Below are 57163 nucleotides of genomic sequence, written 5' to 3' on the forward strand. Positions count from 1 at the left end.
ATATCGTCGCCGGGGTAGTCGTAGCTGGACAGCAGTTCGCGAACTTCCATCTCAACCAGTTCCAGCAGCTCTTCGTCATCAACCTGGTCAACTTTGTTCAGGAACACGACCATCTTCGGGATGCCAACCTGGCGGCCCAGCAGGATGTGCTCGCGCGTTTGCGGCATCGGGCCGTCAGCGGCGTTCACAACCAGGATCGCGCCGTCCATCTGCGCCGCACCGGTGATCATGTTCTTGACGTAGTCAGCGTGGCCGGGGCAGTCGACATGCGCATAGTGGCGGTTGTCGGTCTCGTATTCCACGTGGGCGGTCGAGATGGTGATGCCGCGCGCTTTCTCTTCCGGCGCACCGTCAATCTGGTCATACGCTTTGAAGTCACCAAAATACTTGGTGATTGCTGCGGTCAGCGTGGTCTTGCCGTGGTCAACGTGGCCAATCGTGCCGATGTTGACGTGCGGTTTTGTACGCTCAAACTTTTCCTTTGCCATGATGGCCTCCTTTTTCGGTAATGAAGGGAGCGTGATACCCACGCTCCCCCAAATCTTCGCTTATGCGTATTTCGCCTGGATCTCGTCCGAGATGTTCTGCGGAACCGGATCGTAGTGGTCGAACTGCATGGTGAACTGGGCACGGCCCGACGACATCGAACGCAGGGTGTTGATGTAACCGAACATGTTCGCCAGCGGAACGAATGCGTCGATCGCGATTGCGTTGCCGCGCGGCTCCTGACCAGACACCTGGCCACGACGCGAGGTCAGGTCGCCGATGATACCGCCGGTGTATTCTTCCGGGGTGATCACTTCGACCTTCATGATCGGTTCCAGCAGTTTCGCGCCGGCTTTGCGCATGCCTTCACGCATGCACATACGGGCAGCGATTTCGAACGCCAGAACGCTCGAGTCGACGTCGTGGAACTTACCGTCCAGCAGGGCAACCTTGAAGTCGATCACGGGGAAGCCAGCCAGAGGGCCGCTGTCCATGACAGACTGGATGCCTTTTTCGACGCCCGGGATGTATTCCTTCGGAACAGCACCACCAACGATGCGGCTTTCGAACGAATAACCTTCGCCGGGCTCGGTCGGAGTGATCTCAAGCTTGACCTCGGCGAACTGACCCGAACCACCCGACTGTTTCTTGTGGGTGTAGGTATGTTCGACCGGCATCGAGATGGTTTCACGATAGGCCACCTGCGGCGCACCGATGTTGGCCTCGACCTTGAACTCGCGCTTCAGGCGGTCAACCAGGATGTCCAGGTGAAGTTCGCCCATGCCCTTCATGATGGTCTGACCCGATTCCAGGTCGGTTTCCACGCGGAAGGACGGGTCTTCGGCGGCCAGACGCGCCAGACCCTGAGACATCTTTTCCTGGTCGCCCTTGGTTTTGGGCTCGACCGCGATCTCGATCACCGGATCGGGGAAGGTCATGGTTTCCAGAACCACCGGATCCTTGGCGTCACACAGGGTGTCACCCGTGGTGGTGTCTTTCAGACCCGCCAACGCGATGATGTCGCCTGCAAACGCTTCTTCGATCTCTTCCCGGTTGTTCGAGTGCATCATCATCATGCGACCGATGCGCTCTTTCTTGCCTTTGGTCGAGTTCAGGATCGAGTCACCCTTGTTCAGCACACCCGAGTAAATCCGGGTGAAGGTCAGCGAGCCAACGAAGGGGTCGTTCATGATTTTGAACGCCAGGCCCGAGAAGGCCATGTCATCGTCAGCGCGACGCGCGATGTTACGGACTTCTTCTTCGTCACCGGGTTTGAAGCCCATGTAGTCGACAACGTCCAACGGGCTGGGCAGGTAGTCGATCACAGCGTTGAGCAGCGGCTGAACGCCTTTGTTTTTGAACGCGGAACCACCCAGTACCGGAACGAACGCGATGTCCAGCGTACCCTTGCGCAGCAGTTTGCGCAGGGTCGGAACGTCGGGCTCATTGCCTTCCAGGTATTCCATCATCGCGTCGTCGTCCATTTCGACGGCCGCTTCGATCATCTTGCCGCGCCATTCTTCAGCCATGTCTTTCAGGCTGTCGCGGATCGGTGCTTTGATCCAGCTTGCGCCCAGATCTTCGCCCTGCCACAGCCATTCTTCCATGGTGACCAGGTCGATCAGACCTTCCAGCTCGGACTCGGCGCCGATCGGGATACCAACCGGAACAGCACGTGCGCCGGTGCGGTCTTCGATCATGCGAACGCAGTTGAAGAAATCTGCGCCGATCTTGTCCATCTTGTTGACGAAAACCATGCGCGGAACCTTGTAGCGGTCAGCCTGACGCCACACGGTTTCGGTCTGGGGCTCAACACCGGCGTTTGCGTCCAGAACGCAGACGGCACCGTCGAGAACCGCCAGCGAGCGTTCAACTTCGATGGTGAAGTCAACGTGGCCGGGGGTGTCGATGATGTTCAGGCGGTGCTTGGGGGTATCGGCGGTTTTACCGTCTTCGGTGCGTTCCCAGAAAGTGGTGGTCGCAGCCGAGGTGATGGTGATGCCGCGTTCCTGCTCCTGCTCCATCCAGTCCATGGTGGCGGCACCATCGTGCACCTCACCGATGTTGTGGGATTTACCAGTATAATACAGGATGCGTTCCGAGCAGGTCGTCTTGCCTGCATCGATGTGCGCCATGATACCGAAGTTACGGTATAGTTCGAGCGGATATTCGCGTGCCATTTGGATAAGCCTCTAGAATTACCAGCGGTAATGGCTGAAGGCTTTGTTCGCCTCGGCCATCTTGTGGGTGTCTTCGCGCTTCTTAACGGCAGTACCGCGGGACTGTACGGCGTCCAGCAGCTCGCCGGCGAGGCGTTCTTCCATGGTGTTTTCGTTGCGGCCGCGCGCAGCGGTGATCAGCCAGCGGATGGCCAGTGCTTCGCGGCGCTCGGGGCGCACTTCGACCGGAACCTGGTAGGTTGCACCACCAACCCGGCGCGAGCGAACCTCGACCGACGGTTTGATGTTGTCGAGCGCTTCGTGGAACACTTCGACAGGAGCGCGCTTTACCTTGTTCTCAACGCGATCAAATGCGTTGTAGACGATGCGCTCTGCGACCGACTTCTTGCCGTCGATCATCAGGTTGTTCATGAATTTGGTCAGTACCTTGTCGCCAAATTTGGCGTCAGGCAGGACTTCGCGTTTTTCGGCGGCGTGACGACGTGACATATCAGCCTCTCCTTCTTACTTGGGACGCTTCGCGCCGTATTTCGAACGACGTTGCTTACGGTCTTTGACGCCCTGAGTATCCAGAACACCGCGCAGGATGTGGTAACGCACACCGGGAAGGTCTTTCACACGGCCGCCACGGATCAGAACAACCGAGTGTTCCTGCAAGTTGTGGCTTTCACCGGGGATGTACGAGATGACCTCGAATCCGTTGGTCAGGCGCACCTTGGCAACTTTACGCATCGCCGAGTTCGGCTTTTTAGGCGTAGTGGTATAGACACGTGTGCAGACACCGCGCTTTTGCGGGCACTGCTCCAGGTGCATGGACTTCGAGCGTTTGACTTTGGGCTGCCGCGGCTTGCGGATCAGCTGTTGAATAGTTGGCATTCCGGTTCTTTCCCCGTTTTGCAACACACATGACATGCACGCGCGTTGCGTGCGGCTAAATTCGCTGCGCTTATGCGTCCACAAGCGCAAAACCCACGAGCGTTCCCATTCCGAGGTGAACGTCGCGGTTGGTTCTCAGAGGGCGCGAACTGCAAAATTGTCCGGGCCTTGACCAGTTCATTACTGGAATCGGCTACGGGGCGGCCCCCGGTACCGAGATGACGCGCGTATAGGGGGAGTCGTCCCAAGTGTCAACAGCACGATACCGGCCCCCTGGCGCACGCGTTGGATGCGGCCTGTTGGATTGTCATTCCTGCGCGACGCCATCCCGGTTGCGGCCGAACCGCGGCAAGGGCATAGTCGGGTCGAATACCTGCTGATGGATTACAGATGCAAGTGATTGGCCTTTGCCGGTTTTCCTATCCCGCAACGGGCGGTTTTCGGCTGAATCGGGATACGATCGAAGAGCAGCGGCAATTCCTGTATGCCACCGACCGGCTGGAAGAGCGCTTTCGCCTGTTTGAGACCGTCACCCTGCCCAGCTTTCGCACCCAGACAGATGAGGCGTTCGAGTTGTATGTTTTGACCGGGACGTGCCTGCCTCAGATCCATGCGGTCCGGCTGCGCGACCTGACCGCCGGGATCAAACAGATCCGTATCATTGCAAAAGAACCGGGGGATCATAAGCAGATCGTTCGAGAGGTGCTGAACACCGCCCGGGCGGACCCGCATCAGCCCTGCGTGCAGTTTCGGCATGATGACGATGACGCCGTTTCCGTTGATTTCATAGAACGCCTCCGCGCGGCTGTCGTCGAAAACACAGGGCTGATGCAGCAGAGCGAGTCCGTCGGAATAGATTTCAATCAAGGTTACATCGCCCGGCGCGAGGCCCGCGGAATTCGGGCCGCTCGGGTCTATCGATCGCTGCTGGGCGTTGGCCTGGGCATGTATATTCAAGCCGGCAGCACGCGGACGATATTTGACCGGTTGCACAACAGGCTCGCCCGGTTCATGCCCGTGGTCAGCTATCCGGACACGCCCATGTGGGTTAGGATGCTTCACGCGTACAACGACTCGGACCACGCGCGCAAAGATACCAGCGAGCTATCGCCTTTCACGCCTGAACAGGCAGAAGACTTGCGGGTACGGTTCTCGATCGACCCTGACGCGTTCGAGGCCAGATATGCGGCACGCTGAGAAAATGCAGGTCATCGGTCTTTGCCGGTTTTCCTATCCCGCAATTGGCGGCTTTCAGACAACGCACGAGAGTGTCGAAGAAAGACGGCGGTTCCTGTACCAGCACGACAGGTTGGAAGAGCGGTTTCGCCTGTTCGAAACGGTCGCCCTGCCCGGTTTCAAAAAACAGTCCGACGAAGATTTCCAGTTGGTGATCTTGGTCGGCGACTGCCTGCCCAAACCGGCATTCGACCGCCTCAACGATCTGACCGGTGGGCTGAAACAGGTGCGCATAGTCGCGAAACCTCCGGGGCGGCACAGAAAAGTCATGCAGGAAATCCTGAATTCGGCGCGGAACAATCCCGACCAACCCTGCCTTCAGTTTCGTCACGACGACGATGATGCAGTGGCCGTGGATTTTGTCGAGCGGTTCCGGGGGTGTGTCAGGGACTGCATCGGCTTGTTCGAAAGGCACGCGATGGTCGCCGTTGACTTCAACTGCGGTTATCTGGCTCGCGCCAATGCGGATGGTATTCAAGCCGTTCGCGTACACCGCCCTTTGATATCAGCCGGTCTGGGAATGTACGTGCGGGGCGGGCAACAGAAATCGATCATGAATTTTGCCCATAACAGGATCAACCGCGCGATGCCCGTTGTGACCCGACCCGATAGTCCGATGTGGGTACGGGGATTGAACCGGTTCAATGACTCACCACGAACCAGAAACATGGATGTCGCGCTCAACCCTCTTACCCGGCAGCAAGAGCTCGAGTTTCAAACCCGTTTCGCCATTGATCCGGACATGGTCAGACGGAGTCACGCCAAGCCCTGACGCGCACGTGCCCGGAACAACGTGAACAGGCCAGCACCCACGATCAGTGCAGCACCCAGCATCGTCAGGCTGTCGGGCCATTCGTCAAACACGACCCAACCCAACCCGAGCGCCCAGATCAGGCTGGAATACCTGAACGGTGCAACGAATCCGACATCTCCCTGACGCATGACCATGACGCTGAACAAATAGCCAAGCAGCACAAACACGGCCGCCGCCGCGACCAGGGAACCCGCTGTTGCCGAAACCGCAACCCATCCTTCGAGAACCGAGGCCATTGCCGCAGCCCCTGCAATGGAAACCGAAGTGGCCAGCGTAACCAGCATTGACGGCACGTCGGCTGACATGCGTCGCGTGATGAGGTCCCGAACTGTAATCGAGGCCACTGCAACCAGCGCATAGATGGAATACACGCTGAACCCCTCTGGCCCGGGTCTTACGATCAGCAGCATTCCGGCGAAACCCACGGCGATTGCCAAAGCGCGTCGCCATCCAACCTGTTCGGAAAAAACCAAAGCAGCACCTAGGGTTACCGTAAGAGGCAATGCCTGAAGAATGGCCGTAACATTGGCAAGCGGCATGTTCTTCAGCGCCGTCAGGAAAAAGAATGTCGCCGCCAGCTCTGCAAGGCAGCGCAGTGCAACCAGCCACTTGTCATGGCGCGAAAAATCCAGATGCAACGCGCCTAGTGACCGGGCAAGTACATAGATCAGAAATACCGCCAGAAACCCGCGCATGGCCACCAACTGAAACAATGGCAGGTCCTGCAAGGCAACCTTCACCAGCGTGTCGTTCAGGGTAAAGGCAGCCATGCTGCCTATCATCAGCAAAGCGCCTTTTGTGTTTGGAGTCATGCTGCTTCGGGCTCCGAGGCTATAGATCGCCCCGCATTGGCCGCGGAGTCGGGCTTGATGTCAATATCACACCAAGGGGTACAGATATCATCAACCGAACGGGAGGATGGTCCCGAACAGATTCAGGCTTGAAGGCTCTGTCATGTCTTTTACAAACTCCACCCAGTCTTCTCCGTATACAAGTTCGAAAAACACAGGATATTTCCACACGAAATTATGAAAGGAAAAGGTCGTCACCAACGCGCCAACCGTGAGCGCCCCGGCGAACTCTCGCAGTTTTCCTTTCAGAAACAGCATGACCATGATGCAGGCCCCGCCTGCGAGGCCGAGGCTGACGAAATCCTGCGTTCCTACCTTGCCGGGCACCGGAATGCCAACCGATTGATATTGAATCAGGCGGGACAGGAAGACCGCAAAAACACCCAGTAAAAAAGCCCCCAGAAACGCAGCGGGATAACCCAGGCGTTGCCAGATACTCTCGGTTCGAGGAAGAGGCGACTTGCGCGTGTTTTCTTCCGAGCGCTGTTTGATCCGCGCCACACGGTCCTCGAAAGAGTTGCTTTTGATGTCCATGGGTCAGCTCGAAATAATCCGAAAACACAGTACAGCGCTAAACCACCGATTGCAGAACCACAAGCCTGATGCAATAGGGTCAAAGGCTGCGCTCTGTCACGAAGGTTCACAATTGCGTACCTGAAGCGGCAACAAAAAAGGCCCCACGAAATCGCAGGGCCTTTTTTTGGTTTTGAATGACGCGGTTTATTCGCGGCTTTCCGGTGTTTCGACCAGAACGTCCAGCTCATCCCCGACCATATCATCATCCATGATCGGTGCGGCCAGGGCGGCGGCGGCCTCGGCCTCTTCCCGGCGTGCTTCGATCACCACGTTGTCACGCGACTGCGCGATGTGGCGGACGGCCTGGGTTGCCCCACCGGTACCGGCGGGGATCAGGCGACCGACGATGACGTTCTCTTTCAGGCCGACCAGCTTGTCCTTCTTGCCCTGAACCGAAGCTTCGGTCAGCACGCGGGTGGTCTCCTGGAACGACGCCGCAGAGATGAACGAGCGCGTCTGCAACGAAGCTTTGGTGATCCCCAGCAGGATCGGCTCACCCTGAGCAGGGCGACCACCGCGGGCGATGGTCTTCTCGTTGGCCGCGTCGAACTCCTGCTTGTCGACATGTTCGCCTTTCAGCAGGGTGGTGTCGCCCGAATCCAGGATCTCCCACTTCTGCAACATCTGGCGCACGATGACCTCGATGTGCTTGTCGTTGATCTTCACGCCTTGCAGGCGATACACGTCCTGCACTTCGTCGATCATGTAATCCGCCAGCGCTTCGACACCCATGATGGACAGGATGTCATGCGGCGCAGGGTTACCGTCCATCAGGTATTCACCCTTCTGGATGAAATCCCCTTCGGCGACCGGGATGTGCTTGCCCTTGGGCACCATGTATTCGATGGTCTCCATGGACTCGTCCGCCGGTTCGATGCTGATGCGGCGCTTGTTCTTGTAGTCGCGGCCAAAGCGCACGTAACCATCTGCCTCGGCGATGATCGCGTGATCCTTGGGACGGCGCGCTTCGAACAGTTCGGCCACACGCGGCAGACCACCGGTGATGTCCTTGGTCTTGGCACCTTCGCGCGGAATACGCGCGACGACGTCGCCGGCCTCGATCTTCTGGCCATCTTCGACCGACAGGATCGCATCCACCGACATCGGATAGTGAACCGGGTTGCCCGCGTCGTTGCGGACCGGCTCGCCGTTGTCGTCCACCAGAATGATCTCGGGCTTGAGGTCGCTGCCCTTGGGGGCGGCACGCCAGTCGATCACGATCTTTTGGGTCATGCCGGTTGCTTCGTCGGTCTCGTCGCGGACAGCGAGGCCCGAAACCAGATCGACATATTTTGCAGTACCGGCTTTCTCGGCGATGATCGGCAGGGTGTAGGGATCCCACTCGAACAGCTTGTCGCCACGGGCCACCTTGGTGCCGTCCTTGACGAACAGCTTGGAGCCATAGCCCAGCTTGTGGCTGGCACGCTCTTCGCCGTGTTCGTCCTTGATCACCAACTTCATGTTCCGGCCCATGACCAGGCTTTCGCCTGCTGCGTTGACCAGAATCTGCGGGTTCTCGAAGGAAACGACACCTTCCTGGCTGGCTTCCTGGAACGACTGCTGACCACCTTGCGCAACACCACCGATGTGGAAGGTCCGCATGGTCAGCTGTGTACCGGGTTCACCGATGGACTGCGCCGCGATGATACCGACAGCTTCACCCGTGTTCACCATGGTACCGCGTGCAAGGTCACGACCATAGCAGGTCGCACAGACGCCTTCCTCGGATTCGCAGGTCAGAGGCGAGCGGATGCGCATCGACTGAACACCGGCTTCGTCGATCATGTCGGCCATACGTTCGTCGATGAGCTGACCGGCTGCGACGATCACCTCATCGGTGCCCGGACGCAGAACATCGTCAGCGGCTACACGGCCCAGCACACGTTCGGCCAGCGAGGCGACAACCTCACCGTCATTCACGGCTGCTTCGGCGGTGATCGCACGCTCGGTGCCGCAGTCGATCTCACGAACGATGCAGTCCTGCGCCACGTCCACCAGACGACGGGTCAGGTAACCCGAGTTTGCCGTCTTCAGAGCGGTATCCGACAGACCCTTACGGGCACCGTGGGTCGAGTTGAAGTACTCGAGAACGGTCAGACCTTCCTTGAAGTTCGAGATGATCGGCGTCTCGATGATGTCACCGTTCGGCTTGGCCATCAGGCCGCGCATACCGCCCAGCTGTTTCATCTGAGTGACCGAGCCACGCGCACCCGAGTGGGCCATCATGTAGACCGAGTTCGGCTCCATGTCCGACCCGTCTTCGGCCTTGGCTACGTCCGAGATCGTGCTCATCATCGCCTCGGTCACGCGGTCGTTACACTTCGACCAGGCATCGACAACCTTGTTGTACTTTTCGCCCTGAGTGATCAGGCCGTCCATGTACTGCTGTTCAAAGTCTTTCACCTGACTGCGCGTTTCGTCGACGATGCTCCACTTGTCGTCCGGGATGACCATGTCATCCTTGCCGAACGAGATGCCCGCCTTGAACGCTTCCTTGAAGCCCATCGACATGATCTGGTCACAGAAGATCACCGACTCTTTCTGACCGCAGTAACGGTAGACGGTGTCGATCACCTGCTGCACTTCTTTTTTCCGCAACAGACGGTTGACCAGATCGAACGGTGCCTTGTTGTTCATCGGCAGCAACGCACCCAGACGCAGACGGCCCGGAGTGGTTTCATAACGCTTCTGAACTTCGTTGCCTTCTTCGTCGATCTGCGCGATCCGGGCAGTGATTTTCGAGTGCAGATGCACCTCGCCCGCGTCCAACGCATGCTGAACTTCGTCGATCGACCCAAAGACCTTGCCTTCGCCCGGCATGCCTTCGCGTTCCAGGGTCACATAGTACAGACCCAGGATCATATCCTGCGACGGAACGATGATCGGCGCGCCGTTTGCAGGCGACAGAACGTTGTTCGTCGACATCATCAGAACACGCGCTTCCAGCTGGGCCTCAAGACTCAGTGGGACGTGAACGGCCATCTGGTCGCCGTCGAAGTCGGCGTTGAAGGCCGAACAGACCAGCGGGTGCAGCTGGATCGCCTTGCCTTCGATCAGGACAGGTTCGAACGCCTGAATGCCAAGACGGTGCAGCGTCGGCGCACGGTTCAGCATGACAGGGTGTTCGCGGATCACCTCATCGAGGATATCCCACACTTCGGGACGCTCTTTCTCGACCAGTTTCTTCGCCTGTTTCACGGTCGAAGACAGACCCTTGGCTTCAAGGCGCGAGTAGATGAACGGCTTGAACAGTTCCAGCGCCATCTTCTTGGGCAGACCACACTGGTGCAGCTTCAGCTCGGGGCCGGTCACGATGACCGAACGGCCCGAGAAGTCGACGCGCTTACCCAGAAGGTTCTGACGGAAGCGGCCCTGCTTGCCTTTCAGCATGTCCGACAGCGATTTCAACGGACGCTTGTTGGCGCCGGTGATCACGCGGCCACGACGGCCATTGTCGAACAGAGCATCCACGGATTCCTGCAACATCCGCTTTTCGTTGCGGACGATGATGTCAGGCGCGCGCAGTTCGATCAGACGCTTCAGACGGTTGTTCCGGTTGATGACGCGGCGATACAGATCGTTCAGATCCGAAGTCGCAAAGCGGCCACCATCCAGCGGAACCAGCGGACGCAGTTCCGGCGGAATGACCGGGATCACGGTCATCACCATCCATTCGGGCCGGTTGCCCGACTCGAGGAAGGATTCAACAACCTTCAGACGCTTGATGATTTTCTTGGGCTTCAGCTCGCCGGTTGCTTCGGCCAGATCAGCGCGCAGCTGCTCGGCTTCGGCTTCCAGATCGATCTGGGCCAGCATCTCACGGATGGCTTCGGCACCGATATTGGCGGTGAACGCGTCCATGCCATAGGCATCCTGCGCATCCATGTACTCTTCTTCGGTTAGCATCTGGCCGTAGGTCAGGTCAGTCAGACCGGGCTCGATGACGACATAGTTTTCAAAGTACAGAACACGTTCCAGATCGCGCAGCGTCATGTCCAGCATCAGACCGATGCGGCTGGGCAGCGATTTCAGGAACCAGATATGTGCAACAGGCGCGGCCAGTTCGATGTGGCCCATACGCTCGCGGCGGACTTTCTGCAGGGTGACTTCCACGCCACACTTTTCGCAGACAACGCCGCGATACTTCATCCGCTTATATTTGCCGCACAGGCATTCGTAATCTTTGATCGGGCCAAAGATACGCGCGCAGAACAGACCGTCACGTTCAGGCTTGAACGTCCGGTAGTTGATGGTTTCGGGTTTCTTGATCTCACCATAGGACCAAGACAGAATCCGTTCAGGGCTGGCCAATGAGACTTTGATTTCGTCAAAGACTTTCGGCGGCGTCAGCGGGTTGAACGGGTTGTTGGTGATTTCCTGGTTCATTTGTTACCTCAAATCTTGCGGAAGGGGGGACGGGAGAAAGGGCAGCGCCCTCACTCCTCAACCTCCGCATCCAGGAGTTCCATATTCAGGCCGAGGCCACGGACTTCTTTCACCAGAACGTTGAACGATTCCGGTACGCCCGCTTCAAAGTTATCCTCGCCCTTGACGATCGACTCATAGACCTTGGTCCGGCCGGCGACGTCATCCGATTTCACCGTCAGCATCTCCTGCAGGGTGTAGGCGGCGCCGTAAGCTTCCAGAGCCCAGACCTCCATCTCACCAAAGCGCTGACCACCGAACTGCGCCTTACCACCCAGCGGCTGCTGGGTGACCAGGCTGTACGGCCCGGTCGAACGCGCGTGGATTTTGTCGTCCACAAGGTGGTGCAGTTTCAGCAGGTACTTGATGCCCACGGTCACCGGACGTGCGAATTGCTCACCCGTACGACCGTCGAACAGGATCGACTGACCGCTTTGCGAGAAGCCCGCACGCACCAGCGCATCGTTGACGTCCGCCTCTTTGGCGCCGTCAAAGACCGGGGTAGCGATCGGAACACCGCGGGTGACGTTGCTGGCCGCTTCGATCAGCTGATCCTCGTCCATGCCGCTGATGCCCTCTTCATAGACATCCTCGCCATAGGCGTGTTTCATCGCGTCACGGACCGGCGTCAGGTCGCCTGAACGGCGGTATTCCTGCAGCGCCTCATCGATGTTCAGACCCAGACCGCGTGCGGCCCAACCCATGTGGGTTTCAAGGATCTGACCAACGTTCATACGCGAAGGCACACCCAGCGGGTTCAGACAGAAGTCAACCGGCGTACCATCGGCCAGGAACGGCATGTCTTCCATCGGAACAACCTTGGAAATCACCCCCTTGTTCCCGTGACGACCGGCCATCTTGTCGCCCGGCTGCAACTTGCGTTTCACGGCGATGAAGACTTTGACCATCTTCATCACACCCGGCGGCAGATCGTCGCCACGACGGACTTTCTCGACCTTGTCTTCGAAACGGGCGTCCAGAGCACGCTTTTGCACTTCGTACTGCTCGTTCAGAGCTTCGACGATCTGCGCGTCCTTCTCGTCTTCCAGCGCCAGCTGCCACCACTGACCACGGGTCAGGGTTTCCAGCAGCTCCTCGGTGATCACCGACCCCGCTTTGACGCCTTTCGGGCCTTTGACAGCGGTTTTGCCCAGGATCAGACCTTGCAGACGTGCATAGATGTTGCGGTCAAGGATCGCCAGCTCGTCGTCCCGGTCACGGGCCAGACGTTCGACTTCCTCACGCTCGATCTGCAACGCACGCTCGTCCTTTTCGACGCCGTGACGGTTGAAGACGCGAACCTCGACGACCGTACCGTAATCGCCCGGCTTCACGCGCAGCGAGGTGTCGCGTACGTCAGATGCTTTTTCACCGAAAATGGCGCGCAGCAGCTTTTCTTCCGGGGTCATCGGGCTTTCGCCCTTCGGAGTGATCTTGCCGACCAGAATGTCGCCCGGCTCCACATCCGCGCCGATGTAAACGATGCCGGCCTCGTCGAGGTTGCGCAGCGCTTCTTCACCAACGTTCGGGATGTCGCGGGTGATCTCTTCCGGGCCCAGCTTGGTGTCACGGGCGGCGACTTCAAACTCCTCGATATGGACCGAGGTAAAGACGTCATCACGCGCGATACGTTCCGAGATCAGGATCGAGTCTTCGTAGTTGTAACCGTTCCACGGCATGAACGCGACGACCACGTTCTTACCCAAAGCCAGTTCACCCATATCGGTCGACGGACCATCGGCAATGACCTCGCCCTTCTGGACGGTGTCACCCACCTTGATCAGCGGACGCTGGTTGATGCAGGTGTTCTGGTTCGACCGCTGGAACTTGCGCAGACGATAGATGTCCACGCCAGCGTCGCCCAGTTCCAGATCTTCGGTGGCGCGGATCACGATACGCTGGGCATCGACCTGGTCGATGATACCGGCGCGTTTCGCCTGAATCGCAGCGCCCGAGTCGATGGCAACCTTTTCCTCGATGCCGGTACCGACCAGCGGCGCCTCGGCCCGCAGCAGCGGAACCGCCTGACGTTGCATGTTCGAGCCCATCAGAGCGCGGTTCGCGTCGTCGTTTTCCAGGAACGGAATCAGCGAGGCCGCAACCGACACCAGCTGTTTCGGCGACACGTCGATCAGGTCGACATTCTCGCGCGGGGCCAGGGTGTAGTCACCCGCCTGACGGGTCGAGACCAGATCGTTGATGAACTTGCCGCTTTCATCCAGCGTCGCGTTGGCCTGCGCCACGGTGTGACGCATTTCCTCGGTCGCGGACATGTAGTGGACCTCGTCGGTCACCTGCCCGTCTTTCACGACGCGATAAGGCGTTTCGATGAAGCCGTACTTGTTCACGCGGGCAAAGGTGGCCAGCGAGTTGATCAGACCGATGTTCGGGCCTTCCGGCGTTTCGATCGGGCACATCCGGCCATAGTGGGTCGGGTGAACGTCGCGCACCTCGAAGCCCGCACGCTCACGGGTCAGACCACCGGGGCCAAGCGCCGAAAGACGGCGTTTGTGGGTGACTTCCGACAGCGGGTTGGTCTGGTCCATGAACTGCGACAGCTGCGAGCTGCCGAAGAATTCACGCACCGCGGCCGCGGCCGGTTTCGCGTTGATCAGATCCTGCGGCATGACGGTGTCGATCTCGACCGACGACATGCGCTCCTTGATGGCGCGCTCCATGCGCAGCAGGCCGACGCGGTACTGGTTTTCCATCAGTTCGCCGACCGAACGCACACGACGGTTGCCGAGGTGGTCGATATCGTCCACATCGCCTTTGCCGTCACGCAGTTCCACCAGCGCCTTGATGCAGGCCACGATGTCTTCGCGGCGCAGAGTACGCAGGGTGTCGGGCGCGTCCAGTGCCAGACGCATATTCATCTTCACGCGGCCGACGGCGGACAGGTCATAACGCTCGCTGTCGAAGAACAGCGTGTCGAACAGGGCCGACGCAGCCTCGACGGTGGGCGGCTCACCCGGACGCATGACGCGGTAGATATCCATCAGCGCGCTTTCACGGTTCACGTTCTTGTCCTGAGCCATGGTGTTGCGCATGTACGGGCCGACATTGACGTTGTCGATGTCCAGAACCGGGATGTCGGTGATGCCCGCGTCGATCAGTTCCTTGACGGTACCGCCGATCAGGTCGCCATCTTTGTCATATTCCAGCGTCAGTTCATCACCGGCTTCGACATAGATCGCGCCGGTTTCTTCGTTGATGATGTCCTTGGCGACATACTTGCCAACGATGTGATCAAACGGAACCAGCAGATCGGTAACGGTGCCTTCGTCGATCAGCTTCTTGACCGCGCGAGGCGTTACTTTCTTGCCCGCTTCAGCAATCACTTCACCTGATTTGGCGTCGATCAGATCATAGGTCGGGCGGGTGCCGCGCACGCGCTCGGGGAAGAACGGAGTGACCCAACCCTTATTCTTGTCCAGCTTGTAGGACACGGTGTTGTAATACGCGTCCATGATCGCTTCCTGATCCAGACCCAGCGCATAAAGCAGGGTTGTCACAGGCAGTTTGCGGCGACGGTCGATCCGGGCGAACACGATGTCCTTGGCGTCGAACTCAAAGTCCAGCCAGCTGCCGCGATACGGGATGATACGGCAGGCAAACAGCAGCTTGCCCGAGGAATGGGTCTTGCCTTTGTCATGGTCAAAGAACACGCCGGGCGAACGGTGCATCTGCGATACGATCACACGCTCGGTCCCGTTCACGACAAAGGTGCCGTTCGGCGTCATCAAAGGCATATCGCCCATGAAGACATCCTGTTCCTTGATGTCTTTTACCGATTTAGCACCGGTATCCTCATCGACATCGAACACGATCAGACGCAGTGTAACCTTCAGCGGCGCGCTGTAGGTCATGTCGCGTTGCATACATTCTTCGACGTCGTATTTGGGTTTTTCCAGATCGTATTTCACGAATTCCAGAACGGAGGTTTCGTTGAAATCCTTGATCGGGAAAACCGACTGGAACACACCTTTGATGCCTTCGCCGTCCGTCGGCTGCTCTGCATCGCCGGAGCGCAGGAAAAGATCATAAGAAGATTTCTGTACCTCAATGAGGTTCGGCATTTCCAGCACTTCGCGGATTTTGCCGTAATATTTACGAAGACGTTTCTGGCCAAGGAACGTTTGAGCCATGTCAGATGTCACCTTTCGATGTTCTCAGCGGGCAAAGACACCGTCGGGCCCCGGCATCTTGCACAATCGAGACAACACGTCCGGATCAATTCATGGCCACCGTCCCGAAGGCGGCCTCCCGATCCGAAAACCGTGTCTTAGAAAACGCCTCAGGTCTTGAGGCCCTTTCTAAGACAGGTTCGGCTGGACCCGGATTTCTCCGGACCCAGCCAAATTTTTCGGCACATCAGCGATGCACCTGAGACCAAGCTTAGGCCAGCTCGACTTCGGCGCCAGCTGCTTCCAGCTTGGCTTTGACGTCTTCTGCTTCTGCTTTGTCCACGCCTTCTTTGATCTTGCCGCCGGCTTCGACCAGTTCCTTGGCTTCTTTCAGGCCCAGGCCGGTGATGCCGCGAACTTCTTTGATGACGTTGATTTTCGATGCGCCGGCGTTCTTCAGAACGACGTCGAATTCGGTTTTTTCTTCCTCAGCTGCACCACCGGCGTCGCCAGCTGCACCTGCGACCATTACGGCGCCGCCAGCTGCGGGCTCGATGCCGTATTCGTCTTTGAGGATGGTTTTCAGTTCTTGTGCTTCCAGCAGGGTCAGACCCACGATGCTTTCTGCGAGTGCTTTCAGATCAGCCATTTTATCAGCTCTTTCCGTTTACAGTGTGTGTTCCAACGTCAGGGCATGCGCCCCACGCAGATCATTCAGTGCCAACCGCTTACGCAGCTTCCGCCTTCTCTTCGATGGTGGAAAGGATGCTTGCGATATTGCTTGCAGGTGCGCCAATCGCGCCGGCGATGTTCGAAGCAGGTGCGCCAATGCAGCCCACGATCGAAGCAATAAGCTCCTCGCGAGACGGCATTTTCGAAACAGCTTCGACGCCTTTGCGGTCCAGAGCGTTCTCGCCCATTGCACCGCCAAGGATTTCGAACTTCTTGTTCTCCTTGGCGAAGTCCTCGGCCACTTTGGCTGCTGCCACAGGGTCCTCGGAATAGGTCAGAACGGTCATCCCTGTCAGCAGGTCGGCCATGTTTTCACACGGCTTACCCTCGAGGGCGATTTTGGCGAGCCTGTTCTTGGCAACACGCACGGAACCGCCCGCTTCGCGTGCACGCGCGCGCAGGTCCTGCATCTCGGCAACTGTCAGACCGGCGTAGTGGGCAACCACTACGACGCCAGAGCTTTCGAAGATTTGGCCGAGTTCCTCGACCACTTTCTCTTTCTGGGCTCTATCCACAGTTCTCTCCAAGTTAGGGGCGAAATCTCACCCCGGCTCATATTTGCCGCAGCTTTCGCTTCGGCGTTCAGGTCCTTGTTACGGGATTGGCCAAAATGCGCCCGAGGGTGGGACCCCCAGAATTCTTTGGTCTTACCCGTCTCAGGCAGGGAATTAAGGGGCCGAATGGACCCACCCACCGTCTTGGACGAAACAAAACAAAGCGCACGACGAATCGCACGCTTTGTTCCGCAGGTCTTATTAGGGCAGATGGCCGGGGTTTCCAAGGGGTAAATTGGCCCGAACCCCAAGCCGGTAGACAATGACCGCAAACCCGAACAGGATCAACGGATGATCAAGTTGAAATCCATTTCCAAGCCGCAATTCCTGTTTCGTCAGATTTCTCGCCAATTGTGGGTTCGCACCAGCCTGATCGCCGCTCTCGCCGTGGTCAGCGCAGGGATTGGCACCTACCTCGGCGGCTTCGTCCCCGACTTTCTCACACAACGGCTGAGCACCGAGGCCGTGGCAAAGATCCTCGGCATTCTGGCGTCGTCCATGCTGGCGGTCACGACCTTTTCGCTGTCGATCATGGTCGCGGCACAGCGATGGGCCTCGAACCAGTCCTCCCCGCGCGCCCAGCAGGTGATCGAAGAAGACAGTGTCTCGCAAAACGTGCTGGCCACGTTTCTCGGCGCATTCATCTTCGCGCTCGTATCGCTGATCCTTGTCGAAACCGGGGTCTACACCCAGCAGTCCATCGCCGTTGCGCTTGCGTTCACCTTGGTGGTGATCTTTTTGGTGACACTGGCGCTCTTGCTCTGGATCGACCAATTGCCCAGCTATGGCAGCATCTCCGAAACGGCGCGCAAGATAGAAAACAACGCCAGGGGCACCTTGGCCCGAGCCATAGAACTGCCGTGCCTCGGAGCCATTCCGTATCAAGCCGCCGCGGATGTTCCGCAAACAGGTCACGACGTGCGGGCCAGTTCGACAGGGAATGTGCGCCACGTGGATGTCGGTATGCTGAACTCCTGCGCCGAAGAGAATGACTGCGAGATCTGGATCATGGCGCTGCCGGGGCAATTCGTGACGGAAGGCCAGCCCCTGGCCAGAGCGACCCGGAAAATGGATGGTGAAACCATCGGGGAAGCCTTCGTGATCGGGACCGAGCGCAGCTTCAATCAAGACCCCCGCTTTGGCATTCAAACCCTGTCCGAAATCGCGCAGCGCGCGCTCTCGCCGGGCATCAACGACCCAATGACGGCAATTCAGATGGTCGAGAGGTTGCTGCGGGTTCTCCTGCCACTTGGCTCGCGGCCCACCCAACCCGCCGACCCGCAATTCCCGAGAATCCATGCCCCCGAGATCGCGATCGACACGTTCCTGCGTGACGCTTATGCGGCCATTTCCCGGGATGCCGGTGACAAAATCGAAGTCCACGAGGCCATTCTCAGCGCGCTGACCCGACTGACGCAGACTCAAGACGGAGCAATGACAACCGCGGCCCGGGCGGCTGCGAACCAGGCATTGACCGTTGCCGAGCGCGACCTCAGGCTGGAGGCCGACAAGGCACGCGTGCGCGAAATACCCAATCAGGTCACAGTCGAACCTGCTATCTGAGAGCAAAAGAAAACCCCGGGCAGGATGACCGCCCGGGGCTCGACTTTCCGAAAGAACGTGTCGGCTTATTCGCCCGAAGCTTGCGCCACATCCACGGTCACGCCTGGGCCCATGGTCGAACTCAGCGCGATTTTCTTCATATAGGTGCCCTTGGCGCCCGACGGTTTCGCCTTGGCAACGGCCGAGATGAAGGCACGAACGTTTTCCGCCAGCTTGGCTTCGTCGAACGACGCCTTGCCAACGCCTGCGTGCACGACACCACCTTTTTCCGCCTTGAACTGAACTTCACCACCCTTGGCTGCTTCCACGGCCGCTTTCACGTCCATGGTCACGGTGCCGACCTTGGGGTTCGGCATCAGGTTGCGGGGGCCCAGAACCTTACCCAGACGACCGACGATCGGCATCATGTCCGGGGTTGCGATGCAACGGTCAAAGTCGATGTTGCCGGCCTGGATGCTTTCCATCAGGTCTTCTGCACCAACGATATCCGCGCCTGCTTCTTTCGCTTCGTCCGCCTTGGGGCCACGTGCGAACACGGCAACGCGCATCGCTTTACCTGTGCCGTTCGGCAGGCCGACAACACCGCGAACCATCTGGTCTGCGTGACGGGTGTCAACGCCCAGGTTCATCGCGATTTCGATGGTCTCGTCGAATTTCGAGGTTGCGTTGGCTTTGACCAGGGCAACTGCTTCTTCAACCGACAGGTTTTCCTTGCCGGCGACAGCTTCGCGCGCAGCGCGGGTACGTTTACCGAGTTTTGCCATCTTATTTCACCTCGATGCCCATGGAACGGGCCGAGCCCAGGATGATCTTCATTGCGCCTTCGACGTCGGTCGCGTTCAGATCCTTCATTTTGGCTTCGGCGATCTCGCGCACCTGCTTGGTGGTCACGGTTGCCACGGTCTCACGGCCGGGGTTCTCCGCGCCACGGGGGCGGTTACGCTTGCCGACCGGCTTCAGACCAGCCGCTTTTTTCAGGTAATAAGACGCGGGCGGCGTCTTGATGTCCATGGTGAAGGACTTGTCCTGATAATAGGTGATCACGGTCGGGCACGGAGCGCCGGGCTCCATGTCTGCTGTCTTGGCGTTGAACGCCTTGCAGAATTCCATGATGTTGATGCCGCGCTGACCCAGCGCCGGACCAACTGGCGGCGACGGGTTCGCCTGACCTGCAGGAACCTGCAGTTTCATTGTACCAGCAAGCTTCTTGGCCATTTGGTTTTCCTTTCAACTTGGGTGAAACGCGTCCCACCCAGATTATGTTGCGTGGTCCGGTCCGGGATCGCGACCCCGGCAACCTCCCACGAGAGAATCTCGCCCGAAGACGATAGAGGCGGCGTTTACATGGGATCAGGAGAGATGACAAGTGGTTGGCGCGCCAATCGGACAACACCGAATCAAACCCCGAGAGGATTCTTGCCGCCTGCGAGGCTGCACGCGTGTCTCCGTACAGTTTCGAATTCCTCTAACAATTTGCAAAGACGTGAAAAACCACCAGTTCGCCGCCGATCAATCGCAACATAGGCGCTTGCTTCCCCACAACATGGATGACCGTGCTATAATCCGTTAAAAATGTGATTATTGGTGGAGGTTAATTATGATACTTCGTTTGGCTTTAACTCTTGGCATCGCCTTTTCTCTTGCTGCGGCCATCCCTCAAACGGCGCGGGCCGACGCTGGAGAGTTTCTTGGTGGTGCGGTCGTCGGCGGGATCGTTGGTTACGCAATTGGCAAGGACCAACAAAAGAAGAAATCTCAGCGAACAACCACATCGAACCGCACCTATCGGTCAGGTATTCCATCGACCACGCAAGGTGCGCAAACCCAGACCGCGCTCAATTACTTCGGGTACAATGCAGGACGGGTCGATGGTCAGGTCGGTCGCGGCACCCGGTCCGCAATCGAACGCTATCAGGCCTCGATGGGTTATCCTGTAAACGGCTATGATTTTCAGCCGTATCAGTATGACTTTCTGATGCAAGCCTATTACTGGGCTACAAGCGGTGGACAGGCGACGACGCAACTTGCGGGTCAACCGCTTCTGATGGCGTATCGCCGTCAGGTGCAAACGGGATCTGCTTTGGCTGCTGCCCCTCAGGCTCCGGCACAAACCGCCCCGGCACAACCTGTTCCGGTTGCGACACCGCAAGAACCTGAGCCCGAGACAACCGAAACAACGTCTGCCAGCCTGCCGAGCCTGTTTTCCGGCGGCACCGGAGGCCCGTCGCTGGCCAATCGCTGTAGCGGGGTCATGCTGCAAACATCTACCAATGGCGGCTATACGACCCTGGCGAACATGTCCGATCCCGACTTTGCGCTCAGTGAACAGTTCTGCCTTGCCCGCAGCTACGCGATGGCGCGCGGTGAAGATCTGATTCAGGATATCCAGGGACTGACACCGGAGCAGGTCAGCGCCCAATGCGATTCATACGGTGAAATGGTGGCGCCTCAGGTTGATGCTCTGTCGATCAACTCGAAAACCGAGGCTGAAACCCAGATGCGCAAGCTGGCGCTGGACTCGGGCCTCAGCCCCCAAGATCTTGCCGCGACAAGCAAGGTCTGCCTGGCGATCGGCTATCGTCAGGACAACATGGATGCCGCGCTTGGATCTGCCCTGATGCTGGTCGCAATGGGTGAGCCGGCCTATGGCGAGTTGATTGGCCACCATCTGCGCGAAGGCTTCGGTGTGCAGAAACGTCGCGACCTTGCGATGCAGTGGTATGACGCGAGCCTTTCGGCACTGGATGCCGGATCGCAGGCTGTGTTCCTGCCATCCCAGACCGACCGCCCGCAACTCTTGCGCGCGGCCATGGTTCAGGCGCAATAGGTCGATACGTTTTCAGCGAATACCTGAACAAAAAAACGCCGCGTTGCCCTTGGCATCGCGGCGTTTCAATTCTTTGGGAGAGTTTCCTCAGCTCTGCTTGGTGACCTGCGTGAAGTCCAGCTCGACCGGAGTTTCCCGTCCGAAGATCGAAACCGAAACCTTCAGCTTCTGGTTTTCGTCGTCCACACCTTCGACCATGCCGTCGAAATCCTCGAACGGGCCGTCGTTGACCTTGACCTTCTCACCGACCTCGAAGCTGATCATCAGCTTGGGTGCTTCTTCACCTTCCTGAACACGATTGAGGATCTGATTGACCTCAGCATCGCGCATCGGCATCGGGCGGCCTTGCGGGCCCAGGAAACCGGTGACGCGGTTGATCGAGTTGATCAGGTGGTACCCCTGATCCGACATTTCCATATGCACCAGCACGTAGCCGGGCATAAAGCGGCGTTCGGTCGTGACCTTCTTGCCCCGGCGCACTTCGATCACCTCTTCGGTGGGCACCAGAACTTCGTCGATATCGTCCTCAAGGCCCTGTTCAGCCACCGACGTGCGGATCTGTTCTGCGATCTTCTTTTCGAAATTCGAAAGAACGCTGACCGAGTACCACCGTTTCGCCATGAACCTGTCGTCCTTGTTTGTCTTCGGGGCATCAAGCGTACCGGACACACCCGTCATTAAAATCTTGTCACGCCATCCGGAATAAAAAGCGGCGCGCAGCCCGAATCGCCACACGCCCATTCCGAATAGTACCGCGTCACCTACTCTGACATTGCCCGCAGCGCAAGGGGGCAGAGACGTTTCAGCGCGCCGATTCCGTCTAGCTGAAAGCACCCAGGATCAGTTGCAGACCACCCCGGATACCCAGATCGACCAAAGCGAAAAATACAGCCGTCAACGCCGCCATGATGAAGACCATTACCGTGGTCAACAGCACCTCGCGCCGGGTCGGCCAGACGACCTTTGAGACTTCGGCTCGGACCTGCTGAATGAACTGGATCGGATTGGTGGTGGCCATTTGGCGTGTTCTCTCTGCTAGCGGATGGGCCGGACATAGCCGGGCATTGCGGCAATTTCAAGGGCAGTTGGTTCAACTCTGCCTGTATCGGGTATTCGTTCAGGGTTTGGGTTTGTCATCCCATTCATCGCTCAGGATCCGGCGCGCGTCACCTTCTGGGTCTTCGTACTGGTTCGTGCGAACGGTATAGACAAAGGCGGCCAGACCAACGCCCCCCAGAAACAGGGAAATCGGGATCAGATAGGCAAGCACTTCCATTCAGGTTACCTCAGCCGCAGGGCGTTCAGGGACACGGTAATGGACGAGGTCGACATCGCCAAGGCCGCGATCAGTGGCGTCGCCAGTCCGGCAACGGCCAGAGGAACAGCGATCACGTTGTAAATGGTTGCGATTCTGAAGTTCTCGCGAATGCGCCTGGTGGCTTTGACGGCCGTGTCGCACGCATCCGCAATGGGTGAAAGATCGTTGCCCAACAGCACGATATCCGACGCGACCCGCGCCGCATCCAGCGCAGAGGCCGGAGAGATCGACACATGCGCCGCCGCCAAAGCGGCGGTATCGTTCAGCCCGTCGCCAACCATCAGAACTTTGTGGCCCTCATCGCTGAGATTCTGAATGCGTCTTGCCTTGTCCTGCGGCAATGCCTCGGCGATCCAATCCGTGATTCCCAGTTTTTCCGCCAAGGCGCGCACCGCCCCCTGCGAATCCCCTGACATCAGAAGCACATGTTTGCCCGAAGCACGCAGGGCATCCACCGCCTCAGCGGCGCCCGGGCGCAACGCGTCCGAGAATCGGAAGGCCACGGGTGCGTCCTCGCCGATTGCCAACCAGGCCGAAGTGTCGGTGCCCTGATCCGCGCCGACCCAGGCCGCCCGACCCAGGCGAACGCGTTGACCGCGGAATTCCCCCTCGGTGCCATAGCCGGGAACCTCGGCTATTCCCCGCACATTTGCTGGTTTGATCCCCGCCGCACGCGCCGCTTTTGCCAGTGATACGGACAAAGGATGCGCAGAAGCCTCGGCCAGCGCCAGAGCGACCTCGACCTTGGCGCGGGCATGGTCTCCTAGATTGACCAGTTCCGGCGCGCCGGATGTCAGCGTGCCCGTCTTGTCGAATACAACTGTGTCGGCTTCGGACAACCGCTCCAGTGCAGTGGCGTGCTTGATCAGCATCCCTTTGCGGAACAACCGGCCCGACGCGGCGGTGGTTACCGCAGGCACGGCAAGGCCCAACGCACAGGGGCAGGTAATAATCAGAACAGCCGCCGCGATGTTCAGTGCCGTGCGCACGTCACCGGAATAGATGTACCACCCAACAAAGCTGAGCGCCGACAGAATATGAACCCCGGGCGCATAGAGCTTGGCAGCCTTGTCGGCCAACGAGGTATAGCGGGACCGGCCAGACTCGGCGATGGCGACCAGATCAGCCATACGATGGAGCGACGTGTCTTCACCCACTGCCGTTGCCCGGATTGTCAGCGGACCCGTCAGGTTGACTTCACCCGCGCTCACAACCTGCCCGGCTTCGGCAAAAACAGGCACCGTCTCACCCGTCAGAAGGGATCGATCCAATTCGGACTGACCCGACACGATCTGGCCGTCCACCGGCATGCGCCCACCCGGTCGCACAAGGATCAGATCTCCGACACGCAATTCGGCTACGGGAACTTCATCTTCGGCCCCATCGACCACACGAATGGCGCGGGGAACTTCCAACGCGGTCAATTCCTCGGCCGCAGATCGCGCCGCGGCACGGGTGCGGTAATCAAGATACCGTCCGGCCAGCAGAAAGAAGGTCAATGTCAGAGCGGCGTCGAAATAGGCATGCTCGCCGCTCAACGCGGTTTCCCAAAGCGACGTGACCAGTGCCAACAGGATCGCCAGCACAATCGGCACATCCATATTCAGCCGTCGCACGCGCAGGGCGCTCCAGGCATTGGCAAAGAACGGCTGGGCCGAGAACGCAATGGCCGGCAGTGCAATGGCCGCTGAAATCCAGTGGAACATGTCCCGTGTTGCATCCGTCGCACCGGACCACACCGACACCGACAGCAACATCACGTTCATGGATGCAAACCCGGCCACGGCCAGGCGCATCAGAAGATCACGCCCGGCCTTGTCCGTCTGCGTTGCGGACAAAGCCCCCGGATCAAGCTCATGTGCTTCGAATCCTGCCTGCTCAAGCACCGGGATCAGATCGCTTGCGCGCGTTTCCGGCGTGGCTTTGATCATCGCGCGTTTGAGCGTCAGGTTCACCCGGGCATCTTCGACGCCGGGATGCGCGTTCAGTTCACGCTCGACCGTCGCGATACAGGCCGAGCAATGAATGCCCGGCAGCGACAAGGCGATCTGCACATCCTCCGGTATGGGCCGGGCCGGTTCTGCCGGGGCCGCAAGGCAGCCCGGGCAGGCCGCTGTACCGGATGAAAGCTGAGCCGTCATGCCTACCCCTTCACGTATAGCGGAACGCGCTGCGAGAATTCGGCCCCGTTTCCGTCACGCGCCACCAATCTGATGTTCCAGTTGCCCTTGCCCAGTGTGGCAGGCGTGGCATAGGCCGTGCCATCAAACGTAAAATCCGGCACAAAGTCGTCGCGCACATGGGTTGCCCTGCCGACCACGGCCTGCAATTCGCGCACCTCAACCGGCGCACCGCTTTCGTCGGTGATGTGCAGGATCAGAAGGCCACCTTTGGTTTCAGCCCGAACGGTCCAGCCCAGCGCCTGTTGCTCTTTCAGGCGCTCGTTGAACTCCTGACTGGCGACATAGGAGTTCTTCACCTCGAGCCCGGGAAAGGTTTTCACCGCATTGTAGGCCAGCACGAGGTTCACCGCGATGATCACGCCAAAAGCGCCGACAAACACGGCCAAAGCGTGCTTTCCGGTGAATTTCCGTTCGGCCATGATCAGTTCCCTCGTCCGTTAAACGTGGTGTCCTTGTAGGCGCGTTCGCCGCTGCTGAGGTCTTCGACCCAGATCCGCACTGGTGTCGCCTCTGCTGCGGCCGGACCGCTGTCGCGAGGTGCCAACACATATACACGGGTCAATTGTGCCGTATCCGCCGTGACATTCACAGTATCGATCTTGGTTCCCTCGATTTCCAGTCGCATCGCCGGATCGCCCGCCAAAGACAGTTTGAACAGACGGTCCTCACCGTGCTTGTTGCGCAGACGAACGTCATAGGTGTTGCGGATCGTACCGTCCGACAGGGTGACGAAGGTGGGGTTGCGCACCGGCGCAACAGTCAGATCGATGTCAGAACGGATGAACAGTGCAAACAGCAGCCCGAATCCGACCAGCGCCCATAACGTGGTATACATGATCGTCCGCGGCCTCAGAATGTGCTTCCAGACATTCTTGGCGGGTTTACCGGATCGCTCATGGGCTTCGTCACTCAACGCCATGTAGTCGATCAGCCCTCGTGGCTTACCGATCTTGGCCATCATGTCGTCACACGCGTCGATGCAAAGGGCACAGGTGATGCATTCCAGCTGCTGACCATCCCGGATATCGATCCCGACAGGGCAGACATTCACGCAGGCCATACAGTCGATACAATCTCCCAATTCAGAATCGGCCGTCCGTTTGCCTTTGCCACGCGGTTCACCCCGCCATTCGCGGTAGCCGACAACCAGCGTGTCCTCATCCATCATCGCCGCCTGAATGCGCGGCCATGGGCAGGCATAGATACAGATCTGCTCGCGGGCGAACCCGCCGAAGAAGAAGGTTGTACCCGTCAGGATCAACATCGTCGTGTACGCTACGGGATGCGCGTTGCCCGTCACAAGATCGCGGGCCAGCGTCGGTGCATCCGCGAAATAGAACACCCAGGCACCACCCGTCGCCAATCCGATCAGAAACCAGACCGTCCATTTGGTGATCCGCAAGCGAGCTTTGCGGAAATCGAGCTTTTCCTGACGGTGCAGGCGCAGGCGGGCGTTTCTGTCACCTTCAATCCACCGCTCGACCAGAATGAACAGATCCGTCCAGACGGTCTGCGGGCACGCATATCCGCACCACACGCGACCCAAGGCTGACGTAAACAGGAACAGACCCAAACCTGCCATGATCAGCAGACCGGCGACAAAGTAGAATTCGTGCGGCCAGATCTCGATCCAGAAGAAATAGAAACGCCGATTCGCCAGATCCAGCAGAACAGCCTGATCCGGCAGGCTGGGGCCACGATCCCATCTGATCCAAGGCGTCACGTAGTAGATGCCCAGCGTCACGATGAGGATGATCCATTTCAGGTTGCGGAACTTGCCCGAAACACGTCTTGGAAAGATCGGTTCACGCGCGGCGTAAAGGCTGGGGGCGGGATCGGAATCGCTCACTGGCTGGCTCCACAAATGGGTCTTCTGAAGACGTCTTGTTCCAGATCATGCACAGGCGAACTTTGACATGGGTCAAAAAGCGCATCGAGCAAACATCTTTTGAAGATCGCCCCATCTTGCCGGCGCAGGAAATGAAGTATTTTACCCGATTTTTAGCCGATTTTGGCGGAAAAACTGCTTGTGGCGCGATACCGGCTGCACGCGGTACATGCAGTTTTCCAAGTGCCGACCAATTGTCGCAGCCCCGGGTCAGACCTGCCCGAATGCGGATGATCAGCCGTCGTTGCAAAGAACGGAATGGCAAAACAACAGGAATTCAGTGTAAAAAAGCACCGGCTGTTCAGGAAACGCGCGAACAGATGGAACAGCCGGTGCTACAGCCTTCGGGCGGCGAACCGCCCGAAGGTTGCCCTCTAGGTCTTACTGGCCACCACCCAACTGGTGGACATAGGCGGATACCGCACGGATCTGCGCCTCGGTCAGGCGGGTATCCCAGTTCGGCATGACGCCAAAGCGGCTGTAGGTCACAGTTTCAGTCAAAGTCTCTTCGCTGCCACCATATAGCCAGATTGCGTCGGTCAGGTTCGGTGCCCCCTGGAAGATGTCACCCGTACCATCCTCGCCATGGCAGGACGCGCAGTTGTCTTCGAAGACAACCTTGCCCGCCTGTGCCGCCGCGTCATCGGTCTGTGCGTTGCTCAGCGACATGACATACTGAACCACCTGCGTGATTTCATCATGCTCGAGGATTTCACCGAAGGCAGGCATCTCGGAATAGCGTGCATCGTCGCTTTCTTCGTTCCGGATACCATAGCTGACGGTGTAGACGATGTCTTCCATCGTACCACCCCACAGCCAGGCGTCATCCAGCAGGTTCGGGAAACCCGGCGCGCCCTGTGCACCGGAACCGTGGCACTGCGCACACCAGGTACGGAACACGGCACCACCGGAGTTCACGGCATATTGCTGAAGCTCAGCGTCTTTTGCGATGTCTTCCAGCGGTGTTTCCACCAGTTTGGCGTTCCAGGGTGCGTTTGCCTCTTCGAATGCGACCATCTCCTGCTGGACCAAAGCCCGTGTAGACCAGCCCAGGACGCCGGCGGTTGCCGACTGCACCAGGGGCCATGCTGGATACAAGATCGTGTAGATCACGGCCCAGATAATGGTCACATAGAATGTCCACAGCCACCAGCGCGGCATCGGGTTGTCGAACTCTTCGATCCCGTCCCAGCTGTGCCCGGTTGTGTTCGGATCACCCGGCTGTTTTTCAGGTGTCTTGCTCATTGCCGCGCCTCCTTGGATGTGGCGGGTTTGTCTTGATGCCGGAAGGGGATGTTGGCGGTGTCCTTGTATTCCTGCTTAGCACCGGGGCGGAAAACCCAGATGACGATACCAACGAAGAAGGCGAACAACAGCAGCAACATCCAGCTATCCGCGAACTGCCTGAGAATTGTGTATTCTTCCATCACGATTCTCCTTTAGCGGCTTGCGTCCGGGGTGAAGGTCGAAAAATCGACCAACGTGCCCAGCATCTGAAGATAGGCAACCAACGCATCAGCTTCGGTCAACTCGGGCTGGCCGTCGAAGTTGCGCACGTTGACCTTGTCGCCATAGCGCTCCAGCAGCCCGTCATAGTCGCTGTCCGGGTCGGCCTGAGCGAGGAAGTCGGCTTGTGCGTTTTCCAGCATCTCTTCGGAATAGGGTGTCCCGACCAGAGCATTGGTGGCCATCACATCACCGATGTACTTGCCGTCAATTTTGCGATGCTCGAGGAAGCCGTATTTCGGCATCACCGATTCCGGCACCACCGATTGCGGATCACGCAGATGGTCCACGTGCCATTGATCCGAGTAGCGGCCACCCACACGAGCCAGATCCGGCCCGGTGCGTTTGGACCCCCACTGGAACGGGTGATCGTACATCGATTCCGCCGCCAGCGAGTAGTGGCCGTACCGTTCGACCTCGTCCCGCATCGGGCGGATCATCTGACTGTGGCAGACATAGCAGCCTTCGCGGATGTAGATCTCACGCCCCGCCATCTCGAGAGGGGTGTAAGGGCGCATGCCCTCCACCTTCTCGATTGTGTTCTCAAGATAGAACAGCGGGGTGATCTGAACGATGCCACCGATGGTCACGACCAGGAAGCTGAAGATCAGCAGGAGGGTCGCGTTGGTCTCGAGGATCTTGTGTTTGTCGAGAATTGCCATTGCTCCGGCCCTCCTTATTCAGCCGGGACCGCGACGGTCAGGCTGGCCTCTTTGGCCGGCGCTTTCCGGACGGTCATCCACAGGTTGTAGCACATGATCAAGGCACCAGCGACGAACATCACGCCACCCAGAGCACGCACCACATACATCGGGAACTTGGCGGCCACAGTGTCGGCGAACGAGTTCACCAGGAAGCCGTTGGCATCCACTTCACGCCACATCAGGCCTTCCATGATGCCGGTGACCCACATCGACGCCGCGTAAAGCACGATGCCGATGGTGGCGAGCCAGAAGTGCCAGCTGACCATTTGCAGCGAGTACAGACGCTCACGCTTCCACAGGACGGGCACCAGGAAGTACAGCGCGCCGAAGGTGATCATGCCGTTCCAGCCCAGCGCACCCGAGTGCACGTGACCGATGGTCCAGTCGGTGTAATGCGACAGCGAGTTCACCGCACGGATCGACATCATCGGGCCTTCGAAGGTGGACATGCCGTAGAAGCCGACCGAGATCACCATCATCCGGATCACCGGGTCGGTGCGCAGCTTGTCCCATGCGCCCGACAGGGTCATCAGACCGTTGATCATACCACCCCAGGACGGCATCCACAGGACCACCGAGAACACCATGCCCAGCGTCGAAGCCCAGTCAGGCAGCGCGGTATAGTGCAGGTGGTGCGGACCGGCCCAGATATACAGGAATATCAGTGCCCAGAAGTGGATGATCGACAGCTTGTACGAGAATACAGGGCGCTCGGCCTGTTTCGGGATGAAATAGTACATCATGCCCAGGAAGCCGGCAGTCAGGAAGAAGCCCACGGCGTTGTGGCCGTACCACCACTGGATCATGGCGTCTTGCACGCCCGACCAGACGATGACCGATTTCGAACCCCAGATGCTGACAGGAACGGTCATGTTGTTGACCAGGTGCAGCATCGCAACGGTGACGATAAAGGCCAGGTAGAACCAGTTGGCCACATAGATATGCGGCTCTTTCCGCTTGACGATCGTGCCCAGGAACACGGCCAGGTAGGCGACCCAGACAATGGTCAGCCACAGATCGACATACCATTCAGGTTCGGCATATTCCTTGGACTGCGTTCCGCCCAGAACATAGCCGGTCGCCGCCAGCACGATGAACAGCTGATAGCCCCAGAAAACGAACCAGGCCAGATTGCCGCCCCAAAGACGCGCGGCGCTGGTACGTTGAACGACGTAGAACGACGTTGCGATCAGCGCGTTGCCACCAAAGGCAAAAATCACTGCCGACGTGTGCAGCGGACGCAAACGACCAAAGTTCAGATAACCTTGTGCCCATTCAAAGTTCAGCACCGGAAAGGCGAGCTGAAACGCGATGAAGGTCCCGGCCAGGAACCCGACCACGCCCCAGAAGGCGGTTGCGATCACGCCATAGCGGATCACGTCATCCATGTATTCGCCCGAGCGGTCGACTAGAATATCTGGCTCGTCAGTGTTTCGAAGCGTCCAGATGAACAAGCCACCGGCGATAAGCATCACCAGCAGCGCATGTACCTGATACGCCAAATCACGTGCATAATTGGTTCCGATCGCTGCAAACAGCGCGATCAGACCAAGCACGATCAGCTTGATGTAATTCGACATATTGCGTCCCTTTGCCATGCCCCGCGCGCTTTTGATTCTTGTGACGCGCGAAACCCATTTGACTGGCTGCCGTTCTGAAGCACGGCGGCTGTTACTGCTTTGATCTGTATCAAGACAGTTCTGCGTTTTCTGTGACACGCATTGTAGAGGAAACAGGCCAACTGGTCACATGAGACCAAATGCCCGAATCATGAGGTCGCGATGACTTACAAATCTCTACTCACTGTCATGACCGAAACGAAGACAGCACCCGCCGCTCTGGCGCAGATGGTGGCCTTGGCAGAATCTCAGGATGCCCATGCCGAAGCCCTGTGCCTGGGGGTCGATCGCAGTCAGACAGGTTATTACTATGCGGGTGCCAATGCGCTTATCGTTCAGGAAACACTGAGCCGGGCCAACGCCGAGGCCAAGGAGCTGTTGAATTTTGCCAATGATTACCTTGGCAAGTCCGGCGTTCGCTGGTCCGCCGAGCATGGCGTCGCGCAAATCGCTGATATCGGACGCCATGTTGCGCATAGGGCACGGTTTTCCGATCTGGTGATCCTGCCGCACCCCTACGGCAAAGACCGTGGGGCCGAGGCCGAGCCCATCATCGAAGCAGCCATGTTCGAAGGGCATTGCCCGGTTCTGGTCGTACCGGACGACGTCGAACCCCTGACGGTGCCGCGCAATATCATGATAGGCTGGAACGAAAGCGTCGAGGCCATGTGCGCCATTCGTCACGCCCTGCCCTTCCTGAAACAGGCCGAGCTGGTCCGAATCGTGGTCATCGATCCACCCCGTCATGGACCCGACCGGTCTGACCCCGGCGGATTGCTGTCACAGATGCTGGCCCGACACGGGGTCAAATGTGAGATTGATGTGCTGAGCAAAAGCATGACGCGCGTGTCGGATATTCTCAACCGCCACGCATCCGATACAGAATCGGATCTGATCGTCATGGGCGCTTACGGTCATTCCCGTTTTCGCGAGGCCATTCTGGGCGGCGCAACACGCAACATGCTGGAGCAGTCTAGCGTACCCGTATTCCTTGCCCATTGATCCGCCCTTCAAAAGCCGCCTGACTTGGCGGCTTTTGTCATCCTCTGCGGATGAGGCCTATCAGGAACAACAGGATCACGGCGCCTACTGTTGCGAAGAAGATAGACGACAGCAGGCCGCCGCCAACGGCAAATCCAAGTGCCGGAAAAATCAACCCCGCAAGAAACGCGCCGACGATTCCGACAATGATGTTGCCGAAAAGACCGAACCCCCGGCCTTCCATGATCTTGCCAGACAGCCAACCGGCGATTGCGCCGACCAAAAGCATTGCCAACAAACTGGTAAATTCCATGTCGATCTCCTGAATCAGACATTCCTGCGAACAAGACCGCGACGGCTGTTGGCGGTCAAAAACCGTTCGCGTCAGACCGGAAAGCCGCCATCCGAATCGTCACCTGCCTCTTCCATCAGGCGGCCCAGATCGGGGATGGTCACGTGTCGCTTTCCTTCAAGTGTGATCACCCCGTCTTTTTTCAAAGCCGAAATCTGGCGACTGACCGTTTCCAGTGTCAAACCAAGGTAATCCGCCATTGCTTCTCGGGTCAGGGGCAGGTCGAACACTATAGATCCAGTCAGACCCTTTTGGCTGACCGAAGCGTCCCGGCGCGCAATGATCGACAGCAGGCTGGCAATCTTCTCACGCGCCGTTTTGCGCCCCAGAACCAGCATCCACTCGCGGGCAGCGTCAAGCTCGTCCAACGTCATCTGCAAAAGACGATGCGCAATATGTGGGGTTTGGTCCATCAGCTCTTCGAACGGTTTCTTGCGGAAACAGCACATCACGACATCCGTCGTCGCCTGGACATCATAAGGTGCAGTATCGCGACCCGGGCGGCCAACGAAGTCGCTGGGCAGCAGCAGACCAACCATTTGGGTGCGGCCATCTTCCATCGTCTGGGTCAACGACGCGATTCCGGCCACGACCGAGCCGACGAAACTCATCTGATCCCCAGACCAGATGATCGTCTGACCCGCTTCAAAACTGCGGTAATATTTAATGCTTTCAAGCTCTTCCAGCTCGTCAGCATCACACCGGGCACAGACGGCGCGATGACGAATCGGGCAATCTCCGCAATTTGAATGGTCAAATTGTGCTTTTACTGTCATGCGCGTTCCCACTTGATCTCCATCAAAGCACCTGTTTCGCCTGTCGCATAAGGGTATCGCCATGATAGTGAAACCACAATTGGCAAAGCTTGGACTATTTGACGCGAAAGTACCGCGTTACACAAGCTATCCCACCGCCCCCCACTTCAGCAACGACGTGGGAGCAGATATGTTTGGCGACTGGATTTCCGGGATCAAACCCGGCAGTGCCATTTCCTTGTACATCCATGTTCCATTCTGCCGCAGGCTATGCTGGTTCTGTGCCTGCCGGACACAAGGAACACAAACCGACAATCCGGTGATCGCCTATGTCGACGTTCTGAAGGCCGAACTGGATCTTCTGGCAGCACGTTTGCCCGAAGGTGTGGTTCTGTCGCGCCTGCACTGGGGCGGTGGCACGCCAACGTTGCTGAACGCCCAACTGATGCGTGAACTGGCACAACACATCCTGGGTATCGTGCCCATGGGGCCTGATGCCGAATTCTCGGTCGAGATCGATCCGAACGAGATTGACGAGGCGCGTCTGGATGCGCTGGCAGACGCGGGCATGAACCGTGCTTCGATCGGGGTGCAGGATTTCGACGACGAAATCCAGAAAACCATCGGCCGCATCCAAAGCTATGACACCACGCGCGACGCCATCGACATGATCCGCGCACGCGGCATCGCCAGCCTGAATGCGGATATTCTTTACGGTCTGCCGCATCAGACCAAGGCGCGCATGACGGAAAGCGTACAGAAGCTCCTGTCGCTCAGCCCGGATCGCGTGGCGCTTTACGGCTATGCCCATGTGCCTTGGATGGCCAAGCGGCAGCAGCTTATTCCGTCGGACGCCCTGCCCACACCGGAACAGCGCCTCGAGCTGTTCGACACGGCCCGGCGTTTGTTTCTTTGGGACAATTATGCCGAAATCGGCATCGACCATTTCGCCACTCAGGATGACGGGCTGACCCACGCTTTGCGCGCGGGCCGCCTCAAGCGGAACTTCCAGGGTTACACCGACGATCAGGCCGATGTTCTGATTGGTGTCGGGGCCAGCTCGATCTCGCGCTTCCCGCAAGGCTATGCGCAGAACGCTCCGGCCACCTCTGTCCACACCAAAGCCATTCGCGATGGGCAGTTTTCGACATCCCGAGGGCACCTCTTCAAGGGTCAGGACATTCTGCGTGCCCGCCTGATCGAGGCACTGATGTGCGATTTCAAAATCGACACGGCAGAAATCCTGCGGGATCACGATGTATCAGCCGCTGAACTGGACGAGATGTATCACGCAGCCAATGCATCTTTCGACGGGATGCTGCAAATCACTGAAACCGGGCTTTTCATACCGCCCGAAGCGCGGGCGCTGACCCGGATGATCGCCCGCAGCTTTGACGCCTATGACCTCAGCAAAGCCGGGCACAGCTCGGCCATCTGACCCTTTTTCGGCGGGCAGCATTCGGCCCGTCACGCGCAAAACACATCAGGGGCTTGACGCACGCCTGCGGTTTTTCCCACACTCATGCTGTAGGGCGGCATCTCGCTCTGCGGCCTGAGGCGGGCAAAATACAGACAATCCTTGTCGACGCCAACGCGTCGGTCGGTCCCTTTCGTGCAGCCAATCTGCAACCTGAAAGAGGGACAACACTCATGCGCGTATTCACCGTCCTCGGGCCCAGTCAATCGGGCAAATCTACGCTTGTCGAGGCCATCAGCCGCCTCGACGGGCGCCCCACCACATTCGATGTTTCCGAAACCGTGCATTTGCACGGTTTTTCTTACCTGGAAGAGCCTTGGTGCGCGATCGACGTTGACGGGGGCGGCGATGCTCTGGCCTATGTCGGACCCGCAATGGCTATATCGGACGCTGCCGTAGTTGTCGTGCCCCCCGACCCGAATGCCGCCGTTTTGTGCGCGCCCTACCTGCGACTGGTAGAAGAGGCCGGCATCCCGTGTTTTCTCTTCATCAACCGGATGGACAATCCCAACGGCCGCATCCGCGATATCATCGCCGCATTGCAAACATACTGCACCCATCACATCGCCCTGCGTCAGGTCCCGATCCGCGAAGGGGATACGATCATCGGGGCGGTTGATCTGATCTCGGAACGGGCTTGGAAATATCAGGAGGGCCAGCCCTCGGCCCTGATCGAACTGCCTCAATCCGTTGAAGACCGTGAGCAGGAGGCCCGAACCGAGCTGCTGGAGACCCTGTCCGATTTCGATGACACCCTGCTGGAACAGCTCATCGAAGACAAACAGCCGCCAAGCGACGAGGTCTATGACCTGGCGGCACAGGTCCTGAAGAACCATCAGTTGATTCCCGCCTGTCTGGGTGCCGCAAGCCACGGCAACGGGCTGACGCGCCTGATGAAGGCCCTGCGACACGAAGCCCCCGAATTTGATATCGCCGCCGGGCGCGACGAGGCCGGAGACAGCGCCCGCGCCATTGCCGGTTTTGCGGATGTCAAAAAACACATCGGAAAAATCGTCGTACTGCGCGGCCTGGGGGACGGCGTGCAAGCCCATGAAGCCTTGGGCGGTGAGACCGTCGGCAACCTGACAACGCTGGATGCCAAAACCCAGATCGCCACGCTTGAGGCCGGGCAGATTGGTCTGGCGGTGAAATCCGATCACCTCAACCCCGGCTATATCTACGACAGCAATTCGGCGACGGAACTGCCGGAATGGGCGGCCTCGCATCCGGTGGCGCATCGTCAGATCGTCTCGCCTGCGCATGAGCGGGACGATGTGCGCCTGTCCAACGCCCTGAGCCGTCTGGCCGAGATCGACCCCGGCCTTCACCTGCAACAGGATGAGCTTACCGGCCACGCCGTTCTTGGGTCTCAGGGTCCGCAGCACATGCGACGCGTGACCGCCAAGCTGGCCGAGGATTTCGGGATCGAGATTGAAGCCGACCAAGTCGAAACCGCCTATCGCGAAACCATCCGAACACCTGTCGAACATCGCCACAGACACCGCAAACAATCCGGCGGGGCCGGGCAATTCGCGGATGTCGTGATCTCGGTCGCACCGCTGCCGCGCGGATCTGGGTTCCAGTTCGAAGAGGTGGTCAAGGGAGGCGCGGTGCCCAAGAATTACATCCCATCCGTGGAACAGGGCGCCAGGGACGCGCTGGAGCAAGGCCCCGAGGGCTTTCCGGTGGTGGATGTGAAGGTCACGCTGCATGACGGCAAGCATCACAACGTGGACAGTTCCGATTATGCCTTCCGCACCGCGGGCAAGAACGCCGTGCGCGAAGCGCTGCCACAGGCCAAGCCCGTTGTTTTGCAGCCGATCCTGAACGCCGAAATCCACCTGCCTTCTGATTTTGTTGGCGACCTGGTGCCGACGATCAGCTCTCTGCAAGGACAGGTTCTGGGATTTGAGGGCAACCCAAACGCATCAGGCTGGGAGATTTTCAACGCCCTGATACCCGCCGTGGCCGAGGATGAGTTGCATCGCACTCTTGCCAGCGCCACGCGCGGAACCGGGTGGGTCAAGCTGAGCTTTGATCACTATGAAGAACTGCGCGGACCGGTGCCGAAAGCGGCATCCAAAGAAAAGGCAAGCGCCTGACGGCCTGACGGTGGCGGGCTGATTTCAGCCCGCCGCAGCAATCAATTCACGGGTATAGTCGGTCTGGGCATTTTCGAACAAATCCTCGGCCGTGCCCATTTCAACCACATCTCCGTTTCGCATGACGATCACCTTGTGCGACATCGCCCTCACAACTTTCAGGTCATGGCTGATGAACAGATAGGCCAGCCCGTATTTCTTTTGCAGATCGCGCAGCAGATCGACGATCTGAACCTGAACCGTCATGTCCAGCGCGCTGGTCGGTTCGTCCAGTACCAGCAGCTTGGGTCGCAAGACCATCGCGCGCGCAATCGCGATGCGCTGACGCTGCCCGCCCGAAAACTCGTGCGGATACCGGTCCATCGCCGCAGGATCCAGGCCCACTTCGGTCATCACCTCAGCGACCAGCTCGCGCGGCGCGCGATGAGGATCAACGTTGTGAATGGCCAGACCTTCCGCGATGATCTGCTGACAGGTCATACGTGGGCTGAGGCTGCCGAACGGGTCCTGAAACACGATCTGCATATCCTTGCGCAGCCGGCGCAGCTCTCGCGTGGACCATTTTCGAACATCCTGATCGCGGAAGGTGATGCCGCCTTCGGACGCGATCAGACGCATGATCGCCAGCGCCAGCGTGGTCTTGCCCGACCCGCTTTCACCCACGATCCCCAAAGTCTCACCCGCGCGTACACTCAGCGAGGCGTCATTCACCGCCTTCACATAGCCGACCGTGCGTTTCAGAAATCCCCGTTGGATCGGGAACCAGACCTTCAGATGATCGGTGCGCGCGACTTCCTCGGCATCTGTTGCAACGGCGTCTGGCTGACCCGAAGGTTCCGCGGCCAGGAGCTTGCGGGTATAGGGGTGCTGCGGGTTGTCGAAGATCTCCTGCGTCGCACCGGTCTCGACGATCTCACCATCCTTCATCACACAGACCCGATCAGCGATCCGGCGCACAATGCCCAGATCGTGGGTGATGAACAGCATCCCCATGTTTTCGGATTTCTGCAAACTGGCCAGCAACTCGAGGATCTGTGCCTGAATGGTTACATCCAACGCCGTTGTCGGTTCATCGGCGATCAGGATGTCCGGCTTGTTCGCCAGCGCCATGGCGATCATCACCCGCTGCCGCTGTCCGCCTGACAACTGGTGCGGATAGCTGTCCAGCCGGTCTTCGGGGTCGCGGATACCGACCTTGTTCAACAGTTCAAGAATCCGTTCGCGCGCGACATCACCCGTCACCCCCTGATGCAGGGCCAACGATTCCGCCATCTGCTTCTGGATCGTGTGCAGTGGGTTCAGCGATGTCATCGGCTCTTGGAAAATGAAGCTGATGTCATTGCCGCGCACATCCATCAGGCGCTGCTCCGAGGCGCCGATCATCTCCTGCCCGTCATAGGTGACGGACCCGTCGACGATGGCGCTGTCGCCCAGCAACGATACGGTACTGAGCGCGGTGACAGATTTGCCCGATCCGGATTCGCCCACCAGCGCCACGGTTTCCCCGCGATCGACATGGAATGACACGCCCCGAACCGCAGCACTGATCTGACCGTCCTGCCGGAACGAGATCTTCAGGTTGTTTACATCCAGCAGGCTCATGAGAAGGTCTTTCTGGGATCGAACGCATCCCGCACGCCCTCAAAGATGAAGACCAGCAGGGACAACATGATGGCAAAGGTGAAAAAGGCCGTGAAGGCCAGCCACGGGGCCTGAAGGTTCTGTTTCGCCTGCAAGGTAAGCTCTCCCAGCGAGGGGGCCGAAGAGGGAAGGCCAAAACCCAGATAATCCAGCGAAGCCAGCCCGCCTATGGTGCCCGTGACGATGAAGGGCATGAAGGTCAGCGTGGCCACCATCGCGTTGGGCAGCATGTGGCGGAACATGATGGTCATGTTGCCCACGCCCAGCGCCCGCGCAGCGCGCACATATTCAAGGTTTCGCGCCCGCAGGAATTCTGCGCGCACCACGCCAACCAGCCCGGTCCAGCTGAACAGGATCATCAACGCGACCAGCAGCCAGAAGCTGCGCCCCAGCACCGCGAACATGATGATGATGACGTAAAGCGAGGGCGTCGCTGACCAGATCTCGATGATCCGCTGAAAGATCAGATCCAGCCAACCGCCGAAGAAGCCCTGTATGGCACCGGCGAAAATACCGATCAGACTGGCGGCGCCCGTCACGATCAGCGTGAACAGGATCGACAGGCGGAAACCATAGATCACGCGGGCAAGAACGTCGCGCTTGGTGTCATCGGTGCCCAGCAGGTTCTGGCCGTTGGGTGGCAAGGGCGCAGCCCCGGGGCGATCGACCGATGTGTTGTAGGAATAAGGGATCAACGGCCAAATCGACCAGCCACGCTCGAACCCTTCCGCCTGGAACGTGCCGGCATCGATCTGTTCGATAATGCCTTCGGGATCGTCGAAACACTCTTCAAGGCCGCCACTGTCTATCAGACACTGAACCTCGGGGTCGCGATAGATCGCCTCTGTCTGGAAGTCTCCGCCAAAATCGGTTTCCGCGTAGAAGTTGAAGACCGGCGTATAGAACTCACCCCGGTATTTAACGAGGATCGGTTTATCGTTGGCGATGAACTCGGCAAACAGCGACAGACCGAACAGCACTGAGAAAATGATCAATGACCAGAAAGCGCGCCTGTTGCGGCAGAAATTGCTCCAGCGGCGCTGGTTCAGGGGGGACAATGCCATTTACCCCTCCCGCTTTTCGAAATCGATGCGCGGGTCGACCAGCACATACATCAGGTCGCTGATGATACCGACGACCAGGCCCATCAGGCCAAAGATGAACAGCGTGCCGAAGATCACCGGGTAATCCCGCGCCACGGCAGCTTCAAAACCCAGACGTCCCAGACCATCAAGTGAGAAGATCGTTTCAATGATGATCGAGCCTCCGAAGAACACGCCGATGAACACGGCCGGAAATCCGGCTATGACGATCAGCATCGCGTTGCGGAACACATGGCCATACAGCACCTTGCGTTCGCTCAGACCTTTGGCGCGGGCGGTCATGACATATTGCTTTTTGATCTCATCGAGAAACGAGTTCTTGGTCAGCAGCGTCAGCGTCGCAAAGGCCGAGATCGTCAGCGCAATCGTCGGCAGCGCTATATGCCAGAAGTAATCCGCGATCTTGCCAAAGAGACTCAGGCTGTCCCAGTTGTCGGATGTCAGCCCCCGCAGCGGGAAGATCTGCCAATAGGATCCACCGGCGAAAAGCACCAGCAGCAGGATGGCAAACAGAAAGCCAGGGATCGCATAGGCCACGATGATCGCAGCGCTGGTCCACGTGTCGAACTGCGAACCGTCCCTGATCGCCTTGCGAATGCCCAGAGGGATCGAAACCAGATAGGCGATAAGCGTTGACCACAGGCCCAGCGAGATCGAGACCGGCATTTTCTCGAGTACCAGATCAATCACGCTGATCGAGCGGAAATAGCTTTCGCCGAAGTCCAGCGTCAGATAGTTGCCCATCATGATCAGGAACCGCTCCAGAGGCGGTTTGTCGAAACCGAATTCCTTTTCAAGTTCAGCAATGAACTCGGGCGGCAGGCCTCGCGCACCGACATATTTGTCGTCGAAAACGCCGCCCGCCGGCTCTGAACCCGCGCCGGCATCGCCCGCACCTGCAAATCCGGCGAATACATCCCCCTGACCTTCGATCTGGGCAATGATCTGCTCGACCGGACCGCCAGGCACGAATTGTACCAGCGTGAAGTTGACGATCATGATGCCCAGAAGGGTCGGGATGATCAGCAACAAACGTCTTAGAATATAGGCGCCCATGTTATCGCAGCGCGCCTTTCGCTTTCAGTGCAGCCTCTTTTTCCGGATTGATCCACCACAGATCCAGATAGCCCAGCGAATAAGGCGGCAGGTTTTCCGGGTATTCATACATATCGTAATATGCCACCCAGTGGTCAGCGATGTATCCTACGGGGATCACGAAGAACTCATACCTGAGGGCGCGATCCAACGCCTTCAACGCCGCGTCCTGATCCGCCTGATTGTCGGTATCAAAGGATGCTTCGATGATTGCGTCAACCAAAGGGCTGGCCAATCCGGCCGGGTTGAAAAGACTGAATGCAGCCTCTTTCGACCCGTACATCTGGCTCAACCCGCCGCCGGTCGACAAAAAAGACCCGTATCGTGTGGAATAGACCATGTCATAGTCCCGCTCGCGGCTGCGCAGCGTGTATTGTGCCGGGTCAACCTTTTCCGCCGACGCATCCACGCCAATGGCTTGCAGGTTCTGGACATAGGTTTCAATCATCGTGGCCGTCGAAGTCGGCAGGTTTGAAGGATAGGGGAAATCCACCCTGAGCGTCTGCCCTTCCGCGTTGCGCCGCACGTTGCCATCGCCGACCGGCCACCCGGCCTCGTCCAGCAGTTTCGCGGCTTTTCGCAGATTTCTGCGATCATTCAGGCGCGCGGGGTTTGACTCGTGTACCGTCACGGCAGGTTCTGAAAGAAGGTCCTCGGGCACAACCTCACCCAGCCCTTGAAGAAACGCCAGCTCATCGCCCTCGGGCAAGCCATGCGCTTCCAGCGGGGTGCCTTGTGTAAAGGAATTGCGCGGTGAATTCAGACCAAACAGCAGGGATTCATTGGCCCATTCGAAATTGAAGGCCAGGGCAAGGGCCTTGCGTACGTTCTTGTCTGAAAACTGCGGTTTTCCGAGGTTGACGACGAAGCCTGACGGTGTTGGCGGGCTGCCATCCGGTATCTCGTCCCGTACGATCACACCTTCGTTCATCTTCGGGAAATCATACGCCGTCGCCCAAAGCTTGGGATCACTTTCAATCCGCAACGTGTATTCACCGGCCTTGAACCCCTCGAACGCCGCTGTCTGATCGGCAAAATACTCGACGCGGATCGTATCGAAATTGTTGCGACCGACATTGAATGGCAGATCCTTACCCCAATAGTCGTCTCGTCGCTTGTAAACGATACGGCGATTGATGTCATAGCTGTCGAGTTTGTAGGGGCCCGATCCGACCGCCACTTCCAGCCGCGGCTCATCCAGGCGCCGGGACTCGTCCGCCTCGAACCATGCTTTCGAAAAGACGGGGGTCGACCCAACGGTTTCGATCAAACTGCGGCGGGTGACTTCCGGATTGAACGTGAACTTGACCGTGTGATCATCCAGCGCTTCGGCCCCCGTCACCATGCGGCCCACGGCTTGGGCGTACGAAGGCAGGCCCTGTTCGATGAACAGGCGGTGGCTGTAAACAACATCCTCGGCCGTCACCGGCGTGCCATCCCAAAAGGTTGCTTCGGGTCGCAAATGGAAAATGACGTAGTTGCGCCCTTCATCATATTCCAGGCTTTCCGCCAGCACGCCGTAATACTGCCCGACTCCGTCATCCGAGCTTTCGAACAGGCGGTCATATTGCAGCGTCGTCAAGGCGCCTGCGCGCCCCTTGCGGGAATAGGGATTCAAGGAATCGAACGTCCCCGAAGCCGCCAAGGACAACTCACCACCTTTGGGCGCATCTGGATTCACGTAATTCAGATGCGGATAGTCAGCAGGGTAATCCAGATTGCCGAAATACGAATATCCATGACTGCGGGTAACCCCCTCATCCAATGCCAAAGCAGCTTGCGGTGAGAGCAGAACAGCACAAAGCCCGAATATGCCAGCCAATGGCCTGACCTTAAGATCACATGCAGCAGGCATTAGGGATATCATGGGGCTCATCCTCTGGGTTATTGTAATCTTTTATGTCGCATACGCTAGCTAATGTGCCAACGCTGACAGTTTCAAGTTTAGAATGCGTGTGCGCTTTGTGAAGTTCCCTTCAGATAAAAAAAGCCGCTGCGCGGGGCAGCGGCTCTCAACTTGTCTGGCCTGTCAGGCAATCAGTTGCCGATTGTTTGCAGATAGGCAATCACGTCTGCGCGGTCCTGCGGTTTTTTCAAGCCGGCAAAGCTCATCGAAGTGCCCGAGATATAGCTGCTGGGCTTGGTCAGGAACGCATCCAGCGCTTCGGGCGTCCAGTTGCCACCATGCGCCTGCATACCGGCTGAATAACCGGTGAAACCTTTTGCCGAAGCGACCGGGCGATCAACAACGCCGTACAGATAAGGGCCGGTGCCATTCGCGCCGTCTTCCAGCTTGTGGCACGCGGTGCACTTGCGGAATACTTTCGCGCCCTTCTCGACGTCAGCGGCGGCCAGCAGATCTTCGAAGACCACCTCTTCGCCGTCGGCGCTTTCGCCCGAGCTTTCGGTTTCGATAATGTAGGCGGCCTCAGCCGAGCCATGGCCACCGGAAGCATAGAGGATGTCCGCCCCCCATTTGGCCAGAAGCAGCACCAGGAAAGTGCCGAACAGGCCTGCGGCGGCCTTGGTAACTGTCATCGTGTCGAACATTGATCGCGTGTCCATTTCAGCTGTCTGGGCAGGTGTCTAAGGCTTCCACTTGCGAGAGGCAAGGTATAGACACCGCGACGAAACGACCAAATCGCGAACTTGTTGCATGGAATCGACCAAATGACCAATCGCATTGCTTTTCAGGGCGAACCCGGCGCCTACAGTCACGAGGCCTGCCGCAACGCACGCCCCGAAATGGAGGCCCTGCCCTGCCGCACATTCGAGGACGTGATCGAATCAGTTCGCTCGGGCGCGGCCGATCTGGCGATGCTGCCGGTCGAAAACACGACCTATGGTCGGGTTGCCGACATTCACCGGCTGCTGCCGCATAGCGGGCTTCATATCATCGATGAAGCGTTCGTGCGTGTTCACATCAACCTTCTTGGTGTACCCGGCGCCAAGCTGGAGGACATCACCGAAGCGCATTCGCATCTGGTGCTGCTACCGCAGTGCTCCGGCTTCCTGAAAGAACACGGTATTCGCGGCCGTGTCAGTCCCGACAATGCCCGCGCTGCGCGCGAAGTGGCCGAAATCGGGGATTTGCATTCCGCCGCTCTGGCCAGCGAACTTGCGGCTGAAATCTACGACCTGAACGTGCTGGCCCGCCATATCGAGGACAATGACGACAACACGACCCGTTTCCTTGTCATGTCACGAGAGGCGGATCTGTCTCGTCGGGGTGAGTATGAAATGATCACCAGCTTCGTTTTTCAGGTCCGCAACATCCCGGCCGCGCTGTACAAGGCCATGGGTGGCTTTGCCACCAACGGGATCAACATGACCAAGCTGGAAAGCTATATGGTCGACGGGTCCTTCACGGCAACGCAGTTTTATGCGGACATCGTTGGACATCCCGAAGACCGTAACGTGCAGCTGGCCATGGACGAGCTGGAACATTTCACGACCAATGTCGAGATTCTTGGCGTCTACCCAGCGGCCCATCCGCGCGGCTGAGACATCATTCGGCATTCCTGCCAAACTCGGATCGGCGCGTATCACCGCGCCACGCCTGAAGTATCGATTGAACATTTGCCTCGACACCTTCGGCCGAGTCGATCTCGATGTCGTAAACCCTGCCGTCGTGAATCAAGGAATGGTCGTGCGCAGCGCTGCCCAGTTCGCGGTCGCCCCGAAGGCGCTCGCGCTCAACCAACAGGGCCAGCGGGCAATGAACCGCCACGAACAGGATGTCGTGCTGAGCCAACAGCGATCTCAGATCATCAGCCCATTTCGGGGTGTCCAGGATATGTTCTATTATCAGGTTGTTACCCGCATCCGCATAGGCGGCCAGTGATGCATGAAACCCGTCAAAAACCTTTGCGCGGTCTGCCTTCCAGTCAAACGCTCCGTTTTTGTACCCGGCCGTAGGCAGAACACCGGAATCGCGCAGATGATCAATCGAGATATGCCAGAACGGCTCCTTGATACTCTGCTGCAATGCCCGCGCAATCGTGCTCTTTCCGCTGCTCGACGCCCCGTGCAGGAAGATTATGCTCGCCATCCGTCCTCCACAGCTTCCGAACCGCTAGGCATCCAGTCTGAATACCTTGGATATCTCACCGGGGGCATGCCTGTATGCCCTGAAACCCATCGCCTCGTAATAGGCCAGACCTTCGGCGTTGTCCTTGCCAATCGTTGCGTCGATGGCTGGCAAACCATGCGCTCGAGCGGCTTCCAGTGAGCAGGCAAACAGCTTTCGACCAATTCCCATCCGCGCAGCAGACGGACGGATATGCGTTCCGATTACGCCCCATCCAGCAGGTGTTCCGTACAGGTTGTCTTTCTCTGCCTCCTTAAGGGATTGAAAGCCCAGAATTCGACCGTCCGGATCAACTGCGACCGTGCACCTGATACGTTGGGGGTCGTGAATATAGCGCTCGTGAACAAAGTCCTTGCTGCCTGCGGTCAAACGTTTTCCTGCTTTGAATATCTCGCTCAGTACGTCAGCTAGACCGTCTGCGTCGCTTTCCCGCACATCTCTAAGGTCGTACATGTGCAAAGCATCCTCCGCCGGGTCTTACTGCCCGCTGTGGAAATGGCGCTGCTCCAGTTCACGCGCAAACTCGCTGAACCGCACCTGGAATTGCTTGCGGAACTTTGACTGTCCAAGCTTCATGGACTGCAACAGCAACCGCGCGGGCAAGGATTTTGCGGCCAAGGACATCTCAACGCTCAGGCGTGTCCGACGCGGGGACAGGGCCAGAAAATCCACTGTCGTCAGGCCGGTTATTCCCTTGCTGGCAGCTTCAAACCGCATTTGCGACGGCTTGTCATAGTCCGTCATCACCACCGACATCTGACGCGGCTTTCCACGCAACCTGAATTCCGTTTTCCATTCGGTGCCAGCAATCACCATTGCATCCGCGCCGAGGCGCCGCACGTCGATGCCACGACGCATCGCCATACGCTCGAACCTCTCGAAATCCGACACCATGTCGAATACCGAATTGATAGGGGCTTCGATATCTTCGCGCGCTGAAAACTGCATAGTGACCTTTGCTGTTTATGGCTTCACCAGTTTTTCCTCAGTCCAGCGTATCCGCAAGCCAGTTCTGAAGCAGAAAATGAGCGATAGCCCCCTTGCGCGCCGGCAACAACCGGGGATGTTCGCCGGCAAATGCCTGCATCATTTCGGATTTGCTGACCCACATCGCCTCTTCGATCTCGACCGGATCGATCACGATGTCGCGCGACAGGGCCTCGCCGGCGCATCCGAACATCAGGGATGCCGGGAAAGGCCAGGGCTGGCTGGACAGGTAAGACACCGCGCCAACAGGTACGCCTGCCTCTTCCATCACCTCGCGGCGCACCGCCGCTTCCAGCGTTTCGCCAGGTTCGACAAATCCTGCCAGCAAGGAAAACATCCCCTCGGGCCACCCCGGAGATCGCCCCATAAGCACACTGTCCCCATGCGTAATCAGCATGATCACAACCGGATCCGTGCGCGGGAAATGCTGCCCGCCGCAAGACGGGCAACTGCGCTGCCACCCCCCTTGCGACACATCACTGGCTGCGCCGCAGCGGGCACAGAAGCGATGTGTTTCGTGCCAACCGACAACCGCCTTGGCCGATGCGGCCAGTTCGGCATCACGGGGCGACAATCGCGCCATGATCCGGCGAAGCTCGGCAAAGACATGTCCTTGGGGCAAATCCGGATGCTGCTGTTCGGATCTGTCCACGAACTCTCCCAGGCCAGTCAGATCCAATCCCTCTGCCCCCCAGGCCGAGATATCCGCGGCAAACAGGGGTGCGCCCTCGGCACTCAGGCCCAGAAAAACCGGTGCTTCGATTACGCCGCCGGGGCCATCGCTGACCAGCGGGTGGGTCATCTGCGTCAGGGCAAGCTGATCCAGCGCCGCGCCCACGACCAGAAGCTTGCCTCGCCACAACAATATGCATCGCGCGGCAGGGTTGCGCGCCATCTCGGACAGCTTCTCTGAATCCCCACGAAGATGTGCTGCCCGATTCAGGCCCGAGCCGCCGAAAGTCACCTGCTCTGCTTTTTTCATTGGAATTCCTTCTGGTCTTGCGCACAGGGCTGCCATGTCTCAGGCCCTGTTGCAATGGCAATTCAAGACGCAAAACACAGAGACGCGCCGCCGAAAAGCCGCATGGCAGCCTCGGAAAAATCATCTAGACTGCGTTTTGATGATTTTAGCCCATTGCCACATTCAAAAGCAGAACAACAAAAGTGAAGCAAAACCCAACGACGCAGGCTCACCCCACAAAAGACCGTGGGCGTATTCGTATTCTTGCCACCTCCGACCTGCACATGCATCTGACCGGTTTTGACTATTACGCGGACACACCAGACCCAACGCTTGGGTTGACTCGCACCGCCAGCCTGATCCGCAAGGCCCGACACGAGGCCACAGACGCGCTGGTACTGATGTTCGACAACGGGGATTCGCTCCAGGGAACGCCGATGGGCGAATGGGCCGTTCGGAACGACACGCCCCACCCGATGATGCAGGCATTCAAGGCGCTGGACTATGATGCGATTGGTCTGGGCAATCATGATTTCGGGTTCGGGCTGCCGACATTGGACAAGACCCTTGCGCAAGCCCCGTGCCCGGTTCTGTGCGGCAATCTTCATCGGTCCGGAGAACGACAATCATGGCAGCGTTTTGCGATCCTCGACCGTATCGTGTCGGTGGGAAACAAGGATGTACCCATTCGCGTCGGCGTGTTTTCGGTTCTGCCACCGCAAACAACACGTTGGGAAGAACACAATCTGAACGAAACCGTAGCGGCGGACGACATCGTTGTCGCGGCCCGGTCCCTGACGCGTCTTTTGCGCGTAAAGGGGTGCGATCTGATCGTGGCGCTCGCCCATTCCGGGCTTGGACACCCGGACACAGCGACCGACACTGAAAATGCCGTTATTCCCCTGGCCGCGATCGAGGGCATCGACGCTGTGGTCGCCGGGCACACTCACCTGACCCTTCCCGCACGCACCGGCGCGCAAACCCCGAATGTGGATTACGTGAAAGGGCTGGTGCATGGAACGCCGGTTGTCATGCCCGGCTCGGCAGGCGCATATCTTGGAGTAATCGATCTGGCCGTTACCCTACAGCCCCAGTCGGGGCTGCGTGTTGTTGACAGCCACGCCGAATTGCGCCCGGTTTCGGTGGACGGCACCGCGATTGGCGAAGATTTGGCAATCGCGAATCTGGTTGAACACGCACATCAGCAGACCCGTCAGGACATGGCAGCGCCCGTTGCGCACGTCTCGGAGACATTGCACAGCTATTTCAGCTTCTGTGCGCCGGATCGTGGATTGACGCTTGTTGCCGCCGCACAAGCAGCCGCGTTGCGCCCTTTTTTACACGGCACCCCGCTTGCAGAGCTGCCGCTGTTGTCAGCCGCGTCACCAGCCAAATGCGGCGGACGCTCTGGCCCCAGACACTACACGGACGTGCCGCCCGGTGAAATCTGTCTGCGTCACGTGGCGGACCTGCATGTCTTTCCCAACGAGTTGCGCGCGGTTCAGATCACGGGCGCGCAGCTGCTGGAATGGTTGGAGATGTCAGCCAGTGCATTCAACCAACAATTCCCCGATGCCGAGGCAGAACTGTTCGACCGGGATCGGGCGGGATACAATTTCGATGTCATCTTTGGCCTGTCCTATCAGATCGACCCGTCGCAACCGGCGCGTTACGATGTCGGGGGGCAAATGATCCATCCCGGCCACAGGCGAGTGCATCATCTGACTTGCGCGGGCCAAGCCGTGCGGCCGGATCAGACATTTGTCGTTGCGCTCGATAATTATCGCGCAAGCGGAGGCGGACATTTCCCGCATGTGTCATCGACCCCTGCCATAGATCTTCCCCCGCTGGATATCCGGGACATTTTGCGGGATTACATGACGCACCGCCTGCCACCCGACCCATTGGCCCGGCAACCTTATCCGTTCTCGCTGATGCCGAAATCGGGGATGAAGACCATTCTTCGGACAGGGCCCGGTGCTTTGAAATATGTCGACGAATTGAACAGGTTCGCCCCCAAGATTCTGGAACCTGACGAACAGGGTTTTGCGCGCATTCGCCTGACGCTCTGACGGGTTGTCTTTTGCCGAAGCCTTCCCTATATCCAGAATCGAGAGGTTGGCGCGGGCGAGCGCCTCGCCAACCTGGTCAGGTCCGGAAGGAAGCAGCCACAACGAGCCCCGCTTGGGTCGATGTCCAACCTCTCACTTTATGAACCTTAATGAACCTTGGCCGCAGGAGGGCTTTATGATTGTAGCAAAGATCCTTCGGGCAGCACGGTTCTGACCTCACGGTATCAACTGACTGCCTGAACACATGACCCGGGGATGAGCGATTGCCATCCGTCGGGAGTGCTGTATCTGACGACAGGCAGGCCAATGTTTCTTACACTTTCGGACCTGGGATGGTCCTCTCACTTTGCTGCGCAACACGCGGCTTATCCTTCCTGCACACCTTTTCGCATCACTTCCGTTCATCGGGACCGCCTGATCGGGCTGAACCCGGATGGTGAAGTCCCGTTGCTGACCCTCGATCAATCAACCGGCACCTATGCCGTTGGCGACTGGGTTCTCACCGACGACGACAAACGCGTGCGCCATTTGCTCGACCGGCGCAGCCTGCTGCACCGGCGCGCCGCCGGAACAGGTGCCGCGACGCAACTGATCGCAGCCAATGTCGATGTGCTGATCATCGTCAGTTCCTGCAATGCCGATTTCAATCTGCCCCGGCTGGAACGATATCTGGCGCTTGCGCATCAGGCCGGGTGTTACCCGGTCGTCGTTCTGACGAAGGCCGACAAATCGGCGGACCCTGAAAGTTTCACGGGACAGGTACAATCATTGGACCCGTTCCTGACGGTTCTGGCGATCAACGCGCTGGACCCGGCAGAGGTTGAAAAGGTTCTGTCCTGGTGCCCCAAAAGCCAGACCGGAGCGCTGGTTGGCTCGTCGGGCGTTGGCAAGACGACGCTTGCCAATACCATGACCGGTCAGGTTCTCGCCACCTCGGACATTCGCGAGGATGACGCGCGGGGCCGGCACACGACGACCGCTCGGGCACTGCACCGGATGCGCAACGGCGGCTGGTTGATCGATACACCCGGTATGCGCGCGTTGCGCCTGATGGACGCTCAGGACGGGATCGACGACGTTTTCTCGGACCTTGCCGCGTTGAGCCGGGACTGCCGTTTTTCGGATTGCCAGCACAGCTCCGAGCCCGGATGTGCCGTGCAAAAGGCGATCAGCCACGGCACGCTTGACCCGGCTCGATTGGACCGGTGGCGCAAGCTTCGGCGCGAAGATCAGCGCAACTCAGAAACTGTCGCGCAGTCCCGGGCGCGGGACAAAGCGTTCGGCAAGATGGTCCGTGGCGTCATGAAGGAAAAGAAGCTTCGCAACCGGTGATGGCAGGACGGTGCCCGGCCCGTCCTGCGCCGCGTCTGGTCAGGCGATCAGTCGCGGCCAAACCGCTGCGTTGCGCCGGGCAAATGCTCCGATATGTCCAACCTCAGGCAACCCGAAATCGGCGGGGCTCAGCAGGTGACGGTTGGCATCGGGGCCGTATAGTTCCGCAAGCCGCCAAACCGCTTCCGGCGGCACCATCTGGTCGTCCTCGAAGGTGAACAAATCCACGGGCGTTCCAGAATCCTTCCACTGCGCCGCAGGTAACTCATGCCCGATTTCAGGCACATAATTCAAAGGCGCGGTACACCATTTGCGCCACTGCCAATAGACCGATGCCGGCAGGTCCGAGCCAAACCCGATCGCCTTTCCGGGAAGGTAGCCAAGGGCTCGGGCCAAAAGCGGAGCATGGCCGTACCAGAACAACCCCGCCAAACCCCGATAGGGCCACGGATGGTCGCTTAGGGTCACAAGCCCCGAACACACACAGATCATCCGGTCAATCAGATCGATATCCGGTTGCACAGGCCCCAACATCGCGCCGACGGAATGGCCGATGGTCCAGTGTTTCGCATTCGGGTATCGCCGACGCATTTCCGCCCGTGCCGCGGGCATGTCGATCAAGGCCCAATCCGCCATGGTCGCACGCGAATCTTTCAGGCGGCCGGTCAAGGAATGCCCATAATCCCGATAGTCATAGGTCAGGCAGGCCATACCCTTCTCAGCGGCAAGCCATCGTGCGAAATGACGGTAATAATCACGCGGCACACCCGTTGCACTGTTCAGCACAACGACGATTTCGGGCGAAGTCAGCGGGCTATACAATCGGGCGGACAGTGTTTTCTGCCCGGAAGGAAAGCGAAACTCCTCGGTCAATACCGTTTGCTCTGTATCCAACATGATCTCTGGCTTTTCGCTTGGTAAATCCGGTTTCCGAACCTCGACACCCTCGACATTATGCATGAACCTACATCGTATCCAGCATGACCAAGCGTCCGGCCAAAAGATCGGCTTGACTCGATGCGTACTCAAACGCTAGCGGTTGTGTGATGGTTTCCGGCCTCCACAAGGGGTCGGGATGAAAAGGGAACACGGTGCGGTAATGTCTGGTCATGCAGGCAACAACCAAATCCGCGACTGCCCCCGCAACTGTAAGCGGTAAGCGATGCCAAAACACCACTGGCCCGAAAGGCTGGGAAGGTCGGCAAAGCGATGACCCGCAAGTCAGGAGACCTGCCATCGGAAACGAAACCGAAACTCGGACGGGGTGTCCGGGCAGGTCCTGACGGCATCACGCTGTCCCACCTGTCCCAAATATCCTGTCCACCACGCGCGGAGGGCGCAGGATGATCTGGAAGACAAAAACGCATGAATTCAGTGCAACAGTATGTCAGCGGACGGGCAAAACCTGCCCCGCTTTGGCGCGGCTGGCGCGCTCGATATCCGAAGCCATGACCCAGGCGACCTCGGCCACAAGTGATGATTTCGAGATTGAGGGCAGCAGCGAGCTGTCACATTGCACCGACGGATGTCACGCAGTTTTCAGGGCGCAATCAGACAGCCTTCGTGTCTTTTGCGGCACGCAGCCCGAAGCAGCAATTGAGCCCCTGAACCTCTATGCCGAATTGGTCTTCGGAAACACGGTCAGTGCGATGCCATCCGGCGTCGTGCAAACCCCACCCTGCGCGATGATCGAAGTTTCCACGATCCGGCCGCGAAAACCTGTTTGCGCGCCCGCGCAGATTTCAATCTGAGTCCAGACTGACCTGTGCCTGCGCACGCTGCGAGGCCCAGGCCAGTTGCGCATCCGTTTCGACGGCGCAGGGGCGCACCGCCCGCAATCGTTCCAGCGCTGTGTCCGCGCGTTCGCCGCATTCAATCATCAGCCGCAGAACAACCATACCTGACCTGCCACAGCCCCCACGGCAATGCACCAAAACGCGACCTCCTCCTGACAGCGCGTGTCGGGCTGCGGCGCTGACGGACGGCCACGCGTCATCAATCGCTTGTGTCGGCGCTCCGAAATCTTCGATCGGCAGGTGAACCCATCTGCTGGCGCGGCTTTGAATGTCGCTGCCGAAATCCTTCGCCCCATCCTGAAGCATCTCGACATCCGTTGTCATCGATACAACAAGCCCCGGCTGCCAGCCTGCGATCATATCCAGATCGCTGAAATAATCCCCGCCACGTCCGGGCATCGAGGTCAGTGCAAGCGTTCCGCCACCGACTTGCAGGGCGTAGATCACCAACTGCGACATGAAACGTGTCCTCCCCAAAGAACTCTTTACAAAAATGAGTCATTAAATCTGCTAACGCAGTTTAGTGCGAAAGCGACTCGTTTCTAAAACAAAAATCATCACACCACGCTGTGGACGCGGGCAACGGTGGCCACTACGCTGTGCCCAAGCCCCGAATCCCAACGAGAAGACATGACAGACAGCTCCAGCCCCGCCTATCAGGTTCTCGCCCGCAAATATCGCCCGGAAACCTTTGCCGATCTGGTGGGTCAGGATGCCATGGTGCGCACCCTGAAAAACGCGTTCGCGGCCGATCGGATCGCGCAGGCCTTCATCATGACTGGCATTCGTGGCACCGGCAAAACCACGACCGCGAGGATCATCGCTAAGGGCATGAATTGCATCGGTCCGGACGGAACCGGCGGCCCCACAACCGAACCCTGCGGTCAGTGCGAACATTGTGTCGCCATCATGGAAGGCCGCCATGTCGACGTGATGGAGATGGACGCCGCCAGCCGCACAGGCGTCAACGATATCCGCGAGATCATCGACAGCGTGCGCTATCGCGCCGCCAGCGCGCGTTACAAGATTTATATCATCGACGAGGTCCACATGCTCTCGACCAGCGCCTTCAACGCGCTGCTCAAGACGTTGGAAGAACCGCCCGCGCATGTGAAGTTCATCTTCGCGACCACTGAAATCCGCAAAGTGCCTGTCACTGTGCTGTCCCGCTGCCAGCGCTTCGACCTGCGCCGGATCGAGCCCGAAGACATGATTGGCCTGCTGCGCAAGATCGCCGAATCGGAAAACGCCCAGATCGCCGAAGACGCGCTGGCGCTGATCACCCGAGCAGCGGAAGGATCGGCCCGGGATGCGACCTCGTTGCTGGATCAGGCGATTTCGCACGGGGCTGGCGAGACGACCGCCGATCAGGTCCGTGCAATGCTTGGACTGGCAGACCGTGGCCGGGTTCTGGACCTTATGGATATGATCCTGCGCGGCGATGCCGCCGGTGCACTTACCGAGTTGAGCGGCCAATACGCCGAAGGCGCGGACCCGCTGGCGGTGCTGCGCGATCTGGCCGAGATCACGCATTGGGTGTCCGTCGTGAAGATCACGCCTGACGCGGCGCAGGACCCGACGGTTTCTCCGGACGAACGGACCCGGGGCCAACAGATGGCCGAGGCTCTGCCGATGCGGGTCCTGACCCGGATGTGGCAAATGCTGCTGAAGGCGCTCGAGGAAGTCTCGGCTGCCCCCAACGCCATGATGGCCGCTGAAATGGCCGTTATCCGCCTGACTCATGTGGCTGATTTGCCCAGTCCCGAAGAACTGATCAAGCGATTGCAGGATACCCCGCCACTGCCGCCGGGCGGGCCCAATGGCGGCGTTTCGATTTCCCGACCGGACGCCGGTCCGGCGCCGGCTGGCGCGGCCCATCCGCCTGCCTTCGCATCGCCCTCTCGCGGTGCCGGTGGTGCGCCGGTTGCAGCCTTGGCGCAGGATACCCAAACGGCCCTCGCGCGGTACCCGACCTTCGACCACGTGGTCGAACTGATCCGGACCAATCGCGACGTGAAGCTGCTGGTCGAGGTGGAAAACGGCGTGCGCCTCGTCTCCTATCAACCCGGGCGAATCGAATTCACACCCGCCGCCCAGGCACCGGCGGATCTGGCTCCACGGCTGGGCTCTGCCTTGCAACGCTGGACAGGAAACCGGTGGGCTGTCTCGATCGTCTCGGACGGAGAAGCCCCCACAATTGCAGAAATACGGGACGAAGCCGAGCTGGCACTGAAGTCCGAGGCTGAACAACACCCTTTGGTTCAGGCTGTGCTGGCGCAATTCCCCAAGGCGAGAATCACCAATATCGAAACGCCGGAACAACGCGCCGCCAAGGTCGAGACCGAAGCGCTTCCCGAGGTTGAAGACGAGTGGGACCCGTTCGAGGAAGATTGACCCCGCGCCGCCCTTCCCCCCGGTTTCAATCGAACACATCCACCCTTGATGCGAGGCAGGGACTTGTGCGCATATCCCCTCTGCCTGCATGTCTCAGATCGTTTGTTGCGACATCGGCCAGCGGAAGGTGACCCGTGACAACTCTGATCCGGGTGCTCCCTGGCCATTCGAACCCCGCCCCGAGTTTCTGTGCCCCATTCAATCACTCTCGGTTGCAGACCAAATGCGCGCCAAGGACGATCTGCGCTTGTCGGGCCTGCTGGCAAATCTGGCGTCGCAGATGGGCGGTAGGTTCCTGCTGGCGCCTGCGCCGGTCAACATGCCGGCCGTAACGGTTGAGCCACCCACCGGCGGGAGAACCCTTGTGCCATGTGGCTGCTGCCCGTATCTAGAGCGCAAACGGAGACACAGGAGAATACTATGCTGAAAGGACTCGGCGGGCTTGGCGGTCTGGGCGACATGGCCAAGATGATGAAATCCGCGCAGGACCTGCAAACCAAGATGACCGAGATGCAGGAAGAGCTGAACAACATGATGGTTGTCGGCGAATCCGGTGCAGGCCTTGTCAAGGCAACGGCGACAGCCAAGGGTGAACTCAAAGGTCTGGATATCGACCCATCCATCTTCAACGGCGATGACAAGGAAGTGGTCGAAGACCTGATCCTGGCCGCCATCAAGGATGCCCAGACCAAGGCAGCCGAACGTTCGCAGGAAGAAATGGCCAAGCTGACCGAAAGCATGGGCTTGCCCGCAGACATCAAACTGCCGTTCTGAGCTTCATCTTTTCCAAAATACTCCCGCCGGAGGCTCCCTCCGGCGCAAGACAGGATTGGCCATGAGTTCGAACAGCGACATCGACAACCTGATCGACCTGATGGCCAAGCTGCCCGGCCTCGGCCCCCGCTCGGCCCGCCGCGCCGTTCTGCACCTGATCCGCAAACGTGCCCTGCTGCTGACGCCCCTGTCTGATGCCATGCAGCAGGTCGCGATCACCGCCCGCGAATGCCTGAATTGCGGCAACGTGGGCACCACCGATATCTGCGATATCTGCAACGATGAGGCCCGCGCAACCGGCGAGCTGTGCGTGGTCGAAGACGTGGCCGATCTGTGGGCGATGGAGCGCGCCGGGGTCTTCAAAGGCCGCTACCACGTTCTGGGCGGCACGCTGTCGGCGCTGGATGGGGTCGGGCCGGACGAACTGCGCATTCCCCGCCTCAGGGATCGGGTGACAGCCGAGGGTATCACCGAGGTCATATTGGCGCTGAACGCGACAGTCGACGGCCAGACCACCGCGCATTACATCGCCGATCAGTTGGAAGGACAGGTGCGCCTGACTTCGCTGGCGCAGGGCGTGCCGATTGGGGGCGAGCTGGATTATCTGGATGACGGAACGATTACAGCGGCGCTGCGGGCGCGAAAGGAACTGTAGTTCTATTTCCTGGTTCTTTTTGTTCGCGCGGCTTTTGCGTCAGTCGTCGCCTGCACAGCGCACAGCGCTCGCTCAAATATCGCGGTACCCACCTTGACAGCGGTATAGTTATTGGATGAGTTGCTTTCTGTTAATTTGACGGATTATCAAACACGATGAAACACTTAGCGTTTGTTGCAATTGTTGCTGCTTTCTCCTCGCCCATTGCCGCTGAAACTCTCTACTTATACGAAGACACCCACGATCTACCGCCGCCATACAAACAATGGTGGAGCGCTATTCCGGAAGACAAAAGATATGATGAACAAACAGACAGGCACGTCTATGTTCGCGGTGAAGGTAAGTATGGCGATTTTTTCGGCGTTCTATACGTTGATTGCATTAACCCTGAATACTCCGAATGGTTAGCTGTTGGAGGGTCGCTGAATTCAGAAGACGTTCCAAACCAGGCAATTGTTAACCTGAGACTTGAGATTTGTTCCAACGGCGACGAGACCTGACACAGCCCCTTGGAAATTAACAGATTGTCTAACTTCTACGACAATTTACAATGACATTAATAGATTGTCTGATTTGTGGATGTGCTATGACCCGCCTTCTAGCCCTTACCTTCGCCGCCTTCACCGCAACCGCCGCCCTTTCACAAGAGCTGATCGACAAAGGCTACGTCGAAGGCTGGAACATCATGATGGACCCCGCACTTGGCAACGGGTGCCTGATCCAGACGGTGTATCAGGATCTCTCAGTCGTGCGACTGGGCTATGACGCGCTGGGCAATCGTGGGTATTTCGCCGTCTACAACAAAGCCTGGGGCGACATTAAACAGGGTGAGAGTTATCCGATCCGGTTCGATCTGGACGGCAAAAGCTATGATGCAACGGCCATCGGGTTCAACGAACGTGACGTGCCGGGCGCAACCGTGTTTTTCACCGACCGGAGTTTCGTGAACGCCATCGCCCAGAACAAGACAATGACAGTCTACAATCCGGCAGGTGAGGTGGTGATGGCCATTGACCTAAAAGGGACCGCCAAGGCGCTGGATTATGCGCGGGACTGTCAGAACAAAAAGCTTTAGCGAATCGGATCGAACAGCGCGTCCTTGGCTGTGCAGTCGCGGATCACATCCCGACCGCAGGGTACGGGGTCAAGATCGCGCGACAGGCACAGGCGGACCTCTTCGATATAGCCCTGTTTGCAGGTGATCGTGATCATGTCGCGCTCCAATTCCGGGTTGGCCTTCAGGAATGCCTCCTCGACCACCGAAGCCGGCAGTTTGACGGACGAATCCAGCTTGCGGAACACCTCAGGGCGCTTGACCGCTTCATAAGCCCGCCGGGACAAGGCAAAGTAGTTGGATGCCGACAATCCCGAGCATGTGCCGTGTTTCTTCCATTGATGCCAAGCAAGGCCGGAACTGCCCTGTATGTCCTCCATTTCCCGCGTCATGCGTCGCGAAGGTGGGCTTGCGGGGGTACGGCAGTAGGACGGCCAGCCCTGATGGAACTGTGGCCATAGCCCGTGCAGTATCCAGCCGTGATCATGCCGATCGTCACATTGATCCGAGCCGCGCGCGTCACCTTCGCGCGCGCACCAGTTGGGCGACCAGCTGAGCGACAGAACGTAGTAGTCGAACTCGCCCGCCTTTTCGCCCTCGGCCAGCGCAGCCATCGCACTTAAGACCCACAAAACCAGCCCCATAATCCCTTGGCGCATTCGCCTCTTCCCTTCTTGCCTTTGCGCGACTATATACGGGCCAAGTTCCCCGACAACGGAAACCTGCCCCAAAAACCAAGGGGCCGCCGAATTCCGGCGACGGGACAGATGTATGTATAGGAGACGGGCTGATGGCAAAACCGCTTATGGCCAAGGCAACCGCCGTATGGCTGGTGGACAACACCACGATCAGCTTCAAGCAGATCGCGGATTTCGTAGGAATGCACGAGTTGGAAGTGCAGGGTATCGCTGATGGCGACGTCGCCGCCGGCGTCAAAGGCTTTGACCCGATCGCCAACAACCAGCTGACCCAGGAAGAGATCGACGCGGCGCAGAACAACCCGCTTCACAAGCTGAAGCTCAAGTTCAACCCGTCGGCCGCTGGCGAGGAAAAGCGTCGTGGTCCGCGCTATACGCC

53 protein-coding genes, 1 other RNA gene and 1 riboswitch (1 of these 55 cut by a window edge) are annotated in these 57163 nt (G+C 58.7%); of the genes, 18 read left to right on the forward strand and 36 right to left on the reverse strand.

Going from position 1 to position 57163, the window contains the following annotated elements; all coding sequences use genetic code 11:
* The 4 genes from AC2FF8_RS19180 to rpsL form a co-directional block, all read right to left on the reverse strand.
* Positions 1–488, reverse strand: a 488-nt coding sequence (locus tag AC2FF8_RS19180; protein ID WP_496880483.1) for a GTP-binding protein, incomplete at its 3' end; no start/stop codon positions are given.
* 60 nt (positions 489–548) lie between these two features.
* The gene (fusA, locus tag AC2FF8_RS19185) at positions 549–2666 is read right to left on the reverse strand and encodes an elongation factor G (RefSeq protein WP_171172533.1); all 2118 of its coding nucleotides are present in this window, start codon (positions 2664–2666) and stop codon (positions 549–551) included.
* 18 nt (positions 2667–2684) lie between these two features.
* Positions 2685–3155, reverse strand: a complete 471-nt coding sequence (gene rpsG / locus AC2FF8_RS19190) for a 30S ribosomal protein S7 (RefSeq protein ID WP_010441203.1) — start codon at positions 3153–3155, stop codon at positions 2685–2687.
* A 15-nt stretch (positions 3156–3170) separates the two neighbouring features.
* Complete coding sequence (gene rpsL / locus AC2FF8_RS19195) at positions 3171–3542, reverse strand: 30S ribosomal protein S12 (protein ID WP_005621086.1); 372 nt, start codon at positions 3540–3542, stop codon at positions 3171–3173.
* Positions 3543–3932: 390 nt separating this feature from the next.
* Between rpsL and AC2FF8_RS19200 the strand changes: the two genes are divergently transcribed.
* Together AC2FF8_RS19200 and AC2FF8_RS19205 are read left to right on the forward strand one after the other, a co-directional pair.
* Complete coding sequence (locus tag AC2FF8_RS19200) at positions 3933–4739, forward strand: putative rhamnosyl transferase (protein WP_496880484.1); 807 nt, start codon at positions 3933–3935, stop codon at positions 4737–4739.
* 4 nt (positions 4740–4743) lie between these two features.
* A complete protein-coding gene (locus AC2FF8_RS19205) occupies positions 4744–5550 on the forward strand; it encodes a putative rhamnosyl transferase (protein ID WP_496880507.1) in 807 nt (268 codons plus the stop codon).
* On the opposite strand, the gene AC2FF8_RS19210 is transcribed toward AC2FF8_RS19205, so the two are convergent.
* The 6 genes from AC2FF8_RS19210 to rplJ form a co-directional block, all read right to left on the reverse strand.
* Entirely contained in the window at positions 5535–6404 is an 870-nt protein-coding gene (locus tag AC2FF8_RS19210) for a DMT family transporter (protein ID WP_496880485.1), read from the reverse strand. The two genes, AC2FF8_RS19205 and AC2FF8_RS19210, sit on opposite strands and share 16 nt — an antisense overlap.
* A gap of 90 nt (positions 6405–6494) precedes the next feature.
* Positions 6495–6944: a hypothetical protein gene (locus AC2FF8_RS19215; RefSeq protein WP_496880486.1), complete on the reverse strand. Its 450-nt coding sequence runs from the start codon at positions 6942–6944 to the stop codon at positions 6495–6497.
* Between the two features lie 219 nt (positions 6945–7163).
* Positions 7164–11405 (reverse strand): DNA-directed RNA polymerase subunit beta', encoded by a 4242-nt coding sequence (gene rpoC / locus AC2FF8_RS19220; RefSeq protein ID WP_480686088.1) that lies wholly within the window; start codon positions 11403–11405, stop codon positions 7164–7166.
* Positions 11406–11455: 50 nt separating this feature from the next.
* Positions 11456–15592: a DNA-directed RNA polymerase subunit beta gene (rpoB, locus tag AC2FF8_RS19225; RefSeq protein WP_170347264.1), complete on the reverse strand. Its 4137-nt coding sequence runs from the start codon at positions 15590–15592 to the stop codon at positions 11456–11458.
* A gap of 250 nt (positions 15593–15842) precedes the next feature.
* A complete protein-coding gene (gene rplL, locus AC2FF8_RS19230; RefSeq protein WP_152459178.1) occupies positions 15843–16220 on the reverse strand; it encodes a 50S ribosomal protein L7/L12 in 378 nt (125 codons plus the stop codon).
* Between the two features lie 79 nt (positions 16221–16299).
* Complete coding sequence (gene rplJ, locus AC2FF8_RS19235) at positions 16300–16818, reverse strand: 50S ribosomal protein L10 (protein ID WP_170347265.1); 519 nt, start codon at positions 16816–16818, stop codon at positions 16300–16302.
* Between the two features lie 330 nt (positions 16819–17148).
* Here rplJ and AC2FF8_RS19240 point away from each other — a divergent pair, with 330 nt between their 5' ends.
* Positions 17149–18420: a DUF2254 domain-containing protein gene (locus AC2FF8_RS19240; RefSeq protein ID WP_496880487.1), complete on the forward strand. Its 1272-nt coding sequence runs from the start codon at positions 17149–17151 to the stop codon at positions 18418–18420.
* A 65-nt stretch (positions 18421–18485) separates the two neighbouring features.
* Here AC2FF8_RS19240 and rplA read toward each other — a convergent pair whose 3' ends face one another.
* Positions 18486–19184 carry a 50S ribosomal protein L1 gene (gene rplA, locus AC2FF8_RS19245; protein WP_257599368.1) on the reverse strand — a complete coding sequence of 233 codons (699 nt, stop codon included), beginning with the start codon at positions 19182–19184 and terminating at the stop codon, positions 18486–18488.
* A 1-nt stretch (position 19185) separates the two neighbouring features.
* A complete protein-coding gene (gene rplK / locus AC2FF8_RS19250; protein ID WP_170347267.1) occupies positions 19186–19635 on the reverse strand; it encodes a 50S ribosomal protein L11 in 450 nt (149 codons plus the stop codon).
* 382 nt (positions 19636–20017) lie between these two features.
* Here rplK and AC2FF8_RS19255 point away from each other — a divergent pair, with 382 nt between their 5' ends.
* Positions 20018–21247 carry a peptidoglycan-binding domain-containing protein gene (locus AC2FF8_RS19255; RefSeq protein ID WP_496874037.1) on the forward strand — a complete coding sequence of 410 codons (1230 nt, stop codon included), beginning with the start codon at positions 20018–20020 and terminating at the stop codon, positions 21245–21247.
* Positions 21248–21334: 87 nt separating this feature from the next.
* Here the strand turns inward: AC2FF8_RS19255 and nusG are convergent, their stop codons facing one another.
* The 10 genes from nusG to ccoN form a co-directional block, all read right to left on the reverse strand.
* Entirely contained in the window at positions 21335–21868 is a 534-nt protein-coding gene (nusG, locus tag AC2FF8_RS19260; protein WP_152459924.1) for a transcription termination/antitermination protein NusG, read from the reverse strand.
* A gap of 199 nt (positions 21869–22067) precedes the next feature.
* Entirely contained in the window at positions 22068–22265 is a 198-nt protein-coding gene (secE, locus tag AC2FF8_RS19265) for a preprotein translocase subunit SecE (protein ID WP_050605011.1), read from the reverse strand.
* Between the two features lie 99 nt (positions 22266–22364).
* On the reverse strand, positions 22365–22523 hold the full coding sequence (gene ccoS, locus AC2FF8_RS19270) for a cbb3-type cytochrome oxidase assembly protein CcoS (protein ID WP_152459183.1): 159 nt from the start codon (positions 22521–22523) through the stop codon (positions 22365–22367).
* Between the two features lie 5 nt (positions 22524–22528).
* The gene (locus AC2FF8_RS19275; RefSeq protein WP_170347269.1) at positions 22529–24706 is read right to left on the reverse strand and encodes a heavy metal translocating P-type ATPase; all 2178 of its coding nucleotides are present in this window, start codon (positions 24704–24706) and stop codon (positions 22529–22531) included.
* A 2-nt stretch (positions 24707–24708) separates the two neighbouring features.
* Positions 24709–25167, reverse strand: a complete 459-nt coding sequence (locus tag AC2FF8_RS19280; protein ID WP_170347270.1) for a FixH family protein — start codon at positions 25165–25167, stop codon at positions 24709–24711.
* Between the two features lie 2 nt (positions 25168–25169).
* Positions 25170–26597 carry a cytochrome c oxidase accessory protein CcoG gene (ccoG, locus tag AC2FF8_RS19285; protein WP_170347271.1) on the reverse strand — a complete coding sequence of 476 codons (1428 nt, stop codon included), beginning with the start codon at positions 26595–26597 and terminating at the stop codon, positions 25170–25172.
* A 420-nt stretch (positions 26598–27017) separates the two neighbouring features.
* Positions 27018–27881, reverse strand: coding sequence for a cytochrome-c oxidase, cbb3-type subunit III (gene ccoP, locus AC2FF8_RS19290; protein WP_170347272.1), 864 nt, complete (start codon positions 27879–27881; stop codon positions 27018–27020).
* On the reverse strand, positions 27878–28063 hold the full coding sequence (locus AC2FF8_RS19295) for a cbb3-type cytochrome c oxidase subunit 3 (protein ID WP_170347273.1): 186 nt from the start codon (positions 28061–28063) through the stop codon (positions 27878–27880). Before AC2FF8_RS19295 ends, ccoP begins: the two co-directional genes overlap by 4 nt.
* Positions 28064–28075: 12 nt before the next feature.
* A complete protein-coding gene (gene ccoO, locus AC2FF8_RS19300) occupies positions 28076–28804 on the reverse strand; it encodes a cytochrome-c oxidase, cbb3-type subunit II (RefSeq protein ID WP_170347274.1) in 729 nt (242 codons plus the stop codon).
* A 14-nt stretch (positions 28805–28818) separates the two neighbouring features.
* Positions 28819–30426: a cytochrome-c oxidase, cbb3-type subunit I gene (ccoN, locus tag AC2FF8_RS19305; protein WP_496880488.1), complete on the reverse strand. Its 1608-nt coding sequence runs from the start codon at positions 30424–30426 to the stop codon at positions 28819–28821.
* Between the two features lie 201 nt (positions 30427–30627).
* Here ccoN and AC2FF8_RS19310 point away from each other — a divergent pair, with 201 nt between their 5' ends.
* Complete coding sequence (locus tag AC2FF8_RS19310; protein WP_480686084.1) at positions 30628–31467, forward strand: universal stress protein; 840 nt, start codon at positions 30628–30630, stop codon at positions 31465–31467.
* Positions 31468–31504: 37 nt separating this feature from the next.
* On the opposite strand, the gene AC2FF8_RS19315 is transcribed toward AC2FF8_RS19310, so the two are convergent.
* Both AC2FF8_RS19315 and fnrL read right to left on the reverse strand, forming a co-directional pair.
* Positions 31505–31759, reverse strand: coding sequence for a GlsB/YeaQ/YmgE family stress response membrane protein (locus tag AC2FF8_RS19315; RefSeq protein WP_170347277.1), 255 nt, complete (start codon positions 31757–31759; stop codon positions 31505–31507).
* Between the two features lie 71 nt (positions 31760–31830).
* The gene (gene fnrL / locus AC2FF8_RS19320) at positions 31831–32574 is read right to left on the reverse strand and encodes a transcriptional regulator FnrL (protein WP_480686083.1); all 744 of its coding nucleotides are present in this window, start codon (positions 32572–32574) and stop codon (positions 31831–31833) included.
* Between the two features lie 61 nt (positions 32575–32635).
* On the opposite strand from fnrL, the gene hemN reads away from it, so the two are divergent.
* A complete protein-coding gene (gene hemN, locus AC2FF8_RS19325) occupies positions 32636–33991 on the forward strand; it encodes an oxygen-independent coproporphyrinogen III oxidase (protein ID WP_257599374.1) in 1356 nt (451 codons plus the stop codon).
* Between the two features lie 212 nt (positions 33992–34203).
* Positions 34204–36132, forward strand: coding sequence for an elongation factor G (locus AC2FF8_RS19330; RefSeq protein WP_496880489.1), 1929 nt, complete (start codon positions 34204–34206; stop codon positions 36130–36132).
* Between the two features lie 24 nt (positions 36133–36156).
* Here the strand turns inward: AC2FF8_RS19330 and AC2FF8_RS19335 are convergent, their stop codons facing one another.
* The 5 genes from AC2FF8_RS19335 to AC2FF8_RS19355 form a co-directional block, all read right to left on the reverse strand.
* Positions 36157–37734, reverse strand: a complete 1578-nt coding sequence (locus AC2FF8_RS19335) for an ABC transporter ATP-binding protein (protein ID WP_496880490.1) — start codon at positions 37732–37734, stop codon at positions 36157–36159.
* Positions 37731–38837 (reverse strand): ABC transporter permease, encoded by a 1107-nt coding sequence (locus AC2FF8_RS19340; RefSeq protein ID WP_170347282.1) that lies wholly within the window; start codon positions 38835–38837, stop codon positions 37731–37733. Before AC2FF8_RS19340 ends, AC2FF8_RS19335 begins: the two co-directional genes overlap by 4 nt.
* The gene (locus AC2FF8_RS19345) at positions 38838–39932 is read right to left on the reverse strand and encodes a microcin C ABC transporter permease YejB (protein ID WP_152459198.1); all 1095 of its coding nucleotides are present in this window, start codon (positions 39930–39932) and stop codon (positions 38838–38840) included.
* 1 nt (position 39933) lies between these two features.
* Complete coding sequence (locus tag AC2FF8_RS19350; RefSeq protein WP_496880491.1) at positions 39934–41838, reverse strand: extracellular solute-binding protein; 1905 nt, start codon at positions 41836–41838, stop codon at positions 39934–39936.
* A gap of 170 nt (positions 41839–42008) precedes the next feature.
* On the reverse strand, positions 42009–42521 hold the full coding sequence (locus AC2FF8_RS19355) for a c-type cytochrome (protein ID WP_496880508.1): 513 nt from the start codon (positions 42519–42521) through the stop codon (positions 42009–42011).
* 120 nt (positions 42522–42641) lie between these two features.
* On the opposite strand from AC2FF8_RS19355, the gene AC2FF8_RS19360 reads away from it, so the two are divergent.
* On the forward strand, positions 42642–43475 hold the full coding sequence (locus tag AC2FF8_RS19360) for a prephenate dehydratase (RefSeq protein WP_170347284.1): 834 nt from the start codon (positions 42642–42644) through the stop codon (positions 43473–43475).
* Between the two features lie 4 nt (positions 43476–43479).
* On the opposite strand, the gene AC2FF8_RS19365 is transcribed toward AC2FF8_RS19360, so the two are convergent.
* The 4 genes from AC2FF8_RS19365 to nudC are packed head-to-tail and all read right to left on the reverse strand — an operon-like array spanning position 43480 to position 46030.
* Positions 43480–44022, reverse strand: a complete 543-nt coding sequence (locus tag AC2FF8_RS19365) for a chloramphenicol phosphotransferase CPT family protein (RefSeq protein ID WP_496880492.1) — start codon at positions 44020–44022, stop codon at positions 43480–43482.
* 24 nt (positions 44023–44046) lie between these two features.
* Positions 44047–44514: a GNAT family N-acetyltransferase gene (locus AC2FF8_RS19370; protein WP_496880493.1), complete on the reverse strand. Its 468-nt coding sequence runs from the start codon at positions 44512–44514 to the stop codon at positions 44047–44049.
* Positions 44515–44538: 24 nt separating this feature from the next.
* Positions 44539–45009, reverse strand: coding sequence for an SRPBCC family protein (locus AC2FF8_RS19375; RefSeq protein ID WP_496880494.1), 471 nt, complete (start codon positions 45007–45009; stop codon positions 44539–44541).
* Positions 45010–45046: 37 nt separating this feature from the next.
* Positions 45047–46030 carry an NAD(+) diphosphatase gene (gene nudC / locus AC2FF8_RS19380; RefSeq protein ID WP_496880495.1) on the reverse strand — a complete coding sequence of 328 codons (984 nt, stop codon included), beginning with the start codon at positions 46028–46030 and terminating at the stop codon, positions 45047–45049.
* Between the two features lie 182 nt (positions 46031–46212).
* Between nudC and AC2FF8_RS19385 the strand changes: the two genes are divergently transcribed.
* The 3 genes from AC2FF8_RS19385 (at position 46213) to rsgA (ending at position 49413) form a co-directional block, all read left to right on the forward strand.
* Positions 46213–48081: a bifunctional 2',3'-cyclic-nucleotide 2'-phosphodiesterase/3'-nucleotidase gene (locus AC2FF8_RS19385; protein ID WP_496880496.1), complete on the forward strand. Its 1869-nt coding sequence runs from the start codon at positions 46213–46215 to the stop codon at positions 48079–48081.
* 39 nt (positions 48082–48120) lie between these two features.
* Positions 48121–48219: signal recognition particle sRNA small type (gene ffs / locus AC2FF8_RS19390), an RNA gene on the forward strand.
* A 168-nt stretch (positions 48220–48387) separates the two neighbouring features.
* Positions 48388–49413 (forward strand): ribosome small subunit-dependent GTPase A, encoded by a 1026-nt coding sequence (gene rsgA / locus AC2FF8_RS19395; RefSeq protein ID WP_496880497.1) that lies wholly within the window; start codon positions 48388–48390, stop codon positions 49411–49413.
* A 39-nt stretch (positions 49414–49452) separates the two neighbouring features.
* Here rsgA and AC2FF8_RS19400 read toward each other — a convergent pair whose 3' ends face one another.
* Complete coding sequence (locus AC2FF8_RS19400; RefSeq protein ID WP_496880498.1) at positions 49453–50373, reverse strand: alpha/beta hydrolase family protein; 921 nt, start codon at positions 50371–50373, stop codon at positions 49453–49455.
* 70 nt (positions 50374–50443) lie between these two features.
* Positions 50444–50665: riboswitch (cobalamin riboswitch) on the forward strand.
* 91 nt (positions 50666–50756) lie between these two features.
* Between AC2FF8_RS19400 and AC2FF8_RS19405 the strand changes: the two genes are divergently transcribed.
* The gene (locus AC2FF8_RS19405) at positions 50757–51164 is read left to right on the forward strand and encodes a hypothetical protein (RefSeq protein ID WP_496880499.1); all 408 of its coding nucleotides are present in this window, start codon (positions 50757–50759) and stop codon (positions 51162–51164) included.
* Here the strand turns inward: AC2FF8_RS19405 and AC2FF8_RS19410 are convergent.
* A complete protein-coding gene (locus AC2FF8_RS19410) occupies positions 51156–51668 on the reverse strand; it encodes a protein-tyrosine phosphatase family protein (protein WP_170347291.1) in 513 nt (170 codons plus the stop codon). The genes AC2FF8_RS19405 and AC2FF8_RS19410 overlap by 9 nt on opposite strands.
* Positions 51669–51839: 171 nt before the next feature.
* On the opposite strand from AC2FF8_RS19410, the gene AC2FF8_RS19415 reads away from it, so the two are divergent.
* From AC2FF8_RS19415 to AC2FF8_RS19435, 5 genes are all read left to right on the forward strand, one after another.
* On the forward strand, positions 51840–53603 hold the full coding sequence (locus tag AC2FF8_RS19415) for a DNA polymerase III subunit gamma/tau (RefSeq protein ID WP_496880500.1): 1764 nt from the start codon (positions 51840–51842) through the stop codon (positions 53601–53603).
* Between the two features lie 420 nt (positions 53604–54023).
* Positions 54024–54377 (forward strand): YbaB/EbfC family nucleoid-associated protein, encoded by a 354-nt coding sequence (locus tag AC2FF8_RS19420; protein WP_170347293.1) that lies wholly within the window; start codon positions 54024–54026, stop codon positions 54375–54377.
* Between the two features lie 61 nt (positions 54378–54438).
* Positions 54439–55032: a recombination mediator RecR gene (gene recR / locus AC2FF8_RS19425; RefSeq protein WP_496880501.1), complete on the forward strand. Its 594-nt coding sequence runs from the start codon at positions 54439–54441 to the stop codon at positions 55030–55032.
* A 155-nt stretch (positions 55033–55187) separates the two neighbouring features.
* Positions 55188–55532, forward strand: coding sequence for a hypothetical protein (locus AC2FF8_RS19430; RefSeq protein ID WP_496874026.1), 345 nt, complete (start codon positions 55188–55190; stop codon positions 55530–55532).
* Between the two features lie 86 nt (positions 55533–55618).
* Positions 55619–56107 carry a hypothetical protein gene (locus AC2FF8_RS19435; protein ID WP_496880502.1) on the forward strand — a complete coding sequence of 163 codons (489 nt, stop codon included), beginning with the start codon at positions 55619–55621 and terminating at the stop codon, positions 56105–56107.
* Here AC2FF8_RS19435 and AC2FF8_RS19440 read toward each other — a convergent pair.
* Positions 56104–56745, reverse strand: a complete 642-nt coding sequence (locus AC2FF8_RS19440; RefSeq protein WP_496880503.1) for a ribonuclease T2 family protein — start codon at positions 56743–56745, stop codon at positions 56104–56106. The genes AC2FF8_RS19435 and AC2FF8_RS19440 overlap by 4 nt on opposite strands.
* 131 nt (positions 56746–56876) lie before the next feature.
* Here AC2FF8_RS19440 and AC2FF8_RS19445 point away from each other — a divergent pair, with 131 nt between their 5' ends.
* On the forward strand, positions 56877–57163 hold the 5' portion of the coding sequence (locus AC2FF8_RS19445) for a DUF1013 domain-containing protein (protein WP_209835527.1). 475 nt of this gene lie beyond the right edge of the window; 287 of the gene's 762 nt are visible here — the first part of the coding sequence; the start codon lies at positions 56877–56879; the stop codon falls past the right edge of the window.

Source organism: Ruegeria sp. YTSA144, from assembly GCF_059610125.1.

Excerpts from the sequence above, each read along its gene's own strand:
- fusA (WP_171172533.1), bottom strand. The coding sequence starts at position 2,666 with ATGGCACGCGAATATCCGCTCGAACTATACCGTAACTTCGGTATCATG.
- rpsG (WP_010441203.1), bottom strand. The coding sequence starts at position 3,155 with ATGTCACGTCGTCACGCCGCCGAAAAACGCGAAGTCCTGCCTGACGCC.
- rpsL (WP_005621086.1), bottom strand. The coding sequence starts at position 3,542 with ATGCCAACTATTCAACAGCTGATCCGCAAGCCGCGGCAGCCCAAAGTC.
- AC2FF8_RS19200 (WP_496880484.1), top strand. The coding sequence starts at position 3,933 with ATGCAAGTGATTGGCCTTTGCCGGTTTTCCTATCCCGCAACGGGCGGT.
- AC2FF8_RS19205 (WP_496880507.1), top strand. The coding sequence starts at position 4,744 with ATGCAGGTCATCGGTCTTTGCCGGTTTTCCTATCCCGCAATTGGCGGC.
- AC2FF8_RS19210 (WP_496880485.1), bottom strand. The coding sequence starts at position 6,404 with ATGACTCCAAACACAAAAGGCGCTTTGCTGATGATAGGCAGCATGGCT.
- rpoC (WP_480686088.1), bottom strand. The coding sequence starts at position 11,405 with ATGAACCAGGAAATCACCAACAACCCGTTCAACCCGCTGACGCCGCCG.
- rpoB (WP_170347264.1), bottom strand. The coding sequence starts at position 15,592 with ATGGCTCAAACGTTCCTTGGCCAGAAACGTCTTCGTAAATATTACGGC.
- rplL (WP_152459178.1), bottom strand. The coding sequence starts at position 16,220 with ATGGCTGATCTGAAAGCACTCGCAGAAAGCATCGTGGGTCTGACCCTG.
- AC2FF8_RS19240 (WP_496880487.1), top strand. The coding sequence starts at position 17,149 with ATGATCAAGTTGAAATCCATTTCCAAGCCGCAATTCCTGTTTCGTCAG.
- rplA (WP_257599368.1), bottom strand. The coding sequence starts at position 19,184 with ATGGCAAAACTCGGTAAACGTACCCGCGCTGCGCGCGAAGCTGTCGCC.
- rplK (WP_170347267.1), bottom strand. The coding sequence starts at position 19,635 with ATGGCCAAGAAGCTTGCTGGTACAATGAAACTGCAGGTTCCTGCAGGT.
- AC2FF8_RS19255 (WP_496874037.1), top strand. The coding sequence starts at position 20,018 with ATGATACTTCGTTTGGCTTTAACTCTTGGCATCGCCTTTTCTCTTGCT.
- nusG (WP_152459924.1), bottom strand. The coding sequence starts at position 21,868 with ATGGCGAAACGGTGGTACTCGGTCAGCGTTCTTTCGAATTTCGAAAAG.
- secE (WP_050605011.1), bottom strand. The coding sequence starts at position 22,265 with ATGGCCACCACCAATCCGATCCAGTTCATTCAGCAGGTCCGAGCCGAA.
- ccoS (WP_152459183.1), bottom strand. The coding sequence starts at position 22,523 with ATGGAAGTGCTTGCCTATCTGATCCCGATTTCCCTGTTTCTGGGGGGC.
- AC2FF8_RS19275 (WP_170347269.1), bottom strand. The coding sequence starts at position 24,706 with ATGACGGCTCAGCTTTCATCCGGTACAGCGGCCTGCCCGGGCTGCCTT.
- AC2FF8_RS19280 (WP_170347270.1), bottom strand. The coding sequence starts at position 25,167 with ATGGCCGAACGGAAATTCACCGGAAAGCACGCTTTGGCCGTGTTTGTC.
- ccoP (WP_170347272.1), bottom strand. The coding sequence starts at position 27,881 with ATGAGCAAGACACCTGAAAAACAGCCGGGTGATCCGAACACAACCGGG.
- AC2FF8_RS19295 (WP_170347273.1), bottom strand. The coding sequence starts at position 28,063 with ATGGAAGAATACACAATTCTCAGGCAGTTCGCGGATAGCTGGATGTTG.
- ccoO (WP_170347274.1), bottom strand. The coding sequence starts at position 28,804 with ATGGCAATTCTCGACAAACACAAGATCCTCGAGACCAACGCGACCCTC.
- ccoN (WP_496880488.1), bottom strand. The coding sequence starts at position 30,426 with ATGTCGAATTACATCAAGCTGATCGTGCTTGGTCTGATCGCGCTGTTT.
- AC2FF8_RS19310 (WP_480686084.1), top strand. The coding sequence starts at position 30,628 with ATGACTTACAAATCTCTACTCACTGTCATGACCGAAACGAAGACAGCA.
- AC2FF8_RS19315 (WP_170347277.1), bottom strand. The coding sequence starts at position 31,759 with ATGGAATTTACCAGTTTGTTGGCAATGCTTTTGGTCGGCGCAATCGCC.
- fnrL (WP_480686083.1), bottom strand. The coding sequence starts at position 32,574 with ATGACAGTAAAAGCACAATTTGACCATTCAAATTGCGGAGATTGCCCG.
- hemN (WP_257599374.1), top strand. The coding sequence starts at position 32,636 with ATGATAGTGAAACCACAATTGGCAAAGCTTGGACTATTTGACGCGAAA.
- AC2FF8_RS19330 (WP_496880489.1), top strand. The coding sequence starts at position 34,204 with ATGCGCGTATTCACCGTCCTCGGGCCCAGTCAATCGGGCAAATCTACG.
- AC2FF8_RS19335 (WP_496880490.1), bottom strand. The coding sequence starts at position 37,734 with ATGAGCCTGCTGGATGTAAACAACCTGAAGATCTCGTTCCGGCAGGAC.
- AC2FF8_RS19340 (WP_170347282.1), bottom strand. The coding sequence starts at position 38,837 with ATGGCATTGTCCCCCCTGAACCAGCGCCGCTGGAGCAATTTCTGCCGC.
- AC2FF8_RS19345 (WP_152459198.1), bottom strand. The coding sequence starts at position 39,932 with ATGGGCGCCTATATTCTAAGACGTTTGTTGCTGATCATCCCGACCCTT.
- AC2FF8_RS19350 (WP_496880491.1), bottom strand. The coding sequence starts at position 41,838 with ATGATATCCCTAATGCCTGCTGCATGTGATCTTAAGGTCAGGCCATTG.
- AC2FF8_RS19355 (WP_496880508.1), bottom strand. The coding sequence starts at position 42,521 with ATGTTCGACACGATGACAGTTACCAAGGCCGCCGCAGGCCTGTTCGGC.
- AC2FF8_RS19360 (WP_170347284.1), top strand. The coding sequence starts at position 42,642 with ATGACCAATCGCATTGCTTTTCAGGGCGAACCCGGCGCCTACAGTCAC.
- AC2FF8_RS19365 (WP_496880492.1), bottom strand. The coding sequence starts at position 44,022 with ATGGCGAGCATAATCTTCCTGCACGGGGCGTCGAGCAGCGGAAAGAGC.
- AC2FF8_RS19370 (WP_496880493.1), bottom strand. The coding sequence starts at position 44,514 with ATGTACGACCTTAGAGATGTGCGGGAAAGCGACGCAGACGGTCTAGCT.
- AC2FF8_RS19375 (WP_496880494.1), bottom strand. The coding sequence starts at position 45,009 with ATGCAGTTTTCAGCGCGCGAAGATATCGAAGCCCCTATCAATTCGGTA.
- nudC (WP_496880495.1), bottom strand. The coding sequence starts at position 46,030 with ATGAAAAAAGCAGAGCAGGTGACTTTCGGCGGCTCGGGCCTGAATCGG.
- rsgA (WP_496880497.1), top strand. The coding sequence starts at position 48,388 with ATGTTTCTTACACTTTCGGACCTGGGATGGTCCTCTCACTTTGCTGCG.
- AC2FF8_RS19400 (WP_496880498.1), bottom strand. The coding sequence starts at position 50,373 with ATGCATAATGTCGAGGGTGTCGAGGTTCGGAAACCGGATTTACCAAGC.
- AC2FF8_RS19405 (WP_496880499.1), top strand. The coding sequence starts at position 50,757 with ATGATCTGGAAGACAAAAACGCATGAATTCAGTGCAACAGTATGTCAG.
- AC2FF8_RS19410 (WP_170347291.1), bottom strand. The coding sequence starts at position 51,668 with ATGTCGCAGTTGGTGATCTACGCCCTGCAAGTCGGTGGCGGAACGCTT.
- AC2FF8_RS19415 (WP_496880500.1), top strand. The coding sequence starts at position 51,840 with ATGACAGACAGCTCCAGCCCCGCCTATCAGGTTCTCGCCCGCAAATAT.
- AC2FF8_RS19420 (WP_170347293.1), top strand. The coding sequence starts at position 54,024 with ATGCTGAAAGGACTCGGCGGGCTTGGCGGTCTGGGCGACATGGCCAAG.
- recR (WP_496880501.1), top strand. The coding sequence starts at position 54,439 with ATGAGTTCGAACAGCGACATCGACAACCTGATCGACCTGATGGCCAAG.
- AC2FF8_RS19430 (WP_496874026.1), top strand. The coding sequence starts at position 55,188 with ATGAAACACTTAGCGTTTGTTGCAATTGTTGCTGCTTTCTCCTCGCCC.
- AC2FF8_RS19435 (WP_496880502.1), top strand. The coding sequence starts at position 55,619 with ATGACCCGCCTTCTAGCCCTTACCTTCGCCGCCTTCACCGCAACCGCC.
- AC2FF8_RS19440 (WP_496880503.1), bottom strand. The coding sequence starts at position 56,745 with ATGCGCCAAGGGATTATGGGGCTGGTTTTGTGGGTCTTAAGTGCGATG.